Genomic DNA, 57366 nt, shown 5'->3' on the forward strand with positions numbered 1-57366 from the left:
TCCGGATTGCTGGCGGAAATGAATTGCGACCTGCCGATGATCGGCAAGCTCGCCGTCGCATTCCTTGGCGTACGGGGCATGGGTTCGATCTATTATCTTGCCTATGGTCAGAACAGCGCCGACTTCGCGCAGATCGACCTGTTATGGGCAACGGTAAGCTTTGCCATCCTGCTGTCGATCGTGGTTCACGGCGTTTTTTCCGGACCCTTCATCCGGCATGTCGAGAATCGCCGCGCGCATATCCATACCGGGCAGGATAGCAGTATGGCATCCCTGTCGCCCGACGGTCCCGACCTCGAAATCGAAAAATCGGCAAAACCGGAATAAGGTCGCGCCATAAGAGAAGGGGCGGCGAACCGAAAGTCCGCCGCCCCTCGCAGATACGTGCAGCTCGCGGCCGCTTATTTCTTGGCAGCGGCCTTTTTGGCTGGAGCCTTCTTGGCAGCCGCCTTCTTGGCCAGTTCCTTATCGTCCGCCTTCTTCGCAGCAGGCTTGTCGTCGGCCTTCTTTGAAGCGGTCTTCTTTGCCGGAGCTTTCTTGGCCGGAGCTTTCTTGGCCGGAGCCTTCTTCTTGGGTGTTTCCTCGGTGGTTTCTTCCGCCTCGATTGCCGCTTCGAGCTCCTCGCGCGTCACTTCGCGGTCTGTGATTTCGGCCTTGTCGAAGAGGAAGTCGACAACCTTGTCTTCATAGAGCGGCGCGCGCAACTGGGCGGCGGCCATCGGCTCCTGCTGGACGTACTGAACGAACCGCTCGCGGTCTTCGGCGCGATATTGCTGGGCCGCCTGCTGGATGAGCATGTTCATCTCATTGGCGTTGACCTCGACCCCATTCTTCTGGCCGATTTCCGAGAGCAGCAGACCAAGGCGGACACGACGTTCGGCGATGTTGCGGTAATCGTCCTTCTCGTCTTCCATTTCCTTGAGCATGGCTTCGGCGTCGTCCGACTGTGCGGCTTCCTGCTGGAGCTGCGCCCAGATCTGCTCGAACTCGGCATCGACCATGCCCTGCGGCACGGCGAAGTCATGGCCTGCAGCCAGCGTGTCGAGAAGCTGGCGCTTCATCTGCGTGCGGGTGAGACCGGCAGTTTCCTGCTCAAGCTGACCGCGCAAAAGCTCCTTCAGCTTGTCGAGGTTTTCAAGGCCAAGATTCTTGGCGAACTCATCGTCGATCTTGGTGTCGGCCGGGACCTTCACCTGCTGGACGGTGACGTCGAACTCGGCTTCCTTGCCCTTGAGGTTTTCGGCCGGATAGTCTTCCGGGAAAGTGACCGTGATTGTCTTTTCATCACCGGTCTTCACACCCGTCAGCTGTTCCTCGAAGCCGGGAATGAACTGGCCCGAACCGATCACCAGCGGGGTGTTCTCGGCCTTGCCGCCTTCGAATTCGGTGCCATCGACGCGGCCGACGAAATCGATGATCAACTGATCGCCGTCGGCGGCCTTCTTGGTCTTCGCGGCGTCCTTGTAGTTCTTATTGTTCGACGCGATCCGCTCGACCGCTTCGTCGACCTGCTCGTCGGTCACCGGAACGGTCAGGCGCTCGAGCTTGAGGCCATCGGTTTCGGGAGCTTCGATCTCGGGGAGGACTTCGACCTCGACGCTGAGCGAAGCGTCCTTGCCTTCCTCATAGCCTTCCGCGAGCTCGACCTTGGGCTGCATGGCGGGACGCAGCTTGTTTTCCACCATCACCTTGTCGACCGATTCGCGAATCACGTCGTTAACCGTCTGCGCGTGCAACTGCTCGCCATGCATCTTGCGCACGAGGTTCGCCGGCACCTTGCCGGGGCGGAAACCCGGCATTTTCACCTGCGGAGCGATCTTCTTCACTTCGCTGTTGACGCGCTCGTCGATTTCCTTGGCCGGAATGGTGACGGTGTAGGCGCGCTTGAGGCCCTCGTTGGCGGTCTCTTTGATCTGCATGGGTTGAAACTCGTGACTTTCCAAAAGCGATAATGTGCGATGGGGCATCGCGCTGCGGCGGCACTGGTGCGGGCGAAGGGACTCGAACCCCCACATCTTTCGATACTGGTACCTAAAACCAGCGCGTCTACCAGTTCCGCCACGCCCGCTTACCCGAACGAAGCCGCGCGAACGGCGCAAACCTTCGCGTGTAGGCGCGTGCCTCTAGTAGAGAGCGGCGCAATGCGCAAGCGCGCTGGACGCACCTCTCGATCAATTGCTCTTGCCGGGCGCCACGGCGCCGATTAGGGCCGCGCGCCATGAGCGAAGAAACCAAGAGCCAGACCCCGCCCGATCGCCTTTCGGTCAACCCGCGAAGCGAGCATTTCGACGCCGAGGTGCTGCAACGCGGCGTCGGCATCCGGTTCAAGGGTAAGCAGCGCACCGATATCGAGGAATATTCGATTTCCGAAGGATGGGTGCGCGTTCAGGCCGGCAGAACCGTCGATCGCAAAGGCAATCCGCTGACTCTCAAGCTCAGCGGCCCTGTCGAGGCATGGTTCGAAGATTTGGGCGAGGAACCGCCCGTCGCAAAGGCCGACTGATTAGTCGGCGTAGGCGGCGAAAGCGCTGAGGAAGCGGCGCGAGGTTTCCTTGCGTGCGGGGGCCAAGGCCAATTGCCTGCGCGGCTGCTGTGCCGGGCGATTCGAATAGATGAAACCTTCGACCGGCCAGGCAGTCGTTCCGACCTTGCCGAGCGGCGCATACCAGACGCGAACTTGGCTCCAGTCATTCGCGGGCGAGACATCGACTGCCAGCACGTCCTTCTCGATCTGGCCACGACGACCGTTGATCGGCGACCAATTCGCATGGTCGAGCAGGATCCGGCGTGAATCGAGCACCTGGCTAACGGCGGCAACGTGGCCCAGCTGCATGCTGCGATGCGGGCGGAAAGCCATCACCGCACCGGGGCGCGGCGCAGTGCCGGTCGCATAGCGCCCCTGAGCCTGGTCCCACCAAGTGTACGCATCGCCATAAATCTGGATGCCGGAGACCTCGCGTGCATAGGGAACACACTGGAGATAAGCTTCCAGTTCGGTATCGCTGCGGGCGAAGCCGGCGTAATCTTCTGCGATGACCGGGCTGGCACAGACAAGCAGGGCTAAAGCGGCAAGGTTTTTCCTCATATCGGCAGGAATATGCCGGGCACCCTTGTCGCCTTCCTTCCGCATAGGGTTAACACGAGTTAACCGGACGGGCAGTGCCGCTTGCAATGCAGCGCGCAAAGCGCCACTTGCCGCGCCATCATGGTACCTTCCTCTACCAAACCCACGGTGATCATCATCGGCCGCCCCAATGTCGGCAAGTCGACGTTGTTCAACCGCCTTGTCGGCAAACGCCTTGCGCTCGTCGACGATCAGCCCGGTGTGACACGCGACCGCCGGTTTGGCGATGCGACGATCGCCGGGCTCGAATTCCAGGTGGTCGACACGGCCGGCTGGGAAGACGACGATCCCGAAAGCCTCCCCGGCCGGATGCGCAAGCAAACCGAAATCAGCCTCGAGGGGGCGGATGCGGCTCTCTTCGTCTTCGATTCCCGCGTAGGCCTGACTCCGCTCGACGAGGAAATCGCGCGCTGGCTACGCGAACAGGAAGTGCCCGTCGTGCTGGTCGCCAACAAGGCCGAAGGCAGCCAGGGCGATGCCGGCATCTACGAGAGCTTTTCCCTCGGCTTCGGCGAACCCGCCGCGATCAGTGCCGAACACGGCGAAGGCATTGCCGATTTGTTCGACCATCTCTGGCCCATCATCGGTGCCAAGGCGGAAGCCGCCGAGATCGAATCGCAGATCGATGAGGAAGACGAGGAAGCTTTATTGGCTGGCCCGCTGAAGCTGGCCATTGTCGGTCGTCCCAATGCCGGCAAGTCGACACTTATCAACCGGCTGCTGGGGGAGGATCGCCTGCTGACCGGCCCGGAAGCCGGCATCACCCGTGATTCAATCGCAATCGACTGGGAATGGCCCGATCCCAAGAGCGGCGAGACCCGAGAGATACGTCTGATCGATACCGCAGGCATGCGCAAGAGAGCACAAGTCACGGAAAAGCTCGAAAAACTCTCGGTCGCCGATGCGCGCCGAGCGGTCGATTTCGCCGAGGTTGTCGTTTTGCTGCTCGATGCAACCCGCGGGCTTGAATCTCAGGACCTCAAGATCGCCAACATGGTGCTCGAGGAAGGCCGCGCGCTGATGATCGCGATCAACAAATGGGACGTCGCCGAAGGCGCCAGCGCCCTGTTCAATGGCATTCGGGATGCGCTGAACGAAGGGCTGGCCCAGGTCCGCGGTGTGCCCCTCTTCGCGGTAAGCGCGAAAACCGGCAAGGGGCTCGACCAGATGATCGGCGCGGCCTTCGAATTGCGCGAAGCCTGGAGCCGCCGTGTGCCCACTGCCGCGCTCAACCGGTGGTTCGACGATGCTCTGGAAGCCAATCCGCCGCCAGCCCCAGGGGGTCGCCGCATAAAGCTGCGTTACATCACGCAGGCCAGCACCCGCCCGCCTCGATTCGTGGTCTTCGGTACGCGCCTCGATTCGCTACCGAAGAGCTATGAGCGCTATCTGGTGAACGGCATCCGCGCGAAACTCGGCTTCGAGGCAGTGCCGGTGCGCGTCGTCCTCAAGAGCCCCAAGAACCCCTATAACGCCAATAAGGGCGGCGGCGGCAATTACAGCGGGGAGCATTAGTGTTGCTGGATATCTTGACCGCCCTGCCCGGCAGCGACTTACTCGAGCGGACGAGCTCGACCCTGCGCGTGCAGCAAGTGGTTCAGCTCAGCCTTGCACCGGCCTTTCTGCTGGCCGCGATCGGCGCGGTGATGAACGTGATGACGAATCGCCTGATCTGGGTGGCCAACAAGATCGAACGGATTCTCGATGCAGGCGACGATGGCGATGTCGCGGCCCTGCGCCGGGAATTGCCCGCCCTCGAGCAGCGGCGGATCTATGCCCAGCGCGCGGTGATGTTCAGCACTGCGTCCGCGCTCGCCATCAGCATCGTCATCGTATTGTTGTTCGTCAGCGCATTCGTGGAGACTGCGCTTGGCTCGCTCGTGTCGGCTGTCTGGGTAATCTGCATGGGACTGCTGGTGGCCGGTCTCGGATCTTTCTGGATGGAAACGCGCACTGCGGCGCGGCGTAACCGCGAACGCATGCGCGAGCGGCGCAAAGCCGCGATGCCGTAACGTCCTGCCGCGCAGAACAAACCTGTAGCGGCCAGCCGAAGTCAATTCCGCGACGAGTAGCGCGATCGTGTCGGGCGGGGTTCATCTATCCATGCGATAAAGCCGCCTGAACAAGGAGGCGAAGGATGAACAAATTCCGCGTTTCAATTCACGACGGCGAAATGCCGGACGGCGCACCCGTCGCTCTGGAAGCACTCGATATCGCTACCGCTTTGACTATCGCCGATATCAATGTTGGCGCGGGCGATGCCGAAATCTGGGACGGCGGGCGCCGCCTTGCCCGACTTTCAAAGCATGGCGGCCACTATGCCACGTTCTGGCGTGTCACGTGAACGCGGTCAGCCGTCTTCACCTTCGCCTGCGGGTTTGCTGTTGAGCTGGACATAGTTTTCCAGCCCCATTCGGGCGATCATGTCGAATTGCGTCTCGAGGAAATCGACATGCTCTTCCTCGCTTTCGAGGATGCGCTCGAAGATCTCACGCGTGGTAAAGTCGCGTACTTCCTCGCAATAGGCGATCGCGTCCTTGAGCAAGGGGATCGCTTCCATTTCCACCGCAAGGTCGGCCTTGAGAATTTCCTCCACCGTTTCCCCGACCTTGAGCTTATGGATCGCCTGGAAGTTGGGAAGCCCGTTGAGGAACAGGATGCGCTCGGCCAGCACGTCGGCGTGCTTCATCTCGTCGATCGATTCGTGACGCTCATATTCGGCGAGCTTGGTCACGCCCCAATCGGCGAGCACACGGTAGTGGAGCCAATATTGGTTGATGGCGGTCAGTTCGTTGGTGAGCGCCTTGTTGAGGAACTCGATAACCTTTTGATCGCCTTTCACGGCCCCGTCTCCTTGCTGCTGAACAGGCCGCCCCTATGCGCCCTGAGGAGACGGCTTGGCAAGGTAGTATCGGTAAAAAGTGGCGGAATTCCGCCAGTTGCGAGCGATTTGCGTTAGCGAGAGATCAGGCTGCCGCGGGTATGAATCCGAATTCGCGCTCTTCCTGAAGGATATCATCGGCCTCGTCGAGGCACGAGCCGCAACAAGGGGCCTTGCCCAAGGCAGCGTAGCAGGCTTCCGCATCGCCCGAAACGTGACGCGCCGCACGGCGCAATTCGTTTTCGCGGATCGCATTACAGATGCAAACGTACACTCGAAAACTCCTGCGATTGATTCGCAAGAGCATATCTAGTGCGAGTCGTTCTCAATAGCAAGCGCCACTGCTACATGGCGGGCTGAATTGGGCGAAACGAACTAGCAAAAGGGATGGATATCCGGCTTGCGGCATCTCCCCGCTTCCTTCCTGCGAGAGACGGGAGGGACACTCGCCTTCACCGGCGCAAGGGGAAAAGCTTCCGGTAAGTCAGGCAGCGCCACACCCATTCGAGCGGACCGAACCGGAAGCGTTCGAGCCAGGGCTTGGACCACAGCAGCATCAACACCCATGTGAATAGCATCACGAGATACAGTTCACTGCGTCCGAGCGCTCCGAACAATCCCAAACCCCAGCCGTGAAACACAAGCAGCATGAGGATCGACGTACCGAGATAATTCGTGAAAGCGGCACGCCCGGCCGCCGAGACGCGTTCGGCCAGCCCGCCACTGACCGTCTGCCCCCACAGGGCCAGCAAAGCAACGAGACCGAGAATGATCAGCCCGCGCGGAAGCATCGAGAAGCCGGCCATTGCCGCCAGCGTGCCATAATACGTCAATCCGCCATTCTTGGCCCACAGCGCCACCGGCACGGTCAGGGCGGTCCCGACCACCAGCAGCGCCCAACCCCATTTGCGCTGACGTCCGGGATCGACCCCGCCATCGAACAGGCCGTAGCGATAAGCCGCCATGCCGATCAGCATTAGCGGAAGCGTTTCGAACCAGAACAGGAACAGATAAAACGGCAGATCGCCGGCATGATCGGAGATATTGTGCGAAACCCACGCACCATAACTGCCGCTTGAAATCAGCCGCGTCTCGAGTTCGCCATCCGCCAGATCGGCTTGCTTCTCCTCCTCCAGTTCCCGGGCCATTTCCGAATAGGCCGGATTTTGGCCGACTTCGGTATCCGCGACCGCGGGGAGAAAGCCCACGAATCCGCCGTAAAGCAGGCATCCGCCCAGATAGCCGAGCACGCCGAGCACGAGCTGCTTGCGGCGCGACAGTGCCACGAACAACAGGCCCGCAAGCCCTGCACAAGCGTAGAGAAAAAGAATGTCGCCGCGCCAGATGAAGAAATAGTGCAGCAGACCGATCACACCGAGCCAGAACAGTCGCTGGACTTGTAACCAGACCCCCTGCCCGCGCGCCCAGGCTTTTTCCAGGAACAGATACATTCCAGCGCCGAACAGCAGCGAGAACAGCCCGCGCATTTTCCCGTCGATCAGAATGAATTGCCCGACCCACATCCAGTCCTCCGCCTCGCTATGCGGGACGGTGAAAGCGTCGGGAAACATATAAGCCGGCATCGGCTGACCGAAGGCGACGATATTCGCCGCCAGAATACCCATGACGGCAAGCCCCCGGATGAAGTCCAGGCTTGCGATTCGCCGACTTGCCGATGCTGCGAGCGGTAAGGCCGGACCGGTTGCGCCGACCTCCGGTCCGGAAGTGTATGCCGTGCTCATGCGATCTCCTTGCGTATCGCCGCATTAGCACGGTCAACCACTTTGTGAAACGGATTGCGGTTATCGAGTAACCAGGCAGCCCTGACCGCTGCGCTTCAGCGAAGCACAGGCTGCGTTAGCCTCGGCCCGTGACGCATAACCACCTGCCAGAAGCCGGGTCAGGCGGCCGGATTTGATCAGCATGCGCTCACGCCCGGCTATTTCCGCGCGGCCCGATAGCTGGCTCCATAAGCGCTCGGCATTTCCAGGAACGCCGAAGGCGCCCAACTGGACTTTCCACGGCCCTTCGGACGTGGCGACGCGCGTGGCCGGTACTGGCTGCGGTTCGGCAGGCGCAGGCGCGCTCGACACTGCCACCGCTTCACGGGACAGCGCTTCCTCTTCCTGTCGCGCGATGACCGTCGGGCGCGACGCGGGCAAGGTATAGTCCGCCCCCGCCGTACCGGCGCCCGTGGCTTGGCGCCCCCCCTGCGGCGGTCCGGCGGGACGCGTGACCGGCGGCTGGCGGGGCGGCGTCACTGCCGACCCGCTCGGCGCGTCGGTTGCGAGGGCGAGATCGACCGCAGCCAGCTCACGCGCCCTTGCGGCATCGGCCTCGGCCTTGAGCGATGCGGCAAGCGGTTGAGCCGCCTGGCGATCCTCCAGCGGAATGTATTCGTCCATTTGCGCCAGGGCGCCGCGCGCCTGGGGCAGACCGGCGGAGTTCGCCAGGGTGAGAAGCGCATAGGCCCGGCGCCAGTCCTTCTTCACCAGATCGCCGTTGAAATGCGCAATGCCGAGAATGTACTGCGCACGCGGGTCGCCGCGCATCGCCGCCGCGGATATATAAGGCAGTGCCTCTTCGCGTGCACCGCGCTGGAACAATAGCAAGCCGTAATTGTCGGCGGCCTTGATATGCCCCTGCGCCGCGGCCTTGGCATAGAGCGCTTCGGCCTGTTCGGTGTCGATCTCGACCCCGCGCCCAAGACGATAGGCCTGTGCCATGTTGAACTGCGCATCGGGATCGCCCTGTGCCGCCGGCCCCGCCCATTCGCGCACGGCGGAAGCGAAATCGCCACGTGTCCACGCATCGACACCTGCCTTGACATCCGCCTGCGCGGGGCTGGATGCCAAGCCCGCAGCCAGCGCGGCCGCGACCTTCCAAGCTGCTTTCGAAAATCGTGGCATAAGCGGAACCCTTCCCTGCGGCGGCGCGCGCAAACGCGCGGTATCGGCAGCACCCTATAGTAAATCACCTGTTAGCAAAATGTTGCCAACAAATCATCGCCATCCGACCGGCTCTTCACACGGCCCGGTTAACCCAAAATTAGGGGTAGTCTGCGATTGCCAGGATGAAACCGCTGCGAAACCTTGCAGCACATTGGACTGGAAACAGGCGCAAACCCAGGGGGACCAAGTCTTGCGTGTACTGGCATTGGCATCGCAGAAGGGCGGATCGGGCAAAACCACGCTCTCGGGGCATCTGGCCGTCCAGGCGCAGCGCGCCGGAGCCGGACCCGTGGTTTTGATCGACATCGATCCACAAGGCTCGCTGGCCGACTGGTGGAACGAGCGCGAGGACGAGTATCCCGCTTTCGCCCAAACCACCGTTGCACGCCTTGCAAGCGATCTTGCGATCCTCCGCCAGCAGGGTTTCAAGCTGGCCGTACTCGACACGCCGCCAGCCATTACCATGGCCATTCAATCCGTCATCTCGGTGGCCGAACTGATCGTTGTGCCAACCCGCCCGAGCCCGCACGACCTCCGCGCCGTCGGGGCTACGGTCGATCTGTGCGAACGTGCCGGCAAACCGTTGGTTTTCGTCGTCAATGCCGCGACTCCCAAGGCCAAGATAACATCGGAAGCCGCCGTGGCGCTGTCGCAGCATGGCACGGTCGCGCCCATCACGCTGCATCACCGTACCGATTTCGCGGCCTCGATGATCGATGGCCGCACCGTCATGGAAGTGGATCCGGAAAGCCGCAGCGCCGCCGAAGTCACTGCCCTGTGGAAATATATCGCCGACCGTCTGGAGAAGAATTTTCGCCGCACGATCTTCGCCGCACCGCATGCGCAATCCGCACTGCCCGGTGTCCACCGTCCTGCCGGCGGCTTCGGCCGTCGCGTAGCCCAGTAAGCCCGGAAAGGCGGAGGCTGCCAGATGTCTGACGCCAATTTCGCTTCTCTTTCCTCGACCCTCTTGGCACGCAAGGGTGGCGCGAAGCCGGCCATGCGCCCGCAATCGGGCGTTCCCGGTCCCGTCGACGGCAAGGAAGCCGCCGCCAATCTGGAAGATCTGGGTTGGAACGACCTGGGGGAAGACGAGCAGGGCGCGAAGCAACCGGCTCCCGAGAAAGTCGTAGCCATCGCCCCGCAGGCCGCCAACGAAGCCCGCGCGCCCAATCAGGTCCGGGAGTCCCTAGACAAGATCCAGGCACAACTCGACAAGCAGCCCCGGGTCAGGCCGCCCATGCGGAAATCCGCCCTGGCGCAAGGCAAGCGCGCGGCCTTCACACTGAGGCTCGACCAGGAACGTCATCTCATGCTGCGCCTCGCCTGCACCGTACGCGGCCGCAGTGCGCAGCAATTGGTGACAGATGCGCTCGACGCATTGCTGGCCGAAATGCCGGAAATCGCAAGCCTCGCCGCCCAAGTCCAGCGCGGTGGAACCAAATGAGCTTCAACGACGTGGGATCGCCTTCGAGGGGGTTAAGAATGAGCATCGAGACGAAAGCCAGAAACAAGCGGTTCGTCCAGCTCGCCGTGACCACGGCGCTGGCGACTACCGCACTTACGGCATGCACCGGCAAGACCGCACCCAGCCACGCCTATTCGGCGGAGCACGCGGAAAAGGCACTCGCAAAGGGCAAGGCTTCCAAGGCCGTGCAACATGCCGAGGCAGCGGTCCTCGCCAATCCGCGCGAGGGCTATACCCGCACATTGCTGGCCAATGCCTATCTCAAGGACGGCCGCTTCGCTTCCGCCGCGAGTACCTTCGCCGAAGCGATCGAGCTCGGCGATACCGCGCCGCGTACGATCATCAGCTATACGCTGGCGCAGATCGCCATCGGCGATCAGCTCGGCGCCCTGACCACTCTAGATCGCTTCGAAAGCGCGCTCGACCCGGCCGATTTCGGTCTGGCAATCGCTCTCGCGGGCCGCCCGGACCAAGGTGTCCATGTGCTGAGCAACGCCCTGCGCGCTGGCCAGAACACACCCAAGGTCCGGCAGAATCTCGCCTATTCTTACGCATTGCAGGGGAACTGGCGCGCTGCACGGGTTATGGCAGCGGAGGATGTGCCCGCTGGCGAGGTCGGCGACCGGATGGCCCAGTGGGCCGCCATGGTGCGCCCGGAAGCGTTTACCGCCCGCGTGGCAAGTCTGCTGGGCGTGACGCCCCAGGCAGATCCCGGGCAGCCGAGAATGCTCGCGCTGATCAATCACCCGAGCGTGGATATGCTGGCCGCTCGGGACGCTACCGAGCTTGAACCCGTTACCGAAGTCCCGGCACGCGGCTTCGCCTTTGCAGGGGAACTGCCCCCGGTCGAGTCCGAGAGGGCAAGCGACGACAGCGCAGATGCGGCCCTCGCCGATGCAGCTCTCGTACCCGTCGCCGGGAGCACTCGCTTCGTAGCGAAAGAGATCGTACAGCAGACGCCCGCTTCTACCCCGAAACGCGCGGCTTCCCCTTCCCGGACGACCAGCCCCGCGACGTCGGCACTTGCCGCCGGGGGCGACTACAATGTCCAGCTGGGCTCCTACTTCTCGATGTCGGATGCCAACGAGGCATGGAAGCAGTTCCGCAAACGCTATCCCGAACTGGAAGATGCAGAGCGCGTCATCACCAAGGCGCGCGTGAACGGAAAGATCTACTACCGCGTGGCCGCCGCCGGTTTCGCCAAGGCGGCTGCGCAGTCCATGTGCAGGACGGTCAAGGGCAAGGGTGGCGGGTGCATTGCCTATGCATCGGCCCGTCCGCTCCCGGGTGCCATCGACGTGGTCAAGAACGACGTACGGGTCGCAGCGCGCTAACAGGCGCATCCACCGTACCATCGAGCGACCCCGTCCGGAGCGATCCGGGCGGGGTCTTTCGTATCGCCTAGCTGTCGATCCGGACTCCGCCCTTGTACAGGCTGGTGACACGGCCCTGGGTAGGCTGTCCGTCGAATGGGGTATTGCCCGCAGTCGCTTCCATTCGGGCGCTCTGGATAACCCAGGGCTTGTCCGGATCGATCACCGCGATGTCCGCCTCGAATCCTTCGGATACCCGGCCGGCTTCGACGCCGAGTATCTCCGCGGGTTTCGCCGCGACGAGTTCGAAAGCGCGGGACATATCGATCACCTCGTCGCGCACCAGCGACAGGGTCATCGCCAGCAGCGTCTCAGCCCCGGCCATTCCGGGCTCGGCGTCGGAGAACGGCAGGCGCTTGTCTTCCGGTCCGCGCGGGTCGTGACCGCTCGCAATCACGTCGACGGTTCCGTCGGCGATTGCCTCACGTACAGCTTGGCGATCATCCTCGCTGCGCAAGGGAGGCGACAGGCGGGCGAAGGTACGAAAATCGACCGTCGCCAGATCGGATAGCATGAAGTGCGCGGGCGTGACGCCGCAGGTCACACCGACTCCGCGCGCCTTCGCATGGCGGATGATATCGAGCCCCGCCCGCGTCGTCACTTGGCGGAAGTGAATCCGGGCACCGGCCATTTCCGCCAGCGCGACATCGCGCATCAAGGCGATCGCTTCCGCCTGTGCTGGCGCGCTGGGCAAGCCCCGGCGCGTGGCGAATTCGCCAGCGGTTGCCACTGCCTGACCAACGAGAGCGGCATCTTCGGCATGCGCGATCACCACCATGTCCAGCATGGCGGAGTATTGAAGCAGGCGGAGCATCACGCCCGAATCGGCTATCCACTGGCGCCCGGTTGCGACGCCGCGTGCCCCGGCCTCGCGCATCAGAGCCAGTTCGGCGATCTCGCGCCCCTCCAGGCCGCGCGTCGCCGCGGCCAGCGGGTGGACCCAGAAATCGGGCTTGCCGCTCTTCGAAATGTACGAAACCCGGCTCGGCAGGTCCAAGGGCGGCGACTGATCGGGCATGAGTGCCGCCCGCGTAATTCCGCCGAAATGGAAGGCCGGCTTGTCCACGGCAAATACGCCGAGATCGACCAGGCCCGGGCCGACCAGCTTACCGTCGACGTCGATGACTTCATCGCCATCCCGCACTTCCGCGCCGACCGTGTCGATACGCCCGTCGACCAGCCTCACACAGCCGTCGACCAGCCCGCCGGATGTGACCAGCTTGCCGCCGACGATGGTACAGGGCCGCAATTGCTTCATGCTGCCTCTCCCCAGCCATCCACACCACGGGCGCGGCGCGTAAGCACGTCGAGGGCTGCCATGCGGATCGCCACTCCCATTTCGACCTGGCGGGTAATGATCGAACGATCGATCATATCGGCGACCTCGCTGTCGATCTCAACGCCTCGGTTCATCGGCCCCGGATGCATGACCAGCGCGTCCTTGCCCGCGCGGTCGAGCCGGGTCTTCGTCAAGCCGTAGAGATGGTGATATTCGCGCGCCGAAGGGATGAACTGCCCGCTCATGCGTTCGGTCTGGAGGCGCAACATCATCACCACATCCGCCCCGTCAAGCGCGGCGTCGAAATCGTGGTAGGCCTCGGCCCCCATGGTTTCGATCCCGGCGGGCATCAGCGCGGGCGGTGCACACAGGCGCACTGTCGCGCCGAGCGCTTGCAGACACAGCAGATTGGACCGTGCCACGCGGCTATGCAGGATGTCCCCGCAAATCACGATCTTCAGTCCGGTGAAATCCTCCGCCGTTTCGCCGCGATCGCGCAGGGCGTGACGCAGTGCCAGGGCATCGAGCAGCGCCTGCGTGGGATGTTCATGCTGGCCGTCGCCGGCATTGAGAACCGGGCAATCGACCTTGTCGGCGATAAGCTGGGTCGCGCCGCTCGATCCATGACGGATCACGATCGCATCCGCGCGCATGGCGTTGAGCGTGATCGCCGTATCGATCAGCGTCTCGCCTTTTTTTACGCTCGACTGCGCAGCGTGCATATTGACGACATCGGCGCCCAGTCGTTTGCCCGCAATCTCGAAGCTGAGCAGTGTGCGGGTCGAATTCTCGAAGAAGGCGTTGATCACCGTGAGGCCCGAAAGCAGCTCTTCATGCTTCGTCGGCTGCCGGTTCAAAGCCACCCATTGCTCCGCCTCGTCGAGAAGGAAGAGGACCTCATGCCGTTCCAGCTGACCGATACCGATCAGGTCGCGATGCGGAAAGGCGAGCGCACCCGCCGGGTAACGGGCCTTGTCGGGCGAGGATTCCGTCGATGTCATTGAGGCCACGCCCTTAGTCGACGTCTATCGACCGCTCAAGCGCTTTCCAGTGGAAATGCGGCGCCTGTTTCCCTAACCCGGAGGGAATAGGAGATTTTCGCATATGGGTTTCGCCGGAAAAGTATGGCGCCTGCTGGTCGGCATCAAGGACGGGCTGGTCCTGATCTTCATGCTCTTGTTCTTTTCCGCGCTGTTCGCGATTCTTACAGCCCGGCCCAGCCCCGGAGCCGTCCGCGAAGGGGCGCTGGTGATGGATTTGTCGGGCATCATCGTGGAAGAACGTAGCAAGGTCGATCCTTTCGCGGCGCTCCTGTCACAGCAGGCGCCCATCGGCGAATTCCAGGCACGCGACGTCGTCCGCGCGCTCGACGCCGCCGCCGCCGACAAGCGGATTGAGGCCGTGGTGCTCGATCTCGAAGGGTTTCTCGGCGCTGGCCAGGTCCACCTGACCGAAGTCGGCGCGGCCTTGGATCGCGTCCGCGCCGCCGACAAACCTGTCCTCACCTATGCCACCGCCTATACCGACGACTCCATGCTCCTGGCCGCCCATGCGAGCGAGGTCTGGCTCAATCCGCTGGGCGGGGCCGTGATCGCCGGCCCCGGCGGAGATATCCTTTTCTATAAGGGTCTGCTCGACAAGCTTCGGGTCAATGCGCGAATCTACAAGGTGGGCGAGTATAAAAGCGCCGTCGAACCGTACGACCGCACCAGCCTGTCCGAGCCCGCGCGCGAGAATTACAGCGCGCTGTTCGCCACATTATGGGAAGAATACCGCGCCAATTTCAAGAAGGCCCGCCCCGGCGCCGATATCGAACGGGTAACGACTCGGCCGGTCGAATGGGTAGAGGCCGCACGTGGCGATCTCGCTACGGCGGCGCTCGAGGCAGGCCTCGTCGACAAGCTCGGAAGCCGCGCGGATTTCGATGCGCGCTTGGTCGAACTGGTGGGCGAGGACGACTGGGGAGACGGCCCCAATGCCTATCCCCACACCTCGCTCGGCGCGTGGTTACAGGACAATCCGGCTCCCACTTCGGGCAGCGCCATAGGTGTCGTTACCGTGGCAGGGGAGATCGTCGATGGCGACGCCGGACCGGGCATCGCCGGTGGCGACCGGATCGCCGATCTGCTCGACGAAGCGCTCGACGACGATTTGAAAGCCCTGGTAGTGCGAGTCGATTCACCCGGCGGCTCGGTCCTGGCGAGCGAGGCGATCCGCGAGGCGATTCTGCGCCACAAGGCGAAAAACATCCCGATTGCCGTTTCGATGGCCAATGTCGCGGCCAGTGGCGGCTATTGGGTATCCACGCCCGCGGACCGCATTTTCGCCGAACCGGAAACGATCACGGGCTCGATCGGCATTTTCGCCGTCATCCCGACCTTCGAGGATACCGCGGCCGAGATCGGAATCACCACTGACGGCGTGAGCACGACGCCGCTGTCGGGCCAGCCCAACATCATCGGCGGTTTCACGCCGGAGGTGGATGCCATCGTCCAGGCTTCGATCGAGAACGGGTATGAGGATTTCCTCAGCCGTGTGGGCAGCGCGCGCAATCTTTCGCGCGATCAGGCCGACCGGATCGGCCAGGGTCAGGTATGGGATGGCGGCACCGCGCGGCAGCTCGGGCTCGTCGACCAATATGGCGGATTGGACGAAGCCCTGGCCTGGGCCGCCCAGCAGGCCAATCTGGAGGACGGCGACTGGCATGCGCAATATATCGGCACCGAGCCCAGCCCCGCCGATACGCTGCTGCGTAGCCTGCTGATCGGGGAAGGCGAAGAAGCCGCGGAAGGGCGCGATGTCGCCGGGCTGATCGCGATGCGCCAACAGGCGCAAATCGCCCGCATCGAGGCCGATGTCGACCGCCTGATGGGCGCGCGCGGGATGCAGGCGATGTGCCTCGCCTGCCCTTCGGTCAAAGACCGCGTCACCAGCCCTGCCCGGCTCGACGGTCTGCTGGCCAAGCTGGTGGCCCTCTTCGGACGATAGCAACGCTTGCAATGGCGCCCATCGCGGCGTAAAGGCGCGCCCCTGTCCGGTGCACCAGCACCACGGACGGGCGCGTAGCTCAGTGGTAGAGCACACCCTTCACACGGGTGGGGTCGCAAGTTCAATCCTTGCCGCGCCCACCATCTTTTCAGATACTTAGCTGGATAGATGGCCCCGCCGGCTCGATCAGGGGTATTTTCGGGGTAGCGATTCAGCCGCGATCCTCCGCGTACGACCTAGCTCAAATTTACCTCCCCGGACGCTTCGCTCTTCGCCTTCCGTTGCAACGCCTTCTCGATCTCCTGATCGACTCTAATGCGCGAGTGGCGCCTCAAGCGCGCGACCTGTCCGGTGATCTTCTTTCCCAACGGGCCGAACTCCTCTGCGGCACGCATTACATATGTCCAGAAGGTCCAAGTCCTCGCAGTCGAGGCTGGCTCGAAGCCTTCCACCCTACCAAACCGCTTCGAGAATTGCTCGAAGTTGAACATCTGGCAGAGCTCAGCGTACGACTTCCCAGGATAGCGCCTAACCGTTGCCTCAGAGTGGTTGCGCGCCACAGATGCAACCTTGCGATAAAGGTTCGACACGGTCGCATCGCGGAGAAAGACGTTCCGGCCATCATAGCGAAAGCCGAGATACTCAAGCCCGTTCTTCCCTTTGCCGGCAACCAGCTCGCAGCGCTGACCGTCATCTTCTTGGACATAACGCACCAACGAAGACTTCTCCGGCTTGATCACAAGCTCATCGCCAAACTTCCGTATGCGCTCGGGCAATTCGTCCATGACGCGGCGCGCTTCTGCCTCATCCACTGGCAGGATCAGGAGAATGTCATCGGAGTACCGGACGTAGGTCCCTCCCAAGCTGGTAGCCAGCGCGTTCATCTCGACATCGAAGTCGATCAAATAGAGGTTTGCCAGCAGGTCGGAAATCGGCGCACCCTGTGGAATGCCGTGAGGCAGGTCATTGGGAATGACGAGCGATTCATATTGACCGTTCTCCCCAAGGATTTTCTGCCTGAAATCATGCGGTGAGCACAGCTGCGTGGGAATATCTCTGTAGGGGACCAAGTAGCCCTCGATGGGATGCCCACCCTTGGTAAAACTCTTCACACCATAGAACCCGAGGCGACGGTAGGCGGCAACCCGATCCACGACACGGTACTTCGTGATATTCTTGAAGACAGCAAAATGATCCGGGGGGAGACGCTCAACGTCCAGCAATCGGCACCAAAGTGCCTTCAGCCTCTCATGGTCGATTGACTCGAAATAGTTGCTGATATCAACGGCGATTCCGTGGCAGTCGCCCAATTCCCGTATGCGAGCGACAGCTTCTTGAGCGAACTGGATATTGCACTTCCCTCTCCGCGCATCGCCTTCGGTTGGAATGCGACGGTAGGCGACGGGACAATGCGAAATGCCCAAGCGCTCGAGCTCGGCCTCGTATGGACCGCTGAGCAGGTGCCGATAATAGGCGAATATGTACGCGTCCCGGCGTGCGGCATATCGAATAGGCCGGTCCTTGGGCTTGGGCCGGGCTTTGCCGCTGTCCCGCCCCGGCCGGAACGGTTGCCATCGCTTCGTGTAACGCAGCAACGGGAAGAAACTGTTCTGGGCAACCCGCGTAGGGCTCGTCACCAGCGCTACAATTTCATCGGGCTTCAGCACTTGATCGAAGTGCGGATAGCGTTTGAGGTCGCTAGGCTTTAGCTGCCAGTCAGTCATCTTGCCCCCCTCAACGAGAGGGGGCGGAAGCAACCGGTTCCATCCGGTTATCGCTACCGCCCCGCACCGTTGGCAACGAGCTGGGCAAGCCCCGCTCTGTCTGGAAGTACTTCGACGAAGTCGAGTATGCTGTCGCCGTCGCGGCTATCGCGTGTATCGCGATGGTCGTCTGGCGGGCGATCCGATCCTCGGCGTCCAACGGAGTTGCCTCAATGACTATCCGCTTTCAGCTTCAGCTCGCGATCATCCTTTACAGTCATAACGCGCTACTCTGCTCCCCTAGTGAACAGATTGCATGACTTTGAGCAAGCAGGGCGAATCAGTCAAGCAGCTGCAAGCTATTACTTGGGGGATATCCCCATCACACCGCGTAGGGGCTGGTTTCGCTCGCCCGATTGGCGCACGGACCGCACAGCCGATGATGCGAGCCCTCGCTCTCGAAGGGCTTGCGGCATCGGAGGCAAGGCCGGGTCTCGGTCGGCATGGGCTCACCATGCACGTCCCGGCGCTTGCGCCCCATGTGTGTCAGGCCCGCGTTGCTCAGCTTTCCGAGCCACGTCCTATATCTGTCGCACCTCCTCGACCGTGAGCACACGTTCACGCGAGACATAATCGAGCTCCGGTCGCTGCATCCCGGCGAGCGGGTCGGCGGCGATCAATCCCCGGTCCGCTGCCCAATCGAACATCCGGGTAGGTGCATAGGCCTACATCGCTCAGCCTTGCATCAGCGGATGAGGGGCGTTCATCCAGCAAGTGGCGGTCATCTCGACAGCGAGATCGGTTTCACGCGGTCTGGAAGGTAACTTCGTCCAATTTCAATGGATGCCCGCAATGATCGCACGCCATCACCATCTCCAGCGGATTGTCGCACGGCTTGTGCGAGAGCAGCAAGGGAGGGCCTTTCGCGTCGGCGTAGTAGCGGTCCCCCCACTGCAGTAAGGAAAGGATGACCGGGTAGAGCGCCCTTCCCTTGGCGGTCAGCCGGTATTCCTGCCGTGGAGGGTGATCGGTGTATCGCCGCGAGGTCAGAATGCCCGCCTCCATCAATTCGGAGATGCGGCCCGACAGGATATTCGGAGCCATCTGCGTATCCTGCTGGATCTGTTCAAAGCGATGAAACCCGGAAAACATGGCTCGCACGATCAGGGTCGACCAGCGATCCCCGAACAAGGCAATGACCGTATCCACCAGCGCGGCTTTGTCGCGGCGGCTTGTCACACCCTTCGAGGGACGCCGCCGCGCGCTGTAATGCGGCACGACCTGGACAAGGCCCGGCCCCGGTTTCCAATCGACATCTCGCGGGTCGATCTCCTGGCCGCAACAGGAACAGTTTGCATGCGGTTCCACCACATGGCCGCAGCTTGCATGAACCAGTTGGACGGAAAAGCCGCGTTGCCCACTCTCCCATTCGTGCTGCCAACCGACCATGGCGAGCGCAACGGGAAACAATGCGCGCCCTTTCTCGGTCAGGTGGTAGCGGCTGTGCCGCTTGTGTTCCACAGGTCGCTTCGACAGACATTCCTCGGCGACCAGTTTTTTCAGGCGATCACTCACCACGGAGCGCGGGACGCCTGTTTCTTCGACGAAGCTCTGAAACGTCTTGGTGCCGAGAAACGCCCGTTCCATTATCAACAGGACCGGGACATCGCCGACGACCTCCAGCGCACGCCATATCGAGCACGCCCTGATCGTTTCCTGCTTCATTTCTGCCTCGATGCGCTCAATTGGTGTTGTTCATTCTCTTTGCACGAGAGGATCGGCAATAGCCTGGTAGGCTGACAAACTCACTCCGTCGATATACGCATCGGCTGCCACTGGAGGGGATGCAAGCTTTACACCGATCATCTCCGTCGCCGGATTGCCGTAGGCACCCTCGGGGTAGTCCCGGGACCTCATAGGTATCCTGCCCGCAGTCTGGCGGGGGAGACCCGCCAGACTGCGGGTGGCACTGGGGCGAGGCCGGCTTTCATGTGTCAGAATGTCAGATCGAATTGCAGTGCGATATTGCGCGGCCGATCATAAATGGCGTTGTAGGCGATGCCCGTCCCGCCCGTGATGGTGGTGGCCAAGGGCAAGGCGCCGGCAGTCTGCATGATCCGCTCATTGGTGAGATTGCGGCCGATCAGGGCAATCGTCCAGTTGTCATCGACATGGCCGAGCGAGAGCCGAGCGCCCATCTTCACATAGCCATCTTGCTTCGTACGCGGATCGAGGTTGGCCGCGGCAATGTAGCTGCTCGAAAAATCGGCGTTGAGATTGACGCCCAGTTTCAGATTGCCGCCGATCTCGTGATTGAAATCGCCGTTGAGATTGCCTGACCATTCCGGCGTAAGGGCATTGCGCTTTCCCGAATAGCTGCAGAAGCCGCCATTATCCGGCACCTGCTGGAAATAGCACTGGCCGAGCGGAAAATCGGTGAATTCGAAATCGAGATAGGCGACTGCCGCGCTCAGGGTGAAGTGCTCGTCCAGCGCCCAGCGCATGTCCGCCTCGACACCCTGCGTCGTCGCGCCCGAGGCGTTCTTGACGTTGAAGTTGAGTACGCCGTCGAACACGTTGGTCTGCAGATCGCTATACTTCGTGCGATAGGCCGAGAGGTTAAACGCCAGGTCGCGGGTCTGGTATTTCAGCCCCACTTCGACGTTGTCGGCCCGCTCGTCACCGAACTCGAATGCGCCGGGTGAAGCGACGGTGGTCGAGCCGGGCAGCGAATTGCCGCGAGCGTCGAAACCGCCGGCCTTGGATCCGCGCGCGAACGACGCATAAAGCATCAAGGCGTCGGTCACGTCATACTGAATATTGGCCATCGGGTTGAACGAGCTTTCGCTCAGCTTGCCCGATATGGTGTGCGCCTCGATGTTAAGGGCACGGAACGTTCCGATCACGACCGGGTCGATGATCGGCGGGGTGGCGGCGAGGCTGAGCGGCCCGCGATTGATCTCGAGGGCGCGGCTACCCGTCTTGCTCTCGTGATTGAAACGGGCTCCCACGGTGATACGCAGATCGTCGGTGAGAGAATATTCGCCCTGGGCGAAGACGGAATACAAATCCGACTTTTGCGAATAGTCGCGGTCGTTGGAGGTGTCACCCAACGCCCTGAACGGCGTTCCGAAGAAGAACGGATTGAACTGCACGTGATCGGTCACGCCCAGCTTGGTGTTCTGGTAATAGACGCCGGCGATGTAGTTGAAAGCCCGATCGCCCGGCGAGGCGATCCGCAGTTCCTGCGAAAACTGGCGATAGTCTTCCGATTGGGCAGTGCCGTCGAGCAAGGGCAGATTGGTGAAGTCGACGTCGATCGTCTCCTCGACATCGTAGTCGAGATAGCCCGTCACCGAGGTAAGCGTATGATCCCCCAGCTCCAGATTGGCGTTGACCACAGCGTTGAATATCTTGTTGCGGCTCTCGTAACCTCCGTCGGCCCGGACATAATCCTCATCCGTTTCCACGAATAGCGGCCCCGCAAATACAAGGCTGTAACTTCCTGCCGGACCGAATGCCTCGCGCGGCTGCCCTTTCGTCTTGAAATCGGCATATTCGACCTTCAGGTCGGCTGACAGGGGGCTATCGTCCTCGAAAGCCAACATCCCGCGCACGAAGGCTTCGCGGACGTTGGGTTCGTTGCGATCCTGCCGCGTATTGTAGAAGTAGCCGTCCATGTCGCGGTAGTATCCCACGACGCGCGCGCCGACCGTGTCGGAGATCGGCCCGGAAACGACGCCCGTAACACGCGTTTCCTCATGCTCGAATTCGTAGCTCGCGCTGAGCGATCCTTCGAAATGGTCGGTCGGACGGCGGCTGACGACATTTACTGCGCCGGCAATGGCGTTCTTGCCGAAAAGCGTTGGCTGTGGCCCGCGCAGGACCTCGACCCGCTGCAGATCGACCAGAGGCATGCGGCTCAACTGGTCGCGCCCGTAGTAAATGCCGTCGACGAACATTGCCACGGATTGCTCGAAGCCCTTGTTGTCGCCCGAGGCGATGCCGCGAATGGCAATGCGGTTTGCGATGGCCGTCTGGGTGATCTTGAGATTGGGGATCGACGACGAGACCGATTCCAGATTGGCCTGGCCATAGGACTCGATCGCTTCACCGGTAACTGCCGAAATAGAAATCGGAACGTCGGAAAGCCCCTGTTCGCGTTTTTGCGCCGTGACAACAATGACGTCCAAACCACCGGCCTCCTCGACATCCTCGGCCCCGTCACCTCCCGTGGCAGCCACGGGATTGTCTTGCGCAAGGATATGTCCCGGTGCTGCGAAAGCGGTCCCGGCCAGCAGAATTTTGACGATTGATCTCATGACTCTCTCCCCGTTCTGGACTGTTGCGATGCGCCCGTGTCGGATCGACTATTGCAACTGCCGATGTAGTATGTTTATACAAGTTAGTATGACTACGCAACTCTCAACACGCGGTTTTCTCAAAGGAGCGATCTGGTGAACAGGCTCCCAGCCCGACTGACGCGCAAATTGCGCATCCCGGCGATTGCCGCGCCTATGTTTCTCGTATCGGGACCGGACATGGTCGTCGCCGCATCGCGTGCCGGCATGATCGGATCGTTCCCTACGCCCAATGCGCGGACGCCCGAGATTCTCGACCAGTGGCTCGGGACAATCACCGACGCTCTCGGCGCCGACCCGCAAGCGGCGGCGTGGGCGGCGAATCTCGTGGTGCACCCTTCGAACGATCGGTTGTCCGCGGATCTGGACCTTGTGGTCCGGTACGAGGCCCCGCTGGTCATCACCGCACTGGGCAGCCCGAGCCGGGTAGTTGATCGGGTCCATGGCTATGGGGGCCTGGTATTCGCGGACGTCAACTCGGTCGGCTTCGCGCGAAAGGCGGCGATGGCTGGAGTCGACGGGCTGGTGCTGGTAGCATCGGGTGCCGGAGGACACACCGGACAGACCGCCGGATTTGCCTTCGTCGAGGAAGTTCGGCGCTTCTGGGATGGGCCGATCGTGCTGGGTGGAGCGATTTCGACCGGGCATGCAATTCGTGCTGCGGAAATATTGGGGGCGGACCTCGCCTATCTCGGGACGGCGCTGATCGCCTGCCGGGAAAGCATGGCTGCGGATGCGTACAAAAACATGGTGGTCGAAGCGGGGGCCGAAGACGTCGTGCCGTCGAAGGGCATAACCGGCGTAACTGCCAACTGGCTTAGGCAAAGCCTGATCGACGCGGGGCATGATCCCGACAACATGCCGGAGGACAAGAAGCCCAATTTCGAGAATGCACAGGACGACGCCAAGGCGTGGAAGAACGTGTGGTCCGCCGGCCAGGGTGTCGGCGCAGTTGAAGCCATCGAGCCTGTCGGTGCAATCGTTGAGCGGTTGCAAGACGAATATCACATCGCGGCGCAGATGCCGCCGTTCCAGATCGAGGAGTGAGACGAATGCCTGCGGAACTGGTTGAAACGATCAAGACTACGATCCAGCCCAACGATCATCCCTATATGAAGGGGGCTTGGCGGCCGACATTCAACGAATGGAATGCGACCTTTGCCGATGGCGAGGCCGAGGTGATCGGCGAGATCCCGAAAGATATCGACGGGGTCTATGTTCGTACTGGTGAAAACCAGATTCACGAACCGATCGGGCGCTATCATCCTTTCGATGGCGACGGTTTCGTCCATTCGATCAGTTTCAAGGATGGCAAGGCGAGCTATCGCAGCCGGTTCGTGCGCACCAAGGGCTTCGAAGCCGAAAAGGAGGCCGGGCGCTCGCTATGGGCCGGACTGATGGAGCCACCGCACAAATCCACACGCCCCGGCTGGGGTGCGCAGGAATGGCTCAAAGACAGCTCCTCGACCGATGTCGTGGTACATGCGGGGAAAATCCTCTCGACCTTCTATCAATGCGGCGAGGGATATCGCCTCGATCCGTTCACCATGGAACAGTTCGGCACCGAAGGCTGGGTGCCGATTGACGGAATTTCCGCTCACACCAAACTCGATGAAGCGACCGGCGAGCTGCTGTTCTTCAACTACTCGAAGCATGCGCCCTACATGCATTATGGCGTGGTCGGTCCCGACAACAAGCTGAAGCACTATGTTCCGATCCCGCTGCCCGGGCCGCGGCTGCCGCATGACATGTGCTTCACCGAAAACTACTCGATTCTCAACGACATGCCCTTGTTCTGGAACGAGGAATTGCTCGAACGCAACATTCATGCGGTCGAGTTTCATCCGGAAATGAAGACCCGTTTCGCGGTTATCCCGCGCTATGGTCAGCCGGAGGATATCCGCTGGTTCGAAGCCGAGCCGACCTACACCTTGCACTGGCTCAACGCCTACGAGGAAGGCGACGAGATCGTACTCGACGGATATTTCCAGGAAGAGCCGCAACCCAAGAGCTATCCCGACGCGCCCGACGGGCTCGAAAGGATGATGGCCTACCTCAGTCAGGGCCTGATGAAGCCCAAGCTGCACCGCTGGCGCTTCAACATGAAAACCGGCGAGACCGTGGAGCAACGCCTGGACGACCGCATCCTCGAATTCGGCATGATCAACCAGAAATACGCCGGGCGGAAATACCGCTATGCCTATAGTGCGATTCCGGAACCCTATTGGTTTCTGTTCAAGGGAATCGTGAAACACGACCTCGAGACCGGCGAAAGCTGGAGCTACGAATTGGGCGAAGGCCGTTACGCCAGCGAAAGCCCTTTTGTCCCCCGCATCGGCGCCAAGGACGAAGATGATGGCTACATCATTTCCTACGTCTCCGATGTGAATGCGGACCGATCCGAATGCATCCTCCTCGATGCGAAAGATATCGAGGCAGGTCCGGTCTGCCGCATCATCCTGCCGGAAAGGATCTGTTCGGGTACGCATTCGACCTGGGCCAATGGCAGCGATGTCGGCATGCCGGAAAACAGCGTGCTCGCGGCCTGATATGGTCACGGCGACGAAGGACAAGCGGCAGCTTTACCGCGAACAGGGCTGGTGGGGTGACACGACCCTAGCGGATATGTTTCGCGCCAATGCCGGAATCCATCCCGAACGGCTGGCGCTCGTGGACCCGCCGAACCGCGCCGTTTTCGCATTCGGAGAGCCGCAGCGGCTAACCTATGCGCAAATGCTTGCGGAAACCGAGCGACTGGCCGGTGCCCTGCTGGCGAATGGCATTGGCAAGGACGATGTGATCATGGTCCAGTTGCCCAATATCAGCGAGTTCGTGAACCTGTATTTCGCCGCCGCGACGATCGGCGCGGTCGTGAGCCCGGCGGCGGTCCAGTATCGCAGCCATGAACTCTCGGAGATGTATCGCATCGCCAAGCCGAGTGCATTCGTCTGCGCAACCCGCTTCAAGGGCAACGATCATCTCTCGACCGCGCGCAAGGTGATTGGCGCGGGGTGCCAGATCATGACCTTCGGGCCTGATGCGCCCGATGACGCGGTCGATCTCAGCGCCGCCCGGGCCGACCCGGGATTGCTCGCGGCACATCGCAAGACACATCGTGTCGACGCCGACGATGTATTCACGATCTGCTGGACGTCAGGCACCACCGGCACCCCTAAAGGTGTGCCGCGCAGCCATAATCACTGGATTGCAATCGCACCGGGGACGTACCAGCCTTCGGGGCTACGGGATGGCGACGTGATGCTCAATCCCTTCCCGCTTATCAACATGGCCAGCATCGGCGGGGTGACGATGAGCTGGCTGCGCGTCTGCGGCACCATGGTGCTGCACCACCCCTTCGATCCGCAGGTATTTCTCGGCCAGATCGCGACGGAACGCCCGCAATTCACCATCGCGCCGCCTGCCGTGCTCAATATGCTGCTCCAGAACGAGGAGCTGCTGGCGAAGGTGGATCTTTCCAGCCTGCGTACTATCGGTTCAGGGTCGGCCCCGCTGGCCCCATCCATGGTCAGCGGCTTTCAGGAACGCTTTGGAATCATGGTCGTCAACCTGTTCGGCTCGAACGAGGGAATGTCGCTCGTCACCGGCCCCGAGGCGGTTCCCGATCCGGTCGAGCGCGCCAGCTATTTTCCGCGCGAAATGGTGCTGGAGCCGATGCTGGGCGGCACCGCGGCGGCAATGGCCGAAACGCGGCTGGTTTCAATCGGTGACGGCAGCGAGATCACCGAAATGGGCGTACCGGGAGAGCTGGAGATTCGCGGGCCGTCAGTGTTCGAAGGCTACCACGACGCGCCCGAGCAAACCGAGGCGGCATTCACCCAAGACGGGTTCTTCCGTACCGGCGATCTTTTCGAGATCGCGGGCGATGGGCGTTTCTATCGCTTTGTCGGTCGCTGCAAGGATCTGATCATTCGCGGCGGTGTGAATATCGCTCCGGAAGAGATCGATCAGTTGCTCGGCGGGCATCCGCTATTGGCGGAGGCCTGTGCCTTCTCCCTGCCCGATCCGGTGATGGGGGAGCGAATTGGGCTGGCCTATGTGCCGCGCGAAGACCGGGAAATCACACTCGAGGAGGTTACGGACTTCCTGCGCGAGAAGGATCTGGCCGTGTTTAAACTGCCGGAGCGGATGTACCGCTTTGAAGCCCTGCCGCGCAACGTCACGAACAAGGCGATGCGCAGCGAGGTGCGCGAGCATGCCCTTGGATCACGGGAAGGAGCATAGCGATATGACTGGCGAAGTTTTCGTTCTGGGGGGAGCGCAAAGCGATTTCGCGCGGAACATGGAACGCGAGGGTAACGGCATGTTCGACCTGTTCCGTGAAGTGGCCGAGGCCTCGTTTGCGGCGACCGGTGTCGAGCCCGCCGAAGTGGACACCGCGCATGTCGGCAATTTTGTGGGCGAACTGTTTACCGGGCAAGGTCAGCTCGGCGGCTTCTTCGGTCATGTTCATCCCGATTTGGCCGGTGTCCCGGCATCGCGGCACGAGGCTGCCTGCGCATCGGGCAGCATCGCTATCCTGGCCGCATCGGCGGAAATCGAGGCCGGACGCTACGATCTCGCGCTCGTGCTCGGGATCGAGCTCATGCGCAATGTACCCGGGCAGATTGCGGCGGAGCATCTGGGGGCGGCGGCGTGGGTCGGGCAGGAAGCGAACGAGGCTCGCTATCTGTGGCCCTGGATGTTCTCCAAGGTTGAAGAGGAGTACGAGAAGCGACACGGAATCGACCGTGCCCACTTGCGCGCGATCTCGGAAAACAACTTCGCCAATGGCAAGCGCAATCCCAATGCGCAAACGCGCGGCTGGGCGATCACCGATGAGCATTTGGGAGAGAATGACGAGGTGAACCCGCGCATCGAAGGCCGGTTGCGCAAATCCGATTGCGGTCAGGTGACCGATGGGGCAGCGGCGATGTTTCTCGCCTCGCGCGCATACGCAGAAAAATGGGCGAAGCGTCGCGGCATTGCGCTGGAATCCGTGCCGCGGATCAAGGGGTGGGGCCACACCACCGCACCGCTCATGTATCAGCGCAAAATCAATGACAGCGAGGGACAGCCCTACGTTTTTCCCTTTGTCCGCAAGGCCATGATAGATGCACTGCGTCGCGCCAAGCTGGCAGATGTCTATGCGTGCGACGGTGTCGAAGTGCACGATTGCTTCTCGATAACCGAATATATGGCGATCGACCATTTCGGGATCACACCGCCGGGTGAAAGCTGGCGCGCGATCGAGGATGGCACAATCGCTCTCGGCGGAAAATTGCCGGTCAACGCATCGGGCGGGCTGATCGGAACCGGCCACCCGGTGGGCGCGACGGGCGTTCGCATGATGCTCGATAGCTGGCGGCAGGTCACCGGCAATGCCGGAGACTACCAGATCGATGGCGCGCGCAACATGGCGACCTTCAATGTCGGCGGCAGCGCTACCACCGCGTGCAGCTTCGTTGTCGGAGTCTGATGGCATGGAAGGCGTATTCATCCACGACGCGCTTCGTACCCCGCGCGGAAAAGCGAAAGAAGGCGGTGGGCTTGCCGCTCTCAGTCCGCAGGAGCTCGTCCGCCAGCAGATCGATGCCCTGGAGCAGCGTTGCGGCACACATGCACGCGCTCCCGATTCCCTCATGCTTGGCTGTGTTGGCCAGGCCGATGATCAGGGCGGACATATCGCGCTCATCGCCAAGCTGCATGCGGGGCTGCCTGACGATACCACCGCGATCTCGCTCAACAATTACTGCGCTTCGGGTCTGACGGCGATCGGGCAAGGAGCCAGCCTGGTCGCGAGCGGGCAAGCCCAAGGCGTGCTCGCTGGCGGCGTCGAATGCATGAGCCGCGTTCCCTTTATGGGCGACCGAGCAGCCTATTACAGCGATGCATCCCTTCCGCTCCGCGCGCGTTATATCCCGGTAGTGCTGGCGGCGGACCGATTGGCCAATGCCGAGGGGATCGAGCGAGAAGAACTCGATGCCGTTGCCCTCGCCTCCCAGCAAAAGGCCGCCGCTGCGGAAAATGATCCGGCGCTACAACGCTCGCGTATCGCAACCGGAACGCTCGATGGCGAGGAGTGTATACGCCCCGGCACGGATGACGAGTCTCTGGCCGGGATGCCGCCCGGATTTGGTGCCCTTCAAGAGCACTACGCCGAAGCCTTGGGGAATGAGCATTTCAAGCCGCTCCACACGATAGGGCACGCTCCGCCCGTCTGCGACGGAGCCGCCCTGGCTCTGGTCGGCAGGCGCGAACTGAGCGAAAGCCCGCGCGCCCGCATTGTCGCCTATGCCGAATGCGGGGGCGACCCTGCCGCTTCGCTTACCGCAGGGCTGGCCTCGATGGACAAGGCATTGGAACGCGCCGGCATGACGCTCGATGACATGGACCGGATCGAGTTCATGGAGTCCTTTTCGGTAACGATCGCCAAATTCCTGCGCGACCGCAGACCCGATCCGGCAAAGGTGAATGTCAGCGGGGGGCACATCGCCAAGGGGCATCCGCTCGGCGCAAGCGGCGCGATCCTGACTTCGACCCTGCTGGACACGCTCGACGCGGCCGACGGAACGCTCGGCCTGGTGGTGGTCACCGGCGCTTCGGGCACCGGCGCGGCGATGGTGGTCGAACGACTCAACTGAAGAGCTGATGGAATCCTGAAATGACCGAAACGCTTGAGCACCTCATCGCTCGCCATGCCACAACACTCGATGCAGCGATCGACGCTATCGAAACTCGCAAGAGCTGGAGCCCGTTTCGCGATTCTCCCAGCTCGAAATTTCATGCGCCGGGGAAACCCGGGGCTGGCAAGGCTGCATTCGAAACGCTGCTCGGCAAACCGTTCGACCTTCAGCAACCGGGCACAATCGGGCAGCTCGGTTCGGAGGTATCGCCCTTCACGCGGCAACCGCTGGGGATCACCTACCCTCAGGGCGATCCGGCTACGCTGGTCGAAGCGGCACAGGCGGCGATGCCGGCATGGCGCAAAACCGCATCGAAGGCGCGCATCGCCTTGTGCCTGGAGATGGCGGAGCGGATTTACGATCGCAATTTCGAGATGGCGCATTCCGTCATGCACGTCGCGGGGCAAAGCTACACACAAGCGTTCAGCGGCAGCGGTCCGAACGCGCTCGATCGCGGGATCGAGGCGCTGGCCTATGCCGCCAAGGCAATGCGCGACGTATCGCCTTCGGCCAGATGGGAGCGAACCTTCGGCAAGGAAGATGTCGTGCTCGACAAGCAATACACGCTGGTGCCGCGCGGTATCGGACTGGTAATCTGCTGCGCGTCGTTCCCGACCTGGAATGCTTATCCGGCGATGTTCGCAAGCCTTGCAACGGGCAACCCGGTAATCGTCAAGCCACACCCGATCGCGATCCTGCCAATGGCCATTGCGGTACAGGAATGTCGCCGCGTGCTGGCCGATTTCGGCTGCGATCCGAATCTGGTGACACTGGCGGTCGATACGGTGGAGCACCCGGTCGCACAGGAATTCATAGATCACCCCGCCGTTCAAATCGTCGATTTCACCGGAAGCCCGCGCTATGGCGGCCATCTCGAGCGAACCCTTACCGGCAAGCTGCTTTTCACCGAGACGGCAGGCATCAATTCGGTTGTCCTCGAAAGCTGCGAGGACCTTGGCGAGACAGCCAAGGCAATCGCGCGGGCAACCTGTCTGTTTTCCGCGCAAATGTGCACCAGCCCGCAGAACATCTATGTCCCCAGGGAAGGTTTCACGACGGCAATGGGACCTGTTTCGTTCGACGACGTGGCGCAGGCGCTGGTTGCGGCGGTCGACGAAATCGCAGAGCATCCGGCCATGGCCGCCGGGATCATGGGCGCTGTGCAGGCCGAGCCGAGTTGCGATATCGTTCGACGACTGGAAATAGAGGCTGAGGAACATCGCGCTGCAAAGGTGCTGCGCCGCCCCACCCCCTATGAACATCCGGACTTCCCCGATGCCCGCACAATGACACCGCTGATCGTCGCGCTCCCGGCCGACAATGCAGCGCTCTATGCCGAGGAACATTTCGGGCCGGTGATGTTTATCATCGCAGCCGAATCCGGTGACGACGCGGTCGAGGAAGCAACGCAGCTAGTGCGCGAACACGGCGCCATATCGTCCTACCTCTATTCGACCGACGAGGCTTTCATCGCCCGTTCGCTGGATGCCTATACGGTTTCGGGCATGAATCTTTCGATCAACCTCCACGGCGCGATGTGGGCGAATTTCGCAGCCGCTTATAGCGACTACCATGTGACTGGGCTCAACCCGGCCGGCAATGCCTGCCTTGCCGACCTTGCCTTCGTCGCCGGTCGGTTCCGCATCGTCCAGAGCCGCCGACCGGCCACGCGTGAGGAGGTGGCCGATGCCGCATAAACCGGAAGACTTCATCGGGGCATGGAAGCTGGTCGACTGGCGGATCGAATATGATGACGGCGGCGTGACGCGCCCGTTCGGAGAGCGGGCACAGGGCTATATCGTCTATTCGGCGGATGGCACGATGACCGCCAGCATTGCCAAAGGCGACCGGCAGAAATTCGGTATTGCCAATGCCCGCAATGCCGCTTCCGCGCAAAAGTCGGCCGCCTTCGACAGCTATTTCCACTATGCCGGCCCATGGCGGATCGAAGGGGAAGAGGTCGTGCATGAGGTCGCCATGTCGCTTAATCCCGACATGACCGGAACCGAACAGCGTCGGCTGGCGCAGTTCGACAGTCAGGGAGGGCTTATCCTGTCGGCTTACGAAGACATCGACCAGGGCAGATCCCGCCATCACATTTTGCAGTGGAGTAGCGCGGCAAAGTAGCGCTTCGAAACTTCGCGAAAGCTACCGACAGGTGGGGCCGCAAGTTCGATCCTTGCCGCGCCCCCATCATCGGCCGGGCCGGTCCTGCTGACGAGCCAGCCCGAGTGGTTTCCGGCGTTATCGAGCGCTATCGCCAAGCTGGAGCGGTGGCATCTCGTAACGGCCGTCCGATAGCTCCGCGCGGGGCTGATATGTCCGCATGAAGAGATGGAAGGGCGGCGATCCGGGTGGCGGACACGGCAGCCAGTTGCTGGTGCCGCTCGCCGGCCGCTCGTGCTGGATATGCAGTATCAGCGAGCCGTCGTCTTCATAGCGCAGGCCAGGGGTGCGATTGCTGATCGCATAACGATCTATCGGGTTTTCGACGAGCGACCAGTCATCTCCATACATGGTCAGCGACCAGAAGGCATCGACGGGCGGTGTCTGCCCGGGCGGGAAGATCAACACATAGCTCTTGTCGCCGCTCAGAAGCTCTCCGTCCGGCCCCTGTCTCAGCGAGTAATACAGGCCTTCTTGCGGGACGAGGCAGCCGGGGCCGAGTTTCGCGACCACCGCGCGATCGAGAGGGTCTTCGATCCGCTGCGTGATCCCGTAGCTGACCTGCCACCCGTTCACGTCGCGCGTGTCGATCAGCCATCCGGCCCTGCCGTGGATGATGGCGTTGGCTTCGCTCGCCGCCTGATCGAGCAGGTCGACCAATTCGCCGTCCCCCGATTGGCTCGGTTTGGCCCCCGGCCGGATGCCAAGCGCGGTAAGCTCTTCCAGAAATGGTCCGTCTTCTTCAGGTGGTGGGTTCTCAAGCAATCCGGCGCACAGCTCGTCGAAATATCGCGCTCCAAGCCGCGCGGGCTGCAAGATCGGAAAATTGTCGAACGCATCGTCGATCGGGCGGTTGGGATTGGTGATCCTGGGGAAATCCGACAGCCCGGTGAGGGATAACCCTTGCTGAACTCTGAGAGCCTCAGCCAGATCGTCGCGATCCACCACCATCACGCGCGTTATGACCAGAACGTGGTTCGTCGGCGCATCGACGCGGATTGCACCCTCTGGCAAATCCCCTTCCCAGCCCGGCCCGCAAATTGCAAACAGGCCCGGCGCGGTGCCGGTGGTCCGTCGGCCGATATAGGAAAAACTGTTGAGATAGGCATCGTTGAGCTGGACGAGATAATAGCGGTCGTGAGCCTCGGGCACACTCAGCAATTGCGGCTGCGTGGTCAGGTCGAGCCACCCTATTCCGTATAGAGTATCGACATTCGGCAAGGGAACCAGGCTTTGCGGAGTACACAGTTCGGGCGTGCCGAAGAGCTGGTTGAACGGTAGTTCGAGCCGTTCGGCGAGTTCCAGATACATGCGTGTCTGAACCAGCGGGATACCCCAAATGTAGGCATCGATGGCCAGTTGCTTGAGCATCGCCGGATTGTCGGCTTCCAAAACGGTCATGCGCCTCTCCCCTGAGTGACAAAACGGTCGATGTAGGTTGCAAAGCGCTCTCCGATGGCCTCCTCGTCGAGGCCGAATTGGTCGGCGCTGTAGTCGTTGCGGCCATGTTTGTGCTGCGGGTTCGCAGCTTCCCACCCGCGCAGGAGGGCGGCTTTTTCTGCACTCATCGGTATTCCGGCAGCTTCGGCCACCGCGATGGCTGCGCCAGCGGCGTCGCTCTTGATACGATCGTATGGCAGATCGATGATCTGCAACTCATCGCCCAGACGATCGCGGGTCTCGAGATAGCTATCGGTCGCGCGTGCCCACCAATCGAGCATGCAGGCGCCGACGAAATGCGGATCGGGATCGTTCACCAATGCCGACCAGAGGGTGTGGGTCAGCTTGGCTAGGGACGGGATCGAAACTCTCGGATCGCGGTGGCACTGAACGATGGTTGCCTTGGGGAAACACCGGAGCAGTTCTTCCAGCGATGCGATATGCTGAACGTTCTTGCTGATCCAGCGGCGCCCCCTGCGGCCACCGTCCTGCCATTGCAGGTATTGGTACATCCGCTTGAGGTAACGGTAATTGTCCATCCTCGGTCGCTGGATGACCCATTCGTAATACTGCACCGACGGCGCATAGATCGATGGCCACAGCCAGTCGTCGAATGTGGCATCGAACAGCAGGACGTCTTCTTCCGGCTCCTGCGCCGCCATGTGATGCGCCGCCGCCAGGTCGGCGTTCCCGTCCGAATGGAAGCCGATCGATGCCACCGCTGCTATGCGGCGGGTGGAATCATCGGCGCGCGTGCCCTCGAACGGGGCCGGATAGAGCATGCGCCACAAGGGCGTGCGCTGGACATCCTCATCGGGAAGCGCGGACAGGAGACGCTGCATCTTGGTCGTGCCAGATCGCGGCAGGCCGATGATTACGATGGGATCGTCGACGTCTTCCTCGAAAATTTCCGGATGGGCCGAAAAGTCCCGCTGGGTCCACAGGCGGTTTACCAGACAGCGCAGAATATTGCGCCGAAATGCCACTTCGCCGGATTGCGATAGATTGCCATCGGCCCTGACGCAGCGCAGCAGCATTGCGAGCGGTTCCAGAAAGGCGAGGTCCCCGAAATCATCGTATCCCGCAAGCGCCCGTGCTTCCGCGAGCAGAGCGGATACCTCGCCGTCCGGCGCGGCCATGGCGGCGCGGCGATCGCCCGATGCGGTTGCGGATTGACAGGCCATGCCGGTCGTTGCCCCAAGCACCGCTACGAGGCCTGTGCCATGGGCGGGACCTCGGTCGGAACCGCAGCCTGCGCGGCCTCGGCAACGGAACCATCGCGTTCGCGGTTGCGCGCCTTCTGCATGATTCCGCGAAAGATGGTGAGCGGCTTGTCGGCCTGGGTGGCAAGCATTGGCACGCCCGATTCCTCGTCGAGATTGGCGAATTGGGCTTCGATGATGACCTTGTCTTCCCTGAAGGCGTGATCCGCCATGGCGATCATCTGCTGCGCCATCGCCCTATCCCCGAATGCCGCCCCCGGCCCCCAACTGAACAGCGTTCGCGACCTACGCATATCGATCGGAGTGACCGACTGGCACGAATAATGGGCGAACAGTTCCTCATCGACCGGATCGCCCCAATTCGCGGCCTTTGCCGCTCCCGTCCGGTGGAACGAGGTGCGCATCAGGAATATTCCCGGGATGTGGAATTCATAGCATGACCGGATATCGACGGTGTCCGACGCCGATAGCTGCGGCAATGGCGGGATAGGGGGTGCCGCCTCGATCCAGCGCTCGACGCGAATGCCGCGATCGAGGAGCATGTGGCGAGGTTGGCGGTCGCTCCATCCCGTCGTCGCCCCGAAGGAATCCGCGTGGACGAAGGCGAGATGGGACAGGTCGAGCAGATTATCGTTTATCAGCTCGTAAGGCGCCTCGTAATCGAGCTGTCCGGAACTCTGCACCCATTCCGGATCGTCGAAATCGCAGACGGGCGGAATAAGGCCGGGATCGCAGGCATCGCTCTCGCCCATCCATATCCATACCCAGCCGCCTTTTTCGACAAGCGGATAGCTTCTTACGCAGCTCCTGTCAGGAATCCGGTCCTGCCCGGGAATCTCGACACATGTCCCGTCGGGGCTGAATTTGAGGCCGTGATACATACAGCGCAGGTCGTCGCCTTCGATCCGCCCGAGCGAGAGCGGTGCATGGCGGTGGGCACACCGGTCCGCCAGCGCCGCAAGATGGCCGTCGCTCCGGCGATACAACACCACGGGGTCGCCCGCGATCTTCCGACTTTCGATCCCGTCGGCGGGGAAATCGTGCGAGAAACCGGCTACGTACCAGCAATTCCTGACAAAACTGCTGCTGATAATTCCCATCGCCTATCGCTCCGCGAATGATGTCTCCTAGTCGGCCCCATCGGGTAGAGCATGCGTCACCCCCGCGCCGCCGAACCAATGAGCGAAGGGTTGGCGGTCCAGGGCTTTCGCTCAACTCGCCGGAAACTCGCTTTTGCTCAGCTTGGCGATCGGGTGCCAAGCAAGTTCGGCAGCCATCGAAGGTGCCTAACGCGGCAACTTGAGCAGATTGGCGATATTGTTGCGCTGGATGGCGGAGGAGCCCCCCAGGATCGGCATGACCAGAATGTCGCGCACGTAGCGCTCCATATCGAAATCGCGGACATAGCCGTAAGCGCCCATGATTTGCTGGCAGGTCAGGACGATATCGCGGGCGGTATCGCACACGAAGAGCTTGGCCATCGAAGTTTCCGCCGCGGCAGGCTCTCCCGAGGCGACCAGTTCGGCTGCGTTGTAGGTCATCAGACGGCAGGCTTCGAACTTGGTCTTCACGTCGGCCAGCATATGGCGAACCGACTGAATGGTGCAGATGGGCTTGCCGAACTGGACGCGCTGCTGGGCATAGTCCCAGGCATCGCCCACGGCGCCGCGGGCAATGCCGAGCGCCATCGCGGCAACCTCCAGCTTTTCGATGTCGAGGCCTGGGCCGACAAGCTTTTGCCACCCCAGCCCCAGGCCTTCCTCGCCTCCGACAACGTCGCTTACCGGAATCCGCACATCGTCGAAACTGACATCGAAGGTGCCCCCGCCCTTGAGCCCCAGCGTGTCCTGCGGCGTCAGCGTCACTCCCGGGGCGTCGGGCCTTATGAGAACCAGCGAGAGATTGCGGTATTTCTCCTCCGGCGAACCGGTGCGTACCAGTGCGTAGATATAGTCCGAGATCGCCGCGCCCGAACAGAACCGCTTTGCCCCGTTAACGACCAACTCGTCGCCTTCGCGCCGGGCGGTGGTGCTGACGCTGGCAAGATCGGCCCCGACATCCGGTTCGGTGAAGCCGTAAGCGAACATCAGGCCTTCCTGCGCGACCTTCGGCAGCAGCGTCTCCTTCTGTGCGTCGCTGGCCACTTCGCAAAGGTTGAGGCCGGCATAGCAACTCGATTGGATATAGGCGCACCCGACCGCCATGCTTCGCGAGCAAAGCTCCTCGATCACGAGGATCGTCGCGAGAATGTCGCGGCCCGAGCCTCCGTATTCCTCGGGTACGGTCAGGCCGGTGAGGCCGAGTTCGACCAGCTTGTCATGCACGTCGCGCGGAAAGCGGTTTTCCTTGTCCCAGCGCGAGACCCGATCGCGCGGCATTTCGTTCTCGATGAAGCGGCGCAAGGTGTCGCGCAGCATCGTCAGATGTTCATTGTCCTCGGACGGCGCCATTCTCTAATTCCCGATATTGCTTCGGGCCGACGGGATGCAAAGCCGCTGGCCACATCGCGCTGGCCTACAAACGGCCATCCTCACTTCAAACTCGCAAATGGGGAGCGGCTCATCGCCCGGATGAATGCGGTTCGATGCGAGTTCAAGCTGAGCGGGAGCTCCTCTAGCCGCCAAGTCAGCCGCGCATCCTCAGGCCTCCCTGGGGCGGAGAGAGCGCGATCGGGCCACCAGACTCGGCAGATGGCCGACTTTCGGCAGGAGCAGGAATTGAAGCAACGCGGGATTACCTCATTCGGCGCCTATGTGCCGCGCCGAAGACTTCCACGCGAGGCAATCGCCTCGGCGGTCAGATGGGCCACACCTTCGAAGCCCGGTGCGGCCAAGGGGCATCGCGCGATCTGTTCTCACGATGAAGACAGTATCACGATGGCGGTCGCGGCAACGCGTCATGCGTTGGACGGCCTTGGCGACTCCGGCGATCCGGGATCGCTGTTCTTCGCCTCGACCACCATGCCATTCGCCGATCGCCAGAATGCCGGGCTGATCGCCGCAGCAGCAGGCCTGGACGATGCTGCGGCATCCGCCGATATAGGCGGTTCGCTGAAAGCGGGTGTAACGGCGTTGCGCCTGGCCCTGGAAGGGGCGGGAGACAGCCTCGTCGTCGCTGCCGACAAGCGGCGGACGAAACCCGGTAGCCCCCAGGAGCTTAAATACGGCGATGCGGCGGCAGCCTTCTCGGTCGGCGAAACAGGGCTGCTGGCCGAATTCGTCTGCGCCCACGCCACTTCGGTGGATTTCACCGATCATTACCGCTCCAGCGGAGCGTCGTTCGACTATGTGCTCGAAGAACGCTGGGCACGCGACGAAGGGCTTTCTCGGATCATCCCTCAGGCAGTCACGGGATTGCTCGAGAAGGCCGGGATAGAAGCGACCGACATCGCCCATTTCGTGCCTGCGGGTCTCAATCCGCGCGATGCCAGTTCGATGGCTGCGGCATGCGGAATCGCGGCGCAGGCCATTCCCGAAGAGATTATCTCGAAGGCTGGCGACACCGGTTGTGCCCAGCCACTACTTTCGCTGACCCTCACGCTTCAGAATGCAGGTCCCGGCGAACTCGTTCTGTTGCTGGGCTACGGCCAGGGCGCCGAGCTGATCCTGTTCAGGACCACCGATCGCATCGGCAACGCCGCGCCACTGGTCGGCGCACGGGCAATGCTCGCCGATTTCGTGGAAGACGACAACTATCTGCGCTTCCTGTCCTTCAACGGCTTGGTCGAAATGGACTGGGGAATGCGCGCGGAGCGCGACAACCGCACGGCACAATCGGCATTCTTCCGACATCGCGACACGGTAACCGGCTTTGTCGGCGGACGCTGCACCGAATGCGACACACCGCAATTCCCGCGGACGCGGGTATGCGTGAGCCCATCCTGCCGGTCGACCGGAACCCAAGTGAAGGAGCCGTTCGCCGACAAGCGCGCATCGGTCAAATCCTTCACCGAAGACTGGCTGGCCTTATCGTTCAACCCGCCCCTGATCTACGGCAACATCCGCTTCGACGGCGGCGGTGTGACGATGCTCGAATTCAGCGATTTCGCTCCGGGCGAGGTCGCAGTGAGGTCTCCGCTCGCGATGCAGTTCCGCATCAAGGACATCGACCCGCAGCGCGGATTCCGCCGCTACTGCTGGAAGGCAGTGCCGCCCCGCAACTTGGACGGCCCCCGCACCGTTCCCCCCGCAAAGCAAGGAACGACACACCATGGCTGAAGGTATTCGCGACAAGGTCGCCATCGTCGGAATGGGCTGCACGCGCTTCGGCGAACGCTGGGATTGCAGCGCCGAAGACCTGATGGTCGAGGCATTCGAAGAAGCGCTGGCAGACGCCAATATCGAGCGCGATCGCATCGAGGCGGCCTGGTTCGGCCTGTCCTCCGACGATCAGGGCCCCGGCAAATCGGCCCTTTCGCTTTCCACCGCCCTTCGCCTGCCCAATATCGCCGCAACGCGCGTCGAGAATATGTGCGCCACGGGCACCGAAGCCCTGCGCGGCGCGGTCTATGGTGTGGCGTCCGGCGCCTATGATGTTGCCTTGGCGCTCGGTGTCGAGAAGCTCAAGGACACCGGCTATGGCGGCCTGCCGGAGAGGACCAAGGGCACCTTCGAGGATCTGTGGTTCCCCAGTGTCACCGCTCCGGGCAGTTTCGCGCAGTTCGCCAGTTCCTATGTCGAGGCGCACGGCATCGACATGGAGCAGCTCAAGGAGGCGATGGCGCATGTTTCGTGGAAGAGCCACGAGAACGGAGCCAAAAACCCCAAGGCGCATCTGCGCAAGCGCGTGGACAAGGACAAGATCCTCAACGCGCCGATGATCGCCTATCCGCTCGGCCTGTTCGATTGCTGCGGGGTGAGCGACGGTTCGGCCTGCGCGATCGTAACCACTCCGGCAATTGCCGAAAAGCTGGTCGGCGAAGGGCCGATGGTAACGGTCAAATCGATGCAGCTCGCGCTCAGCAATGGTTCGGAAATCGGTTTCGATGGATGGGACGGTAGCTACGCTCTGACGACACGCCTGGCATCACAGCGCGCCTATCGCGAGGCGGGGATCGAAAACCCGCGCGAGGAACTCGATCTCATCGAAGTGCACGATTGTTTCTCGGTAACCGAACTGGTCACGATGGAAGATCTCGGACTGTCCAAGCCCGGCGAAGGCTGGCGCGACGTCCTGGCTGGGACCTTTGACGCCGATGGGGAAGTGCCCTGCAATCTCGATGGGGGTCTCAAGTGCTTCGGCCATCCGATCGGGGCCACCGGCCTGCGCATGGTCTATGAAATTTATCTCCAGCTTCGCGGCCAGGCGGGCGACCGGCAACTGGACACGCCGAAGCTGGGACTGACGCACAATCTCGGTGGTTTCCCGAACAAGAACGTCTGCAGCATTTCCGTAATCGGCACCTGCTGACTTTCACCCCAATCCGGAGAAGAACTATGACCGACGCTTTCGGCCTCGAAGGCCGTACGATTATCGTAACCGGCGGCGCCCAGGGTGTGGGCCGTGCCCTTGCCGAATTCGGCCTCGCGCGGGGGGCCAACATCGCCTTGATCGACATCAATGCCGAAGCACTCGAGCAGGCGCGCGACGAAATCGACAGCCCCAACCTCGCCTGCTTTGCGAGCAATGTGGCTGTCGAATCGGAAGTCGACGAATTGGTCGCCGGGACGATCGACCGGTTCGGGGATCTCGACGGGCTCATCAACAATGCCGGCGTGGTCCGCGCGGCTCTGGCGCATGAAATGTCGCTGGAAACCTGGCAGAAAGTGATCGACGTCAATCTGACAGGCGCATTCCTGTGCCTTCGTGCCGTGGGCCGGGCGCTGATCGAGAAGGCGCAGCGCGGCGTGCAATCGCCCGGGCGGATCGTCAACATTTCCTCCGACGCCGGGCGCCGCGGCACGATCGGTCAGATCAATTACGGGGCAGCGAAATCGGGCGTGCTGGGCCTGACGATGAGCGCGGCACGTGAATGGGCGCGTCACGGCATCACCGTGAACAGTATTTGCTACGGCGTGGTCGAAACGCCGATGACCGAAACGATCCGCAACGAGCGCTTCCGCGAACGCTATCTGGCGCAGATTCCGCTGGGTCGCTTCGCCGATCCCGACGAAGTATCGCCGGCAACCTGGTTCTTCCTGACAGACGCCGCGAGCTATGTGACCGGACAGCATCTGTCGGTCGATGGCGGCTTCCATATCGCCACCTGATCGTGCTGCCGCGATCGCCTTTCGGGACAAGTGAGCCCAATGCGAGATGTTGGTGACTGGGGCGCCCGCTAGGCAGGCGGGCATGTCACATGGCTCTCCGAACCAGCGGACCGGGAATAGCCCGGAAACGATCGCGTCAGGCGCTTTCGCCCGATGAATGCGCAATTCGAACCCATCAGGACGGCTTCCGGTACAAGCGCCTTGCGCGCCGATGTCCGCGCTTTCCTATCCGAGAGGATCGGCGAATTGCCGCCCGAGATCCGCGCACAAAGCTGGTCGGGGTGGGATGATGCGCTGAGCGCCGATATGGGCGCACGTGGCTGGATCGGCATGACCTGGCCAACGGCTTTCGGCGGACAGGCGGCAAGCCAACTGGAACGCTACACCGTTGCTGAGGAGATGCTCGCTGCCGGCGCCCCCGTCGCCGCCCACTGGATCGCCGACCGCCAGAGCGGCGCGCTGATCCTGAAATTCGGCAGCGACGATCTGAAGCGCGAATTGGTACCGCAGATCGCGACGGGCAAACTCTTTTTCTGCATCGGGATGAGCGAGCCCAATTCGGGCTCCGATCTGGCATCGCTCAGGACTCGCGCGGAAAGGGTGGACGGCGGCTGGTCGGTCAGCGGCTCAAAGATCTGGACCACTTTTGCCGACAAGTCCCAATTCATGATCGCCCTCGTCCGTACCGCCCAGCAAGACGCGCGGTCGTCACGGGACGGGCTCAGCCAGCTTGTGGTCGATCTGTCGAGCGAGGGGGTGACCATCCGGCCGATCGAGGATCAGACCGGGGCGGCGCATTTCTGCGAGGTTTTCTTCGATAGTGTTTTCGTGCCCGACCGCATGCTGCTTGGCGAGGAAGGCCAGGGATGGGCGCAAGTCACCGCCGAACTGGCGCTCGAACGAAGCGGTCCGGAACGGTTTCTCAGCAGCCATGTGCTGCTCGAATTGGTCTGCGAAACACTGAACGAGCAACCGGACGATGCGATGCTCGCACTTCTGGGCGAATGGGCCGCGGAGCTGTGGGTTTTGAGGCAGATGTCGCTTTCCGTCGCGTCACGGTTGGAACGCGGTGAGGCGCCGATGCTCGAAGCCGCGATCGTTAAAGACCTGGGCGCACGCTACGAGCAGTCGATCGCGCGCGACCTCTCGGGAGCATTCACAGCATCGTCCTTCAGCGATGCAGGAGCCGGGATCGAACCTGTCCTGACCTATCTCGTCGCAAGCTCGCCCTGCTTTTCCCTCAGAGGGGGAACGCGAGAAATCCTGCGCGGAATCATTGCCCGGGAGCTCGGTCTGCGATGAACGAACATCGGTCCATTCTCAAGGAGACGGTCGAGCGCCTTTTCGCCGATCTGGCGGCGGATCGAACCGCCGACCCTCGCGCAAGCTGGCACGCGATCGACGAGCTGGGTCTGCCCGGCCTTCTGCAATCACAAGAAGCAGAGGGCTTCGGTGGCGATTGGGAGGATGCGGGGGCGGTATTCAAGGCCAGCGCGATCCACCGGCTCGAAATCCCCGTGAGCGAGACAATACTCGCCCGTTCATGGCTCGCCGGGCTCTCGCTCAAATGTCCCGATGGCATGGGCGGTTTTCTCCTCCACTCGGTCGATCCCGCAGGTCCGGCGGGGTTCGAACGGATGCTGGCGGCCGGAAAACTGGATTGGGTCCTGGCTCTTGGAGACAAGAGCTGGCGACTGGTCGATCTGAGAGAGTCCGGTTCCACCACCAATGGCACGCGACCTTCAAGGGCAGAACTGATCTCGAAAGACCTCGGCGCTGCGCTCATCGCGGAAGGCTCGCTGGACGGCGGGCCGCAGGATCATGCGCGCCAGGCCGCGTTGATGCGCGCGTGCCAGATGGCAGGCGCGATCGAGGCCATGGTAGCCCTCGCCATCGAGTATACTCGCGACCGCCAGCAGTTCGGCAGGTCGCTTTCCTCCTTCCAGGCCATCCAGCACCAGCTCGCCCTCGCAATGGAAGAAAGCGCAGCGGCATCCTGCGCGGCCGCGAGCGCCTGTCAGGCAATGGCGCTGGGCGACGCGGCATTCGAGGTCGCGGCGGCGAAATGGCGTGTCGGCAAGGCTGCGGACAGGGTCTTCGACATCGCCCATCAGGTGCATGGCGCCATAGGCTTCACGCGCGAATACGACCTGCATGAATTCTCGCTCAGGGCGCAGGAATGGCGGCGCGACTTCGGGAACGAGGGATATTGGGCGCGCGAGATGGCGAGAGCCGTTTTGAGCAACAGGCCCAAACCGCTCTGGCATTTTCTGACCGCACGACACGATGCGATCCTCGCGGCCGAACGCGCGGGCACGGGTTGATGAGCCCTTCGCCCGCTATTGCCGCGCTGACCAACTGGCGCGGACCCATCGCACCGCGATGCCGCGCTCCGGCTCACCCTGATGCAGCCGGTGCGATTTCCACCAAGACACGATGAAAGGACTGTCCGATGTCCATCCGCTACTCGCCCTATGACGAAAGCCTGTGGTCCCATCCTTGGGACACCTACAAGCGGATGCAGGATGAGGCGCCCGCCTATTACATCGAGGACCTCGACTGCTGGGCGCTGACCCGCTTCGAAGACATCTGGAAGGCGAGCATGGACCGCAAGGCCTACACGGCCACACACGGCACATCCCCCGATGCGCTGTTCCTGTCCGAGGCGCCGCAGCCAGAGGTGTTCCTGTTCATGGACCCTCCTGCGCATGGCCGTACCCGGGGGCTCATCGGGCGGTCCTACCTGAAGGACAAGATCGCACTGATCGAAGACCATGTCCGCGGTGTGGTTCGCACTGAAATAGCGCCCATGCTGTCGACGGGGGAGATCGATGTCTACCGGCTGGCCAGCCGGACGGCGCTCCAACTGATCGCCGCGTTCATCGGTCTGGAATACGAGGAAGCCTTGCGCATCCGCGGCTATATCGACCGGTTCTACCTGCGCGAGCCCGGTGTGCGCGGTACCACGCCCGAAGGTGCCCAGGCCTTTGCCGAGGCGCGTGACTACATTATGGGGCTGATCGAAAAGTACCGCCAGAACCCACCTGCCGAACACAGCCATATCGTCACCTGGCTCCATGCCGACGTCGACGGCAACCGGCTGACCGACGAGCAGATTTTCTTCAGCATCTTCGCCATGGTCATCACAGGCTCCGACACGCTGCCGCTGACCACGGCATGCACGATCTACAATCTCGCCGCGAACCCTGACCAGCTCGGCATGGTCAGGGACGACCCGACGCTCTGCGCCGCCGCTTTCGAAGAGGCGGCCCGCTTCGATCAGCCGACAAACATGCTCGGCCGCAGGGTTTGCCAGGAGGTCGAACTTCATGGCGAGACCATGCGACCGGGGCAGTCTGTTCTGTTCCTGTATGCTGCGGCGTGCCGCGACGAGCGCGAGTTCGACGAGCCCGACCGCTTCGACATCACCCGTCGCCAGCGCCGCAATCTTTCGTTCGGCACGGGCCTGCACTTCTGCCTCGGCCAGCATCTCGCCCGGCTCGAAGGGCAGGTCCTGCTCCAGGAAATTCTGGCTTCTGTCGGCGATTTCGAAGTTCGGCACGATCGCTGCGAGCGGATTCGCGGAGAGTTTCTCCAGGGCTTCTGCCAGCTACCGATCTCGTTCAAACCGCACGCGAGCTGAAATCTTGATCGAGAACCTGACGGCTGCCGCGCTGACCGATCTGCTGCGCGAAAGCACGCGCCTGTTCCTTCCGGGCACCACCGGCGAACCGCTTGCGCTGCGCAACCGGCTCGAGGGACATGAAGACCGCCTTGCGCATCTGTCAGTGCTGACGAACTTCGTCGCGGGCCTCAACGATTTCGCCCATCCCGTCCTGACCGGTGCGATGGAAAGTGCAGGCTTTTTCCCTGCATCGGAACTCCCGGCCTATCGTCAAATCATCGCGACCTATTCCGGCATCGGCCAGCAGCTTGCGCAATTCGCACCGGACATCACCTTCGTTCCGACCACCATTCCCGACGCACGCGGCTATGTCGGTTGCGGCCTGTCCGCCGAGTTCGTGCGGGATGCGCTCGAAACATCCGGGCGGGTCGTCGCGCTTGCCAACCCGGCCCTCCCTCGCCTGATCAATGGCGACCTCATTCACCGCGACGAATTTTCGGCAATTTTCAATGACGAAGCAGCACCGCTGGCGCTGGCGTCGGGCGGTACCGACCCCGACGATATCGGTGACGAAATCGCACGAAACGTAGTCAGCCTCGTCGATGATGGTGCGGCGGTCCAATGCGGCATTGGCAAGATCCCGAGCCTTTTTCTCAATCATTTGAGATCGAAGAAGCGGCTTCGAGTCCATTCCGGCATCGTAACGGAATCCATCCGCGGGCTCGTCGAAGCCGACTCGATCGACAGGGAATTCCCGATCGTGTGTGCCACCATCGCCGGATCGCACGCGTTCTATCGCTGGCTGGATGGGCGGGAGGACTTCCTCCTCAAACCGGTGCGACATACCCATAGCGCGTCCATATTGTCGCGGATCGAGAAATTCGTGGCCGTGAATTCGGCGCTGCAGGTGGACCTGCTGGGGCAAGTCAACTCCGAGGGTTTCGGAGCGAAGCCGATAAGCGCGCCGGGCGGACTTCCCGAATTCTGCCGGGCCGGTCATCAATCCTCGGGAGGATGCTCGATCATTGCCCTTCCCTCGACGGCTTCACGCGGCAAACGATCGCGGATCGTGCCTTCGTTGGCCTCGACATCGCCGGTCACCATCGCGCGAACCGATGTGGATTTCGTGGTCACGGAATACGGGATCGCCGACTTGCGCGCAAAGACAGCGAGCGAGAGGGCTGCCGAGCTCGTGGCAATCGCGCACCCCGACTTCCAGGCCGCTCTGATCGAAGCGGCACCCTGATCAGAACTCCAGCGGCAGGCCGAGCTCGCGCCTCGCGATGATGTTCTTCTGAACTTCCGAAGTGCCCGCACCGATCGTGTCGAGTGCAGTGGCGCGATAGGACCATTCCCATTTGCCGCCGGCAGGAGCGTCGGGATCGGCCTTGTGTAGCAGGCCTTGCGGGCCAAGCGCATCGATAGCGAAATCGGCCAGCTTCTGGTGAAGCGCGGTGCTGTAGAGCTTGCACATGGCGGCCTCGATCGTGGGGACGCGCCCCTGCGAGGAGGCGTAGATAACGCGGCGCTGCAGCATCTTGGCCATCTGGACGTCGGCCGTAAGCCGTGCGAGGCCGTGCCGGACCTCTGTGGACGCGTCCAGGCGCTCGCCATTGCGCTTGGTTTCGCCGAGCAACCCTTTGAGCGCTTTGAGCTTTTCCTCTAGGGGGCTGTAGGTGTAGAAGGTGAAGCGTTCGTAATCGAGCGCTTCGCAGATATAGGTCCAGCCCCGGTTCAGTTCGCCCACCAGATAGTCTTCCGGCACGAAGATGTTGTCGAGAAAAACCGCGTTGGTGACGTGTTCGCCCATCGTTTCGATCGGCTGGATCGTGATCCCGTCCTGATCCATCGGCAGAAGAAACAGGCTGATGCCCTTATGCTTCGGCGCATCGAAATCGGTCCGCGCGGCGAGCCAGTACCAGTCCGCGAAATGGGCCGAGGTGGTGAACATTTTCTGACCGTTGAGCATCCATCCGCCTTCGACGCGTTCCGCGCGCAGCCGCAGCGATGCCAGATCCGATCCGGCATGGGGTTCCGAATAGCCGAGAGCAAACTCGACATCGGCCGACAGGATCTTGGGCAGGAATTCGGCCTTCAACTTGTCGGACCCGTGCCGAATGAGCGTCTGCCCCACACATCCGACCCCCTTCCCGATCAGGGGAGCACCGACGCGCGAAAGCTCTTCGTTGAGGAGATATTCGTAGATGCCCGGCTTTTCCTGCCCGCCATATTCCTTTGGCCAGGACATGCCGAGGTACCCCCTGCGCGCCAGTTCCTTGTTGAAGGCCCTGCGCGCCGGTGTGTCCGCTAGAATGGAATCCGATTCGCGTTCCGGGCACATGATGTCGTCCGCGTCCGGCCATTCCCGCACCTCGGCGAGAAACTCCCGAACACGCGCGACGAACGCTACCTGATCGGCATCGAAATCGAAATTCATTGCGGGCTTACCCTAAGGACTATTTGGTGAGGTATTTGACGAAGGCGTCGGAAAGCTGCTGGACGAGCTGATCGTCGGTGATCGCCGGGGAATTGTTTTCCAGATAGGCGTCGATGCTGCCGACGATGATGTGTTCCGACACGAACATCGCGACTTCGAGATCGTCGACCTTAATCTCCGAACGGTGCTGCTGATAATAGGCCCGGATCGTATGATAGAGGAACTTCTCTGTCGTAACCGTCCGCGACAGTCTGCCCAGCTTGGGGACTTCGCGGGGCAGACGCAGGAAGATGAAGCTGTACTGCTTGCGCGTCTCGAGGATCGTCTCGATGATGGCCTGCGCCGAATCCTCGAGCGGTTTGGCCATGTTTTCGATCAGGCAGTCGCGCAGGACTTCGGAGGCGTTGATGACCGCGTTTTCTACCAGCGCCGCCGCGATCGCTTCCTTGCTGGAAAAATACTGATAGAGCGAACCGATGCTGACACCCGCCACTTCGGCGATGTGGTTGGTGTTCGCAGCGTCGTAGCCGCTCTTCATGATGATCGATTCGGCTGCACGCAGAATGCAATCCACGGTAAATTGTGCGCGCTGCTGCTGGGGTACTTTTCGCGGTGCGAGCTGGGCATCCAATACAGTCATTTCTCCGTCTCCCGTTCCTATCGGCCGCCACGATCGCCGAGCCATTCGGGGCAGTTTCTGCTGCCCGTCAGGACGCCCGTCGCGCCGTTCCCCCTATCCTCCCCGCGAAACCGGCGTGCCGGCCACTTTCGCGGAGACCTGTGAGAGTATCAGAAAAACTGAAAATTTGCTCACATTGAACTCGCTTTATTGAAATAGCGAAAAAAATCAGGGCTGGACGAAGCTCAGCTCGGCCTGAAGTATCGCCCCGTTCACCACGGGGTTCTGGGCAGCGAACAACAGCACGCGCGCGATTTCCGACGGGTCGATCAGGCGTTTCTCATGGACGAGCGACTTGAGGTATTCGGTCGCCTCGCCGCCATATTCGCGCAGCATTTCGGTATCGGTGAAACCGGGGCAGACACAGGCTGTGTGGATGCCCGTCCCGCCAAGGTCCTGGGCCGTGCTGCGCATCAGCCCGACGACCGCATGCTTGCTCGCGACATAGGCCGCCAGCCCCCTGCTGGCACGCTGGCTCAGCGTCGATCCGACATAGATGATCGACGACCCGCCCCTCTGATGGGGCAGAACCAGACGATTGAGAATCGAGGGAGCGACGACGGCCAGTTCGAGCGTTCTGCGGAAATCCTCCGCTTCGACCTGATCGATCGCACCGGGCAGCTGAATGGCGGAATTATGGACGAGGCTGATCTCTCCCGATCCGTCGAGCGCGGCATCGAGTTCGTCCTTGATCCGCTCGGCCCAGTCCGGGCTGGCCAGGTCGGCGGCAATGTCGACCGCCCCCTCGATCGGGATCGGACTGCGGGATATGTTGACGATGCGATAGCCATGTTCCGCGAAGAGCCGCGCTGTTTCGAGGCCGATCCCCCGGCTGGCACCGGTGATGACGAGGGTTGCGGGTGCTTCTGACGTCGGCATGTTCAAGCTGTCTCCCCAGTTTTCCGTGCCATAGTGGCCGGATCCTCGAATAGCTCAATGGCATTCCCGTCGGGATCGCCCACGATGGCCGCCCTTCTATCTGCGGGCAGCTCGACGATTTCGGAGTAGATTGGAGCCCCAGCATTGCGGCATCTCTCGAGTGTCGCACGCACATCGTCCACGGGAACCGTGATGTAGCGAATACCGGCCTGCGAGGCCCATCGTTCCGGATCGGCACTCGGTGTCGGTGGCGCGGCCGGCACGTAGAGTTTCAGAATGCTGCGGCCATAGGCGAGTTTGATCAGCGTATCCGGCCCGACCGGGATCGTCGCAACGTGCTGCAATCCCAGCACATCCTGATAGAATCGCTGCATGGGTTCGGCATCTCGCGTTACAAAACCGACATCGAACGCGCGGTGTTCCAGTGCTGTTTCCATTGCAATCTCCCCTATTGCCGACGAAGAATGAGGGCACCATTGGGGGTGCTGTCGCAGGTGCTGATGAAGCAGTTTCGGGCATCGGACACCTGGTTGGGCGACGCCCCTCTGATCTGGCGTACACCTTCGGTCACCAGATTGGCCCCGTGCAGATAGACTTCGGAAAGGCTGCCGCCCGAAGTGTTGACCGGAAGCTGCCCCCCTGCCCCGAGCGCGCCCGAGGCGGCCATCGCCGCGGCCTCGCCCCTACCGCAAAAGCCGTAGTTTTCGAGACTGAACAGGACGAGGGGCGAGAAGGCATCGTAAATCTGCGCGACGTCGATATCGGGCGGTGCCAGATCGGACTGGCGCCACAAATTCCGGGCCGTCGCTGCCGAGGAACTGACGAACGGATCGGCCCCGTGATAATCGGTCATCAACTGGTGTTCGCGGGTCATCCCCTGTGAAAAGGCATGGATCAGCGCCGGGCGATGCCGGCAATCCGCAGCGCGATCCGTAGCCGTCAGCACGATGGCAATGGCCCCGTCGCTCTCCAGGCAATTGTCGAACAGGCACAGTGGGTCGGAGATCATCCGGGCACCGAGATAATCCTCGATGCCCATTTCCCTGTCGCGCATGAGCGCATCGGGGTTGCGCCGCGCATAGGCCCGCTGGGTCAGCGCAACAGCAGCGAGCTGCTCGCGTGTCGCCCCATGATCGTGCATATAGCGCCGCATGAGCATGGCCACCTCGTCCACCGGACGCGACAGGCCGTGCGGGCGCGACCATTTCCAATGATCGCCGATCCTCGGCTGCACGCCCGCCCATTGCCGTTTGGAAGGGTCGCCGCGCTTGCGGGACCGCCACACGACACCGACTTTTGCGATGCCGAGCGCGATCGCCATGGCAACCTGTCCGATCGCGCCGCAAACCGCCCCCCCGCCATGCGCCACCTGACTGAAGAAATGCAGTTCTCCGAAGCCCAGATTGCGCGCGATCTCGAACTCCGGAGTCGTTTCCTGCGTGAAGCATCCCAGAGCGTCCACGTCTGACGCGTCTATCCCGGCATCGTCCAGTGCGTTACGGATCGCCATGCACGCCAACTGAAGCTCCGTGTGCTCCAGGTTCTTGCCGAACTCCGTCTGCCCGATACCGACGATCGCGGTCCGGTCTTTCAGGGCGGCGCGATCGCTCACGCCTCTTGTCCCTGCGCCGAGACGCCATCGTGAAAGGGATAGGGCTGCCCAAGCATGCCGAGAGGCCCGAACTGGCTGGCAAGTTGCGGCAGGAAGTGATCCTGCAACGCCTCGAGAGTCCAGCCCCCCTCCCGGATCAGCGTCTTGCCATAATGCGGCTGGACCATATGCGCGACACGTTCCCCGCCCGATCCGAAGATCTGACCGCTGACACTTTGCGCCAGATCGCTGCACAGAAAGGCGACCAGATCGCCGTTGAGGCCGGGATCGACGAACGGCAACGGTTTGCCCGCGAACGTATCCGACATGCGTGTGGTGCCCGTCGGGCCGATTGCATTCACGCGGATGCCGTACCGGGCAAGCTCGAGCGCCCAGCTATAGGTCATCGAGGCGATGGCGCCCTTGGCGGCCGCATAGTTGGTCTGGCCGAAGCTGCCGAAATGTGCGCCCGATGTCGTGTTGACGATCGCTCCGCCGCGACCCGCCTCTCGCATTGCCAGGGCGGCGGTCTGGCTGCACCAGAAGGTGCCTTTGACATGAACCTGCCAAACGGAATCGAATTCCTCGTCGCTCATTTTGAGGAAGGATCGGTCGCGCAGGTTTCCGGCATTGTTGACCAGAATATCGACCGCGCCAAACGCATCGACACACTGCCCTATCAGCGCCTCGGCGCCCCCGCGCGATGCGATATTGGCATCGCTGGCCGCAGCCTTTCCGCCCGATGCCTCGATGGCCTCCACAGTCTCCGCCGCGACACTGCGATCGATATCGTTCACGATCACACTGGCACCGCAGCGCGCCAGAGCCAGGCAATGCCCCTTGCCGATGCCGCGTCCGCCACCGGTCACGATGGCGGCTTTCCCATCGAGAATGCTCATGACACTTTTTCCTTCCTGTCAGCGGCGATGCGCGATGGTATTGTGGCCACGGGGCCGGCCAGGCTTGCCAGCAGGCTGCCCCGCATTTCCTCGAGCGCCGCGATATGCTCGTCCTTCACCGTGTCGTATCCGCGCACGAGTTCCGGCCAGCTCGCGATCTCGGTCGCAGCTTCGTATCGCTTGGCGTCCAACCGCTCGATCACCATGGCGATGTCGCTTTCATATTGCGCGATGAGCCCCCGTTCCATTTTGCGATGGGCCGCATAGCCAAACGGATCGAAAGGCGTGCCGCGCAGGCGCTTGAAGCGGGATAGCAGCTTCAGCGCGGGCAATATCCAGCTACCGAACCGGCGTTTGGGATAACGCCCGGTAACCGGATCGCGCCGCTGCAGGATCGGCGGGGCCATGAGGAATTCGATCGAGTATTCGCCTTCGAATTCTTCCGCGATCGCGTCGCGAAATGCCTCGCTGCTTAGATGGCGGGCGACTTCATACTCGTCCTTATAGGCCAACAGCTTATAGTAATATCGGGCCACAGCGGTCGCGAGCCGACCATCGTTCCCGGCCAGGGCGCTTTCCGCGGCGCGCACTTGCGCTACGAGATCGACATATCGCTGCGCGTAGGCCCGATCCTGATAGGCTTCGAGTTCCCGCGCATAGTCGGCGATCAGATCGTCGAGCGACACGGACTGCGGATCGGCGGTATTCTTCGCCGCGACCAGCTCCGCGACGAGAGTCGGATCATGCGCCAGCAAGCGTCCCCAGGCAACGGAAGCACGGTTCATCTCGACGGCGGCACCGTTCAGTTGGATGGCGCGATCGAGGGCGTCGAGCGAAACCGGCAGCCATCCGCGCTGCGCCGCAAACCCCACGAGCATGAGATTGGCCGCCACTTCGTTTCCTGTCAGCGCGTAGGCCAACCGGCCGGCTTCGATGAACTCGGAATCGGCCGAACGCTGCGCGATAGCCCGCTCCATCTCGTCCGTGCCGAGATCGAGATCGGGGTTGGTCGCGAAGTCCGAAGTGGGCGCCACCCGGCTGTTGACCACGGCTTTCGTCATCCGCTTGCGCATCCGCCCAAGCACATCGGCCGATGCCGTTACCACCATGTCGCTGCCGATCACCAGATCGGCACGGCCGATCCGGCTTGTCTTGAGCGCCTGCGGCGAATTGGCGACCTTCACATGGCTCGTCACCGGGCCATTGCGCTGCGCCAGACCGGTCACATCAAGGACCGACGCACCCTTGCCTTCCAGATGCGCCGCCATGCCGAGGATTGCCCCCAGTGTGACCACGCCGGCCCCACCGATACCGGTCACCAGCAGGCTGAACGGCGAGGCGGTGGATGCCGCTTCGGGCACGGGCAGCGCATCGACATATCGCGTGTAGTCCTGCTGCCCGTCCGACCGCTTGCGCGGCTGCCCGCCATTCACGACGACGAAGCTGGGGCAATAGCCATCCGTGCAGGAAAAATCCTTATTACAGGCCGACTGGTTGACGCGCCGCTTGCGCCCGAACCGCGTCTCGACGGGCTCCAGTGCGATGCAATTCGATTGCACCGAGCAATCGCCGCAGCCTTCGCATACGCGGGTATTGATGAAAGGGCGCGAATCCGGATCGGGCGCCAGCCCCCTCTTGCGCCGACGCCGCAATTCGGTGGCGCAATTCTGATCGTAGATGATCGCCGTCACACCCGGCGTATCGCGCATCCGGCGCTGGACCGCGTCCATCTCGTCGCGGTGGTGGATGGTCGTACCCGGAGCGAAATTTGCGTCGGGCGAATAGGTATCGGGCTCGTCCGAGACGATGGCAATTGCCTCGACACCTTCCGCGTGAATCTGCCGGCTCAACGTATCGACCCGCATCTGGCCCGCTATTTCCTGCCCGCCCGTCATGGCGATCGCATCGTTGGCGAGGATCTTGTAGGTGATGTTGACCCCGGCCGCGACCGCCGCGCGAATGGCGAGCAGGCCCGAGTGATAGTAGGTCCCGTCCCCCAGGTTCTGGAAGATATGATCGGTGCCGGTGAAGGGCGAAATGCCGATCCAGGGCGCGCCTTCGCCGCCCATCTGGAACAGGGTCGGCGTGTTCCGCTCGGGCAGGAAGGTGGCCATCCCGTGGCAACCGATACCGCCGAAGGCGACACTGCCATCGGGCACTTTGGTCGACCGGTTGTGCGGGCAGCCTGCACAGAAGCTCGGCATTCGGGCCAGTGTGGCCGCCGGCAGAGCCGGAGGCGCGCTTTCCGCCTCCAGACCATCCAGCGCCGCGCGGAGGCCGTCATCTCCGGTCAAAGCGATGAGTCTCGCAGCGATCGACCGCGCGGCGATGAGTGGGGTCGTCTCGCCCACCGCCGGGACCAGCGGCGATCCGTCCGGGTCTGTCTTTCCAGTCAGCAGTGGCGCATTTGCGCGGTTGACGAACAGGCTGGCGATCTGGTCCTCGATCACCGGGCGTTTTTCCTCGACCACCAGGATTTCGCGATGACCCTCGGCAAACTCGCAAAGCGTTTCAGGCTCCAGCGGCCAAGGCATCGCCACCTTGAACACCGAGACACCCAGTTCCCTGCACCGCGCAGCATCCAGGCCGAGGTCCTCGAGCGCCTGCATGACGTCGAGATAGGCCTTGCCGCTGGTCACGATGCCCAGCGTGCGGGATGGTGCCGCAATCGCCTCTCGATTGAGCCGGTTGACCCTGACATATTCGAGCAGCGCGGGAATGCGCTGATTGTACTGGCGATCTTCCGCTTTGAGGGCCGGGACGCCCCAACGCGCGGCCAGTCCCTCGCCATCCCTGTCGGGAATAGTGATCGATGGCCGGTTCGGGTCGATATCGACCGATGCGCTGCTTTCGATGATATCGGTAACGCATTTCATCCCAATCCAGCAGCCCGAATGGCGAGACATGGCAAAACCGTGCAGGCCGAGATCGAGATAATCCTGCACCGACGACGGGTTCAGGAAAGGCATCCCGAAATGGATGAAGGCGTGGTCGCTCTGATGGGCTGTGGTGGACGATTTCGCGCCATGATCGTCTCCGGCGAGGACCAGCACGCCGCCATTGGGTGCGGAACCCGAATAGCTCCCGTGCTTCAGCGCGTCGCCCGAACGGTCCACGCCCGGACCCTTGCCGTACCAGATGCCGAAAACACCGTCATATCGCGCATTGCCGAACAGGCCGACCTGCTGCGAACCCCAAACGGCGGTGGCGCCGAGATCCTCGTTGATCCCCGGCTCGAAATGGATGTGATGCTCTTCGAGCAGTTCGGGCACCTGATTGAGCGCGATGTCGTATCCACCGAGCGGCGACCCGGTGTAACCCGATATGAAGCCCGCAGTATTGAGCCCTGCGTCGATATCGCGCTGGCGCTGCATCAGCGGCAGGCGGACAAGCGCTTGCGATCCCGACAGGAACACGCGCCCCGAACGCTGGGTGTACCGGTCTTCGAGGCGATACTCCAAATCGATACTTGTTTCGGTCATGACGCGGCCGCTTGCATCCGTGCCCGCGCCGTTTCGCTCGCCTCCACCACGGCTTCGACAAGTCCGTCATGCCCCCACACATCGCCTTCGCAGAATTCGTTCGGCGACCAGCTTTCATCGAGCAACTTGCCACCGCAGCCGACCTCGACATCGAACCCGCCCGGCGCGCGCATATAGAACGACAGCATGCCATCGTTCCGGTGCCGCCCGAGCGTGCTGACCACATCGAGGCCATATCGCTTCGCGCGGTCCAGCGTCTTTCCGACATCGTCGATATCTCTCATTTCGACGAGCATGTGCTGAAGCACGTTGCCCGCCCCCATGTCGACCATGGCGATGCTGTGATGGCGGGAATTGCAGCGCAGGAACTGCAGCGCTGCATCGGGACCGAAGCGGATGTAATCGGACAGCTTGAAGCCGAGCACACGCGTATAGAAATCGAAGCACTTTTCCTGATCGTCGACGAAGAGATTGAAGTGGCCGACCCCAAGCGCCCCGGCGACGAATTTCAGGTCGGGAACGGGCGAGGCGAAATTGTAGTCGGTCGTCGGGCCGTAATAGAGTTCGAGCTGGTTCCCGGACGGATCGGCGCAATAGGCAATCCCCGTCACGGCCCGCGCCAGGGCATCCGCGGGCGTCCCTTCGCGCACCTCGATACCTTCGGCGCGCAATTCCGCCACCGCAGCCGCCAGCTCGAGATGCCCGTCCAGTTCGAGCCCGAAATAGAGCAGCTTGCCGTCTTCCTCGCTTTTGTGGACCGCCACGCGCCATTGGCGTTCGTCCATCTTGAGATAGACCGAACCGTCCTCGGCAACCCCTTCGGGACGCCCTGTGTCGGGGCGCGGCTGCCCCGGTTCGCCCCAGCCTTCGCCAGGCACGGCGCGGGCAGGCATCATGCCAAGCACCTCGACCGCGAAATCCCGCCAGGCACCGGGATTCGCCGTGCCGATACCCACATATCCGAGCGATTTGATATTCATGGCTTTTCTTCCCTTTCAGAGAGGGCGCAGGCCGCATCCGGGACCCAGCAGGGCAGAGCGACATCCTCCGCCAATCGAACAAATGTGAGACGCATCCGGTCGCCGATCGCGATCTCGGCCGGCGCGACCGACCCGATGCCTTCTTCCGCAGAGGCGACGATCGCCCCCACCATCCTGATCCCGGGCAACCCATCGGGTATGATCAGCCCCACGATGTAGGGGGCGAGCGGGGCGAAGGCGGGGAGCAGCGGCGGGTGTGGCACCACGTAGGACCACAACTGCCCGGTCGGCGCGCATTCCTGCCAGCCCAGCTCCATCGAGCGACAGGCGGGACACATCGCTCGGGGCGGGTGTTGGCGGTGCCCGCATTGCTTGCAGGTCTGGACCAACAGCCGGCCTTCGTCGCAAGCTTGCCAGAAAGCCCGGTCGACGGGATCGTCCACGATCGGAAGGGGTATGCTTTCGATCATCGGCTCATGCCCGGTACAGCAGCTTCCAGTCGAAGCAGACCGCTGGTTTTTCGGAACCGACCACATGGATCGCGACGCTCACGGTCAGCATGGTGCCGCCTTTTTCCTCGGCCACCGCGGCGACTTTCGTTCGGCCGTGTATCCGTGCCCCCGAGGGCACCGGCGACACGAACCGGACATTGTCGAGCCCGTAATTCAGAGCGCTGCCATGACCGACTATGGCCAGGTCGGAACTGTTCTTGATCACGCTGGAAAGCGCCAGAATCAGGAAGCCATGCGCAATCGTGGTTCCGAGAGGCGTTTCGGAAGCCCGTGCGGGATCGACATGAATCCACTGGTGATCGCCGGTCATTTCGGCGAATTCGTCGATCATGCGCTGGGGCACTTCGATGGCAGGGCTCCACGCCCCGAACTCGCCCCCCACACGTTGCGTCAAGGCGTCGAGATCGTCGTACCGGATCGTATCATTCGTCATGTCGAGATGGGTTCCTGCTTGTGCATGGCCGATCGCGCGGCAAAGCATTCGCGCGCCTTGCGCAGTTCGGTTTCGACAGCGATGTTCATCGCCCGGACGGCGGCGCCGTTGAGGGTGGATTTGATCGCCGCCAGCGTTGCCGCGTCGGCGGTTTCGAATTTGGCTGCGAGCCGCATGGCCGCATCCTGCAACCGATCGTCCGCGACCACTTCGCCGATCAGCCCGGCCCGCAGGGCGGCCCCGCTATCCAGAACCGCGCTGCCGAACATGATCTCGCGCGCGGCGACATCCCCGACGATCCTGGGCAGCAGGAAAGTCGATCCCATCCCCGGCATCAGGCCGAGACGCGCGAAGGGGAACGAGAAGCTCGCGCTGTCCGCGGCGATCCGGAAATCGAGCGGCAGCAGCATGGTGCAGCCAAGCCCGACCGCCTTGCCATTGATCGCCGCGATGGTCGGCTTGGCGATCGTCAGCAATTCGGTCGCGAACCCGCCGATGAAATCCTCTTCGCCGAGGCGCAGCCCGTTCTGCCCCTTCTCGCCGTTCAGGAAGTTGCGATCGGCGCCGACACAAAAGGCCCTGCCCTTGCCGGTCAGGACGATGGCACAGACCTCGCTGTCGGACGCCAGGGTGCGGAATGCGTCGACCAGCTCGTCCCCCATATCGGGCGTATAGGCGTTGAGCACATCGGGCCGGTCGAGGCGGATAATCCCCGTCCTGCCGATCCTGTCGACCTGCACCTGCTGCTTACCCGTCATCGCGCGCCTCGGGATCGTAAGCGGCCCATTCGGGCGGGCGACGCTCCAGAAAGGCGTCGATCCCCTCCTGAAAATCGGGTCCGCGATTGTGCGTTTCGATATCGCGCCAAGCAGCATCCAGGGATTGCGACAGCGGCAGTTCCAGCGACCTCCAGATCGCCCGCTTGGTCCTCGCCATCGCGGATGGGGAATTGGCTGCGATGAGGGCCGCGAGTTCGCGCGCTCGTTCCATCAACTGAGATGCGGGGACGACTTCGCCGACCAGGCCCAGCTCGCATGCGCGCGCGGCGGACATGGTATAGCCGCGCCCGACCAGCGCCAGCCGCAAGACCGCTTCGAGCGGAATCTTGCGGGCCAGTGCCACCGGCTCCAATCCGGCGACCAGCCCGCTGCTGACGTGGCTATCGCAGAACGTCGCCTCATCGCTGGCGATGACGATGTCGGCATCGGCTACGAAATGCAGCCCGCCTCCGACCACCTGCCCGTTGATCGCGCAGATCACCGGTTTCCAGACATCGTTGCGCAGCCCGGTCCAGGCCATCGCGCCATGCCCGTCGCTCTCCTCGACACGCGGAAGGTCGGCAAGATCGGCGCCGGTGCAGAAGGCCTTGCTCCCCGCCCCGGTCACTATCGCCACGACAACCTGCGGGTCACGCCGGATTGCGGACCAGGCTTGCGGCAATTCCACATGCATCCGGTGGTTGACCGCATTGCGCCGTTCGGGGCGCTGAAGGCGCAACTCGGCGACGCCGTCGCGGACCGAATAATCGAGTGTCTCAAACACCCGCATACCCTCCGCTCGCATCCAGACGGGAAATTTCCTCCGTCAGCCAGGCCTCGCTGCCACTGAGGATCTGCCATTGCTTGGCCCGGCGGAAGAAAAGCTGAGGATCCGCTTCGGTCGTGTAACCAAGCCCCCCATGAACCTGGATGCCGAGAGCGGATGCCCGCCGGAAAATGTTGCAGGCCTGCAGTTTCGCGATCGCCGCCTCGAGCGCATAGGGCCGTGCCTCGTCATGCATCCAGGCCGCATTGCGATAGAGCACACGGGCGCCTTCGATCTCGACGATTGCATCGGCGAGATAATGGGCAATGGCCTGAAATGCCCCGATCGGCTTGCCGAAGGCTTCGCGTTCCTTGGCATAGGCGGTGCTGATTTCGTGAATCCGCCGCGCGGCGCCGGTTGCAGCCGCGGCGATGGCGACGCAGGCCTTGGACATCGCCGCCCGCCAGGCTTCTGTC

Annotated in this window: 52 protein-coding genes and 2 tRNA genes (2 of these 54 only partly in view); 24 read left to right on the forward strand and 30 right to left on the reverse strand. The window is 62.3% G+C overall.

The features are described from left to right. Positions 1 to 327, forward strand: the 3' end of a protein-coding gene (locus L5849_RS07355; RefSeq protein ID WP_236925019.1) for a sodium:proton antiporter. The gene continues 1041 nt to the left of window position 1, outside the view; only the last 327 of its 1368 coding nucleotides appear in the window; the start codon falls outside the window, past its left edge; it ends in the stop codon at positions 325 to 327. 74 nt (positions 328 to 401) lie between these two features. Here the strand turns inward: L5849_RS07355 and tig are convergent, their stop codons facing one another. Together tig and L5849_RS07365 are read right to left on the reverse strand one after the other, a co-directional pair. Then, a complete protein-coding gene (gene tig, locus L5849_RS07360; protein WP_236925020.1) occupies positions 402 to 1919 on the reverse strand; it encodes a trigger factor in 1518 nt (505 codons plus the stop codon). Positions 1920 to 1983: 64 nt separating this feature from the next. Next, a tRNA-Leu gene (locus L5849_RS07365) sits at positions 1984 to 2068 on the reverse strand. Positions 2069 to 2218: 150 nt separating this feature from the next. Between L5849_RS07365 and L5849_RS07370 the strand changes: the two genes are divergently transcribed. Further along, entirely contained in the window at positions 2219 to 2503 is a 285-nt protein-coding gene (locus L5849_RS07370; RefSeq protein WP_115416084.1) for a DUF3297 family protein, read from the forward strand. Here L5849_RS07370 and L5849_RS07375 read toward each other — a convergent pair whose 3' ends face one another. Beyond that, a complete protein-coding gene (locus L5849_RS07375) occupies positions 2504 to 3130 on the reverse strand; it encodes a CHAP domain-containing protein (protein ID WP_370459165.1) in 627 nt (208 codons plus the stop codon). Between the two features lie 75 nt (positions 3131 to 3205). Between L5849_RS07375 and der the strand changes: the two genes are divergently transcribed. The 3 genes from der to L5849_RS07390 all read left to right on the forward strand — a co-directional run bounded on the left by der (position 3206) and on the right by L5849_RS07390 (position 5468). Next, positions 3206 to 4639, forward strand: a complete 1434-nt coding sequence (gene der, locus L5849_RS07380; RefSeq protein WP_115416083.1) for a ribosome biogenesis GTPase Der — start codon at positions 3206 to 3208, stop codon at positions 4637 to 4639. Continuing rightward, positions 4639 to 5136: a DUF2721 domain-containing protein gene (locus L5849_RS07385; RefSeq protein WP_236925021.1), complete on the forward strand. Its 498-nt coding sequence runs from the start codon at positions 4639 to 4641 to the stop codon at positions 5134 to 5136. The genes der and L5849_RS07385 overlap by 1 nt, the downstream gene beginning before the upstream one ends. Before the next feature lie 125 nt (positions 5137 to 5261). Continuing rightward, on the forward strand, positions 5262 to 5468 hold the full coding sequence (locus L5849_RS07390; RefSeq protein ID WP_115416081.1) for a hypothetical protein: 207 nt from the start codon (positions 5262 to 5264) through the stop codon (positions 5466 to 5468). A gap of 6 nt (positions 5469 to 5474) precedes the next feature. Here L5849_RS07390 and bfr read toward each other — a convergent pair whose 3' ends face one another. From bfr to L5849_RS07410, 4 genes are all read right to left on the reverse strand, one after another. Beyond that, on the reverse strand, positions 5475 to 5966 hold the full coding sequence (bfr, locus tag L5849_RS07395) for a bacterioferritin (RefSeq protein WP_115416080.1): 492 nt from the start codon (positions 5964 to 5966) through the stop codon (positions 5475 to 5477). A 124-nt stretch (positions 5967 to 6090) separates the two neighbouring features. Beyond that, entirely contained in the window at positions 6091 to 6279 is a 189-nt protein-coding gene (locus L5849_RS07400) for a bacterioferritin-associated ferredoxin (protein ID WP_115416079.1), read from the reverse strand. A 178-nt stretch (positions 6280 to 6457) separates the two neighbouring features. Then, entirely contained in the window at positions 6458 to 7747 is a 1290-nt protein-coding gene (locus L5849_RS07405; protein WP_174223726.1) for a DUF418 domain-containing protein, read from the reverse strand. A gap of 60 nt (positions 7748 to 7807) precedes the next feature. Then, a complete protein-coding gene (locus tag L5849_RS07410) occupies positions 7808 to 8914 on the reverse strand; it encodes an SPOR domain-containing protein (protein WP_236925022.1) in 1107 nt (368 codons plus the stop codon). 232 nt (positions 8915 to 9146) lie between these two features. Here L5849_RS07410 and L5849_RS07415 point away from each other — a divergent pair, with 232 nt between their 5' ends. Genes L5849_RS07415 through L5849_RS07425 form a run of 3 tightly spaced genes read left to right on the forward strand, consistent with a single transcriptional unit; the run spans position 9147 to position 11758 of the window. Further along, positions 9147 to 9863, forward strand: coding sequence for a ParA family protein (locus L5849_RS07415; protein WP_115417806.1), 717 nt, complete (start codon positions 9147 to 9149; stop codon positions 9861 to 9863). 24 nt (positions 9864 to 9887) lie between these two features. After that, positions 9888 to 10403 carry a hypothetical protein gene (locus L5849_RS07420; protein ID WP_236925023.1) on the forward strand — a complete coding sequence of 172 codons (516 nt, stop codon included), beginning with the start codon at positions 9888 to 9890 and terminating at the stop codon, positions 10401 to 10403. 38 nt (positions 10404 to 10441) lie between these two features. Continuing rightward, positions 10442 to 11758 carry an SPOR domain-containing protein gene (locus L5849_RS07425; protein WP_236925024.1) on the forward strand — a complete coding sequence of 439 codons (1317 nt, stop codon included), beginning with the start codon at positions 10442 to 10444 and terminating at the stop codon, positions 11756 to 11758. 67 nt (positions 11759 to 11825) lie between these two features. On the opposite strand, the gene L5849_RS07430 is transcribed toward L5849_RS07425, so the two are convergent. Both L5849_RS07430 and L5849_RS07435 read right to left on the reverse strand, forming a co-directional pair. After that, the gene (locus tag L5849_RS07430; protein WP_236925025.1) at positions 11826 to 13055 is read right to left on the reverse strand and encodes a dihydroorotase family protein; all 1230 of its coding nucleotides are present in this window, start codon (positions 13053 to 13055) and stop codon (positions 11826 to 11828) included. Next, positions 13052 to 14077 (reverse strand): aspartate carbamoyltransferase catalytic subunit, encoded by a 1026-nt coding sequence (locus L5849_RS07435; RefSeq protein ID WP_236925026.1) that lies wholly within the window; start codon positions 14075 to 14077, stop codon positions 13052 to 13054. The genes L5849_RS07430 and L5849_RS07435 overlap by 4 nt, the downstream gene beginning before the upstream one ends. Positions 14078 to 14180: 103 nt before the next feature. Between L5849_RS07435 and sppA the strand changes: the two genes are divergently transcribed. Continuing rightward, positions 14181 to 16064, forward strand: a complete 1884-nt coding sequence (gene sppA, locus L5849_RS07440) for a signal peptide peptidase SppA (protein ID WP_236925027.1) — start codon at positions 14181 to 14183, stop codon at positions 16062 to 16064. 68 nt (positions 16065 to 16132) lie between these two features. After that, positions 16133 to 16207: transfer RNA gene (locus tag L5849_RS07445), tRNA-Val, on the forward strand. A gap of 93 nt (positions 16208 to 16300) precedes the next feature. Here L5849_RS07445 and L5849_RS07450 read toward each other — a convergent pair. From L5849_RS07450 to L5849_RS07460, 4 genes are all read right to left on the reverse strand, one after another. After that, a complete protein-coding gene (locus L5849_RS07450) occupies positions 16301 to 17788 on the reverse strand; it encodes a reverse transcriptase/maturase family protein (RefSeq protein WP_236925028.1) in 1488 nt (495 codons plus the stop codon). A 560-nt stretch (positions 17789 to 18348) separates the two neighbouring features. After that, positions 18349 to 18474, reverse strand: coding sequence for a hypothetical protein (locus L5849_RS15930; RefSeq protein ID WP_255704040.1), 126 nt, complete (start codon positions 18472 to 18474; stop codon positions 18349 to 18351). A 97-nt stretch (positions 18475 to 18571) separates the two neighbouring features. Continuing rightward, positions 18572 to 19492 carry a helix-turn-helix domain-containing protein gene (locus tag L5849_RS07455; RefSeq protein WP_236925029.1) on the reverse strand — a complete coding sequence of 307 codons (921 nt, stop codon included), beginning with the start codon at positions 19490 to 19492 and terminating at the stop codon, positions 18572 to 18574. Positions 19493 to 19761: 269 nt separating this feature from the next. Next, positions 19762 to 22089, reverse strand: coding sequence for a TonB-dependent receptor (locus L5849_RS07460; protein WP_236925030.1), 2328 nt, complete (start codon positions 22087 to 22089; stop codon positions 19762 to 19764). Between the two features lie 135 nt (positions 22090 to 22224). Here L5849_RS07460 and L5849_RS07465 point away from each other — a divergent pair, with 135 nt between their 5' ends. The 7 genes from L5849_RS07465 to L5849_RS07495 are packed head-to-tail and all read left to right on the forward strand — an operon-like array spanning position 22225 to position 30938. Further along, positions 22225 to 23175 (forward strand): nitronate monooxygenase, encoded by a 951-nt coding sequence (locus tag L5849_RS07465; RefSeq protein WP_236925031.1) that lies wholly within the window; start codon positions 22225 to 22227, stop codon positions 23173 to 23175. A gap of 5 nt (positions 23176 to 23180) precedes the next feature. Then, on the forward strand, positions 23181 to 24677 hold the full coding sequence (locus L5849_RS07470) for a carotenoid oxygenase family protein (RefSeq protein ID WP_236925032.1): 1497 nt from the start codon (positions 23181 to 23183) through the stop codon (positions 24675 to 24677). A 1-nt stretch (position 24678) separates the two neighbouring features. Beyond that, positions 24679 to 26370: a class I adenylate-forming enzyme family protein gene (locus tag L5849_RS07475; RefSeq protein ID WP_236925033.1), complete on the forward strand. Its 1692-nt coding sequence runs from the start codon at positions 24679 to 24681 to the stop codon at positions 26368 to 26370. A gap of 4 nt (positions 26371 to 26374) precedes the next feature. Beyond that, the gene (locus L5849_RS07480) at positions 26375 to 27604 is read left to right on the forward strand and encodes an acetyl-CoA acetyltransferase (RefSeq protein WP_236925034.1); all 1230 of its coding nucleotides are present in this window, start codon (positions 26375 to 26377) and stop codon (positions 27602 to 27604) included. A 4-nt stretch (positions 27605 to 27608) separates the two neighbouring features. Then, a complete protein-coding gene (locus L5849_RS07485) occupies positions 27609 to 28769 on the forward strand; it encodes an acetyl-CoA C-acyltransferase (protein WP_236925035.1) in 1161 nt (386 codons plus the stop codon). A 20-nt stretch (positions 28770 to 28789) separates the two neighbouring features. Next, positions 28790 to 30508, forward strand: a complete 1719-nt coding sequence (gene paaN / locus L5849_RS07490) for a phenylacetic acid degradation protein PaaN (protein WP_236925036.1) — start codon at positions 28790 to 28792, stop codon at positions 30506 to 30508. Then, positions 30498 to 30938, forward strand: coding sequence for a lipocalin-like domain-containing protein (locus L5849_RS07495; RefSeq protein ID WP_236925037.1), 441 nt, complete (start codon positions 30498 to 30500; stop codon positions 30936 to 30938). The genes paaN and L5849_RS07495 overlap by 11 nt, the downstream gene beginning before the upstream one ends. 117 nt (positions 30939 to 31055) lie before the next feature. Here the strand turns inward: L5849_RS07495 and L5849_RS07500 are convergent, their stop codons facing one another. From L5849_RS07500 to L5849_RS07515, 4 genes are all read right to left on the reverse strand, one after another. Further along, entirely contained in the window at positions 31056 to 32378 is a 1323-nt protein-coding gene (locus L5849_RS07500; RefSeq protein WP_236925038.1) for a DUF1254 domain-containing protein, read from the reverse strand. Beyond that, on the reverse strand, positions 32375 to 33601 hold the full coding sequence (locus L5849_RS07505; protein ID WP_115416053.1) for a sulfotransferase: 1227 nt from the start codon (positions 33599 to 33601) through the stop codon (positions 32375 to 32377). The genes L5849_RS07500 and L5849_RS07505 overlap by 4 nt, the downstream gene beginning before the upstream one ends. Positions 33602 to 33624: 23 nt before the next feature. Continuing rightward, entirely contained in the window at positions 33625 to 34740 is a 1116-nt protein-coding gene (locus L5849_RS07510) for an aromatic ring-hydroxylating dioxygenase subunit alpha (protein WP_236925039.1), read from the reverse strand. A 186-nt stretch (positions 34741 to 34926) separates the two neighbouring features. Next, a complete protein-coding gene (locus L5849_RS07515; RefSeq protein WP_236925040.1) occupies positions 34927 to 36090 on the reverse strand; it encodes an acyl-CoA dehydrogenase family protein in 1164 nt (387 codons plus the stop codon). A gap of 240 nt (positions 36091 to 36330) precedes the next feature. Between L5849_RS07515 and L5849_RS07520 the strand changes: the two genes are divergently transcribed. The 7 genes from L5849_RS07520 (at position 36331) to L5849_RS07550 (ending at position 44720) form a co-directional block, all read left to right on the forward strand. Further along, positions 36331 to 37857 (forward strand): 3-oxoacyl-[acyl-carrier-protein] synthase III C-terminal domain-containing protein, encoded by a 1527-nt coding sequence (locus tag L5849_RS07520; protein WP_236925041.1) that lies wholly within the window; start codon positions 36331 to 36333, stop codon positions 37855 to 37857. Continuing rightward, positions 37850 to 39049 (forward strand): acetyl-CoA acetyltransferase, encoded by a 1200-nt coding sequence (locus L5849_RS07525; protein ID WP_236925042.1) that lies wholly within the window; start codon positions 37850 to 37852, stop codon positions 39047 to 39049. Before L5849_RS07520 ends, L5849_RS07525 begins: the two co-directional genes overlap by 8 nt. Positions 39050 to 39075: 26 nt before the next feature. Next, positions 39076 to 39849 (forward strand): SDR family NAD(P)-dependent oxidoreductase, encoded by a 774-nt coding sequence (locus L5849_RS07530; protein WP_236925043.1) that lies wholly within the window; start codon positions 39076 to 39078, stop codon positions 39847 to 39849. Positions 39850 to 40002: 153 nt separating this feature from the next. Then, complete coding sequence (locus L5849_RS07535) at positions 40003 to 41151, forward strand: acyl-CoA dehydrogenase family protein (protein ID WP_236925044.1); 1149 nt, start codon at positions 40003 to 40005, stop codon at positions 41149 to 41151. Next, complete coding sequence (locus tag L5849_RS07540) at positions 41148 to 42173, forward strand: acyl-CoA dehydrogenase family protein (RefSeq protein WP_236925045.1); 1026 nt, start codon at positions 41148 to 41150, stop codon at positions 42171 to 42173. Before L5849_RS07535 ends, L5849_RS07540 begins: the two co-directional genes overlap by 4 nt. A gap of 128 nt (positions 42174 to 42301) precedes the next feature. Continuing rightward, positions 42302 to 43492: a cytochrome P450 gene (locus L5849_RS07545; RefSeq protein WP_236925046.1), complete on the forward strand. Its 1191-nt coding sequence runs from the start codon at positions 42302 to 42304 to the stop codon at positions 43490 to 43492. Between the two features lie 4 nt (positions 43493 to 43496). After that, a complete protein-coding gene (locus tag L5849_RS07550) occupies positions 43497 to 44720 on the forward strand; it encodes an acetyl-CoA hydrolase/transferase family protein (RefSeq protein ID WP_236925047.1) in 1224 nt (407 codons plus the stop codon). Here the strand turns inward: L5849_RS07550 and L5849_RS07555 are convergent, their stop codons facing one another. The 13 genes from L5849_RS07555 to L5849_RS07615 form a co-directional block, all read right to left on the reverse strand. Continuing rightward, entirely contained in the window at positions 44721 to 45911 is a 1191-nt protein-coding gene (locus tag L5849_RS07555; RefSeq protein WP_236925048.1) for an acyl-CoA dehydrogenase family protein, read from the reverse strand. A 19-nt stretch (positions 45912 to 45930) separates the two neighbouring features. Beyond that, complete coding sequence (locus L5849_RS07560) at positions 45931 to 46551, reverse strand: TetR/AcrR family transcriptional regulator (RefSeq protein WP_236925049.1); 621 nt, start codon at positions 46549 to 46551, stop codon at positions 45931 to 45933. A 207-nt stretch (positions 46552 to 46758) separates the two neighbouring features. Then, positions 46759 to 47469 (reverse strand): SDR family NAD(P)-dependent oxidoreductase, encoded by a 711-nt coding sequence (locus L5849_RS07565; protein ID WP_236925050.1) that lies wholly within the window; start codon positions 47467 to 47469, stop codon positions 46759 to 46761. A 2-nt stretch (positions 47470 to 47471) separates the two neighbouring features. Beyond that, positions 47472 to 47906 carry a VOC family protein gene (locus L5849_RS07570; protein WP_236925051.1) on the reverse strand — a complete coding sequence of 145 codons (435 nt, stop codon included), beginning with the start codon at positions 47904 to 47906 and terminating at the stop codon, positions 47472 to 47474. 11 nt (positions 47907 to 47917) lie between these two features. Then, complete coding sequence (locus L5849_RS07575) at positions 47918 to 49081, reverse strand: lipid-transfer protein (protein ID WP_236925052.1); 1164 nt, start codon at positions 49079 to 49081, stop codon at positions 47918 to 47920. Further along, on the reverse strand, positions 49078 to 49959 hold the full coding sequence (locus L5849_RS07580) for an SDR family NAD(P)-dependent oxidoreductase (protein WP_236925053.1): 882 nt from the start codon (positions 49957 to 49959) through the stop codon (positions 49078 to 49080). Before L5849_RS07580 ends, L5849_RS07575 begins: the two co-directional genes overlap by 4 nt. Further along, the gene (locus tag L5849_RS07585) at positions 49956 to 53441 is read right to left on the reverse strand and encodes an indolepyruvate ferredoxin oxidoreductase family protein (protein WP_236925054.1); all 3486 of its coding nucleotides are present in this window, start codon (positions 53439 to 53441) and stop codon (positions 49956 to 49958) included. The genes L5849_RS07580 and L5849_RS07585 overlap by 4 nt, the downstream gene beginning before the upstream one ends. Then, positions 53438 to 54421 (reverse strand): VOC family protein, encoded by a 984-nt coding sequence (locus L5849_RS07590; RefSeq protein ID WP_236925055.1) that lies wholly within the window; start codon positions 54419 to 54421, stop codon positions 53438 to 53440. Before L5849_RS07590 ends, L5849_RS07585 begins: the two co-directional genes overlap by 4 nt. Continuing rightward, the gene (locus L5849_RS07595; RefSeq protein WP_236925056.1) at positions 54418 to 54891 is read right to left on the reverse strand and encodes a Zn-ribbon domain-containing OB-fold protein; all 474 of its coding nucleotides are present in this window, start codon (positions 54889 to 54891) and stop codon (positions 54418 to 54420) included. Before L5849_RS07595 ends, L5849_RS07590 begins: the two co-directional genes overlap by 4 nt. Positions 54892 to 54895: 4 nt before the next feature. Next, positions 54896 to 55366 carry a MaoC family dehydratase gene (locus L5849_RS07600; protein ID WP_236925057.1) on the reverse strand — a complete coding sequence of 157 codons (471 nt, stop codon included), beginning with the start codon at positions 55364 to 55366 and terminating at the stop codon, positions 54896 to 54898. Next, the gene (locus L5849_RS07605; protein ID WP_236925058.1) at positions 55363 to 56124 is read right to left on the reverse strand and encodes an enoyl-CoA hydratase/isomerase family protein; all 762 of its coding nucleotides are present in this window, start codon (positions 56122 to 56124) and stop codon (positions 55363 to 55365) included. The genes L5849_RS07600 and L5849_RS07605 overlap by 4 nt, the downstream gene beginning before the upstream one ends. Beyond that, on the reverse strand, positions 56114 to 56914 hold the full coding sequence (locus L5849_RS07610) for an enoyl-CoA hydratase/isomerase family protein (RefSeq protein ID WP_236925059.1): 801 nt from the start codon (positions 56912 to 56914) through the stop codon (positions 56114 to 56116). The genes L5849_RS07605 and L5849_RS07610 overlap by 11 nt, the downstream gene beginning before the upstream one ends. After that, positions 56901 to 57366 carry the 3' portion of an acyl-CoA dehydrogenase family protein gene (locus tag L5849_RS07615; RefSeq protein ID WP_236925060.1) on the reverse strand. 674 nt of this gene lie beyond the right edge of the window, so 466 of the gene's 1140 nt are visible here — the last part of the coding sequence; the start codon falls outside the window, past its right edge; it ends in the stop codon at positions 56901 to 56903. Before L5849_RS07615 ends, L5849_RS07610 begins: the two co-directional genes overlap by 14 nt.

It is taken from the genome of Erythrobacter sp. SN021, assembly GCF_021864455.1.

Excerpts from the sequence above, each read along its gene's own strand:
- L5849_RS07420 (WP_236925023.1), top strand. The coding sequence starts at position 9,888 with ATGTCTGACGCCAATTTCGCTTCTCTTTCCTCGACCCTCTTGGCACGC.
- der (WP_115416083.1), top strand. The coding sequence starts at position 3,206 with ATGGTACCTTCCTCTACCAAACCCACGGTGATCATCATCGGCCGCCCC.
- L5849_RS07425 (WP_236925024.1), top strand. The coding sequence starts at position 10,442 with ATGAGCATCGAGACGAAAGCCAGAAACAAGCGGTTCGTCCAGCTCGCC.
- sppA (WP_236925027.1), top strand. The coding sequence starts at position 14,181 with ATGGGTTTCGCCGGAAAAGTATGGCGCCTGCTGGTCGGCATCAAGGAC.
- L5849_RS07565 (WP_236925050.1), bottom strand. The coding sequence starts at position 47,469 with ATGCCGACGTCAGAAGCACCCGCAACCCTCGTCATCACCGGTGCCAGC.
- L5849_RS07595 (WP_236925056.1), bottom strand. The coding sequence starts at position 54,891 with ATGATCGAAAGCATACCCCTTCCGATCGTGGACGATCCCGTCGACCGG.
- L5849_RS07560 (WP_236925049.1), bottom strand. The coding sequence starts at position 46,551 with ATGACTGTATTGGATGCCCAGCTCGCACCGCGAAAAGTACCCCAGCAG.
- L5849_RS07540 (WP_236925045.1), top strand. The coding sequence starts at position 41,148 with ATGAACGAACATCGGTCCATTCTCAAGGAGACGGTCGAGCGCCTTTTC.
- L5849_RS07505 (WP_115416053.1), bottom strand. The coding sequence starts at position 33,601 with ATGGCCTGTCAATCCGCAACCGCATCGGGCGATCGCCGCGCCGCCATG.
- tig (WP_236925020.1), bottom strand. The coding sequence starts at position 1,919 with ATGCAGATCAAAGAGACCGCCAACGAGGGCCTCAAGCGCGCCTACACC.
- L5849_RS07475 (WP_236925033.1), top strand. The coding sequence starts at position 24,679 with ATGGTCACGGCGACGAAGGACAAGCGGCAGCTTTACCGCGAACAGGGC.
- L5849_RS07455 (WP_236925029.1), bottom strand. The coding sequence starts at position 19,492 with ATGAAGCAGGAAACGATCAGGGCGTGCTCGATATGGCGTGCGCTGGAG.
- L5849_RS07375 (WP_370459165.1), bottom strand. The coding sequence starts at position 3,130 with ATGCGGAAGGAAGGCGACAAGGGTGCCCGGCATATTCCTGCCGATATG.
- L5849_RS07370 (WP_115416084.1), top strand. The coding sequence starts at position 2,219 with ATGAGCGAAGAAACCAAGAGCCAGACCCCGCCCGATCGCCTTTCGGTC.
- L5849_RS07410 (WP_236925022.1), bottom strand. The coding sequence starts at position 8,914 with ATGCCACGATTTTCGAAAGCAGCTTGGAAGGTCGCGGCCGCGCTGGCT.
- L5849_RS15930 (WP_255704040.1), bottom strand. The coding sequence starts at position 18,474 with ATGTTCGATTGGGCAGCGGACCGGGGATTGATCGCCGCCGACCCGCTC.
- L5849_RS07605 (WP_236925058.1), bottom strand. The coding sequence starts at position 56,124 with ATGACGGGTAAGCAGCAGGTGCAGGTCGACAGGATCGGCAGGACGGGG.
- L5849_RS07430 (WP_236925025.1), bottom strand. The coding sequence starts at position 13,055 with ATGAAGCAATTGCGGCCCTGTACCATCGTCGGCGGCAAGCTGGTCACA.
- L5849_RS07590 (WP_236925055.1), bottom strand. The coding sequence starts at position 54,421 with ATGAATATCAAATCGCTCGGATATGTGGGTATCGGCACGGCGAATCCC.
- L5849_RS07535 (WP_236925044.1), top strand. The coding sequence starts at position 40,003 with ATGAATGCGCAATTCGAACCCATCAGGACGGCTTCCGGTACAAGCGCC.
- L5849_RS07520 (WP_236925041.1), top strand. The coding sequence starts at position 36,331 with ATGGCCGACTTTCGGCAGGAGCAGGAATTGAAGCAACGCGGGATTACC.
- L5849_RS07470 (WP_236925032.1), top strand. The coding sequence starts at position 23,181 with ATGCCTGCGGAACTGGTTGAAACGATCAAGACTACGATCCAGCCCAAC.
- L5849_RS07480 (WP_236925034.1), top strand. The coding sequence starts at position 26,375 with ATGACTGGCGAAGTTTTCGTTCTGGGGGGAGCGCAAAGCGATTTCGCG.
- L5849_RS07570 (WP_236925051.1), bottom strand. The coding sequence starts at position 47,906 with ATGGAAACAGCACTGGAACACCGCGCGTTCGATGTCGGTTTTGTAACG.
- L5849_RS07500 (WP_236925038.1), bottom strand. The coding sequence starts at position 32,378 with ATGACCGTTTTGGAAGCCGACAATCCGGCGATGCTCAAGCAACTGGCC.
- L5849_RS07580 (WP_236925053.1), bottom strand. The coding sequence starts at position 49,959 with ATGAGCATTCTCGATGGGAAAGCCGCCATCGTGACCGGTGGCGGACGC.
- paaN (WP_236925036.1), top strand. The coding sequence starts at position 28,790 with ATGACCGAAACGCTTGAGCACCTCATCGCTCGCCATGCCACAACACTC.
- L5849_RS07585 (WP_236925054.1), bottom strand. The coding sequence starts at position 53,441 with ATGACCGAAACAAGTATCGATTTGGAGTATCGCCTCGAAGACCGGTAC.
- L5849_RS07545 (WP_236925046.1), top strand. The coding sequence starts at position 42,302 with ATGTCCATCCGCTACTCGCCCTATGACGAAAGCCTGTGGTCCCATCCT.
- L5849_RS07390 (WP_115416081.1), top strand. The coding sequence starts at position 5,262 with ATGAACAAATTCCGCGTTTCAATTCACGACGGCGAAATGCCGGACGGC.
- L5849_RS07525 (WP_236925042.1), top strand. The coding sequence starts at position 37,850 with ATGGCTGAAGGTATTCGCGACAAGGTCGCCATCGTCGGAATGGGCTGC.
- L5849_RS07495 (WP_236925037.1), top strand. The coding sequence starts at position 30,498 with ATGCCGCATAAACCGGAAGACTTCATCGGGGCATGGAAGCTGGTCGAC.
- L5849_RS07405 (WP_174223726.1), bottom strand. The coding sequence starts at position 7,747 with ATGAGCACGGCATACACTTCCGGACCGGAGGTCGGCGCAACCGGTCCG.
- L5849_RS07515 (WP_236925040.1), bottom strand. The coding sequence starts at position 36,090 with ATGGCGCCGTCCGAGGACAATGAACATCTGACGATGCTGCGCGACACC.
- L5849_RS07485 (WP_236925035.1), top strand. The coding sequence starts at position 27,609 with ATGGAAGGCGTATTCATCCACGACGCGCTTCGTACCCCGCGCGGAAAA.
- L5849_RS07610 (WP_236925059.1), bottom strand. The coding sequence starts at position 56,914 with ATGCGGGTGTTTGAGACACTCGATTATTCGGTCCGCGACGGCGTCGCC.
- L5849_RS07530 (WP_236925043.1), top strand. The coding sequence starts at position 39,076 with ATGACCGACGCTTTCGGCCTCGAAGGCCGTACGATTATCGTAACCGGC.
- L5849_RS07600 (WP_236925057.1), bottom strand. The coding sequence starts at position 55,366 with ATGACGAATGATACGATCCGGTACGACGATCTCGACGCCTTGACGCAA.
- L5849_RS07555 (WP_236925048.1), bottom strand. The coding sequence starts at position 45,911 with ATGAATTTCGATTTCGATGCCGATCAGGTAGCGTTCGTCGCGCGTGTT.
- L5849_RS07460 (WP_236925030.1), bottom strand. The coding sequence starts at position 22,089 with ATGAGATCAATCGTCAAAATTCTGCTGGCCGGGACCGCTTTCGCAGCA.
- L5849_RS07435 (WP_236925026.1), bottom strand. The coding sequence starts at position 14,077 with ATGACATCGACGGAATCCTCGCCCGACAAGGCCCGTTACCCGGCGGGT.
- L5849_RS07510 (WP_236925039.1), bottom strand. The coding sequence starts at position 34,740 with ATGGGAATTATCAGCAGCAGTTTTGTCAGGAATTGCTGGTACGTAGCC.
- L5849_RS07450 (WP_236925028.1), bottom strand. The coding sequence starts at position 17,788 with ATGACTGACTGGCAGCTAAAGCCTAGCGACCTCAAACGCTATCCGCAC.